The 54949-nt window shown below is 47.4% G+C and carries 63 protein-coding genes and 2 tRNA genes (1 of these 65 cut by a window edge); 27 read left to right on the top strand and 38 right to left on the bottom strand.

The features are described from left to right. Positions 1-1341 carry the 3' portion of a DUF1566 domain-containing protein gene (locus I8H75_02340; protein MBH2006174.1) on the top strand. It extends 1170 nt beyond the left edge of the window, so only the last 1341 of its 2511 coding nucleotides appear in the window; the start codon falls outside the window, past its left edge; it ends in the stop codon at positions 1339-1341. A gap of 84 nt (positions 1342-1425) precedes the next feature. Here the strand turns inward: I8H75_02340 and I8H75_02335 are convergent. The 15 genes from I8H75_02335 to I8H75_02265 form a co-directional block, all read right to left on the bottom strand. Further along, positions 1426-1502: transfer RNA gene (locus I8H75_02335), tRNA-Pro, on the bottom strand. 46 nt (positions 1503-1548) lie between these two features. Beyond that, complete coding sequence (sufT, locus tag I8H75_02330; GenBank protein ID MBH2006173.1) at positions 1549-2085, bottom strand: putative Fe-S cluster assembly protein SufT; 537 nt, start codon at positions 2083-2085, stop codon at positions 1549-1551. A 14-nt stretch (positions 2086-2099) separates the two neighbouring features. Then, positions 2100-2537, bottom strand: coding sequence for an SUF system NifU family Fe-S cluster assembly protein (locus tag I8H75_02325; protein ID MBH2006172.1), 438 nt, complete (start codon positions 2535-2537; stop codon positions 2100-2102). After that, complete coding sequence (locus tag I8H75_02320) at positions 2531-3706, bottom strand: SufS family cysteine desulfurase (GenBank protein MBH2006171.1); 1176 nt, start codon at positions 3704-3706, stop codon at positions 2531-2533. The genes I8H75_02325 and I8H75_02320 overlap by 7 nt, the downstream gene beginning before the upstream one ends. Then, on the bottom strand, positions 3697-4311 hold the full coding sequence (locus tag I8H75_02315) for a SufD family Fe-S cluster assembly protein (GenBank protein ID MBH2006170.1): 615 nt from the start codon (positions 4309-4311) through the stop codon (positions 3697-3699). Before I8H75_02315 ends, I8H75_02320 begins: the two co-directional genes overlap by 10 nt. Then, entirely contained in the window at positions 4295-5032 is a 738-nt protein-coding gene (sufC, locus tag I8H75_02310) for a Fe-S cluster assembly ATPase SufC (GenBank protein MBH2006169.1), read from the bottom strand. The genes I8H75_02315 and sufC overlap by 17 nt, the downstream gene beginning before the upstream one ends. A 1-nt stretch (position 5033) precedes the next feature. Beyond that, on the bottom strand, positions 5034-6461 hold the full coding sequence (sufB, locus tag I8H75_02305; GenBank protein ID MBH2006168.1) for a Fe-S cluster assembly protein SufB: 1428 nt from the start codon (positions 6459-6461) through the stop codon (positions 5034-5036). Next, positions 6458-6856 (bottom strand): SUF system Fe-S cluster assembly regulator, encoded by a 399-nt coding sequence (locus I8H75_02300; GenBank protein ID MBH2006167.1) that lies wholly within the window; start codon positions 6854-6856, stop codon positions 6458-6460. Before I8H75_02300 ends, sufB begins: the two co-directional genes overlap by 4 nt. 295 nt (positions 6857-7151) lie before the next feature. After that, entirely contained in the window at positions 7152-7370 is a 219-nt protein-coding gene (locus I8H75_02295; protein MBH2006166.1) for an AtpZ/AtpI family protein, read from the bottom strand. A gap of 23 nt (positions 7371-7393) precedes the next feature. After that, complete coding sequence (locus tag I8H75_02290) at positions 7394-7807, bottom strand: acyl-CoA thioesterase (protein ID MBH2006165.1); 414 nt, start codon at positions 7805-7807, stop codon at positions 7394-7396. After that, complete coding sequence (gene atpG / locus I8H75_02285; GenBank protein MBH2006164.1) at positions 7804-8673, bottom strand: ATP synthase F1 subunit gamma; 870 nt, start codon at positions 8671-8673, stop codon at positions 7804-7806. Before atpG ends, I8H75_02290 begins: the two co-directional genes overlap by 4 nt. Before the next feature lie 3 nt (positions 8674-8676). Continuing rightward, positions 8677-10248, bottom strand: a complete 1572-nt coding sequence (locus I8H75_02280; protein MBH2006163.1) for a F0F1 ATP synthase subunit alpha — start codon at positions 10246-10248, stop codon at positions 8677-8679. After that, a complete protein-coding gene (atpH, locus tag I8H75_02275) occupies positions 10239-10760 on the bottom strand; it encodes an ATP synthase F1 subunit delta (protein MBH2006162.1) in 522 nt (173 codons plus the stop codon). Before atpH ends, I8H75_02280 begins: the two co-directional genes overlap by 10 nt. Then, complete coding sequence (locus I8H75_02270; protein MBH2006161.1) at positions 10757-11269, bottom strand: ATP synthase F0 subunit B; 513 nt, start codon at positions 11267-11269, stop codon at positions 10757-10759. Before I8H75_02270 ends, atpH begins: the two co-directional genes overlap by 4 nt. Further along, positions 11262-11711: an ATP synthase F0 subunit B gene (locus tag I8H75_02265; protein ID MBH2006160.1), complete on the bottom strand. Its 450-nt coding sequence runs from the start codon at positions 11709-11711 to the stop codon at positions 11262-11264. Before I8H75_02265 ends, I8H75_02270 begins: the two co-directional genes overlap by 8 nt. Positions 11712-11891: 180 nt before the next feature. Here I8H75_02265 and menB point away from each other — a divergent pair, with 180 nt between their 5' ends. The 3 genes from menB (at position 11892) to I8H75_02250 (ending at position 13247) form a co-directional block, all read left to right on the top strand. After that, positions 11892-12689 (top strand): 1,4-dihydroxy-2-naphthoyl-CoA synthase, encoded by a 798-nt coding sequence (gene menB / locus I8H75_02260; protein ID MBH2006159.1) that lies wholly within the window; start codon positions 11892-11894, stop codon positions 12687-12689. 2 nt (positions 12690-12691) lie between these two features. Next, complete coding sequence (tsaE, locus tag I8H75_02255; protein MBH2006158.1) at positions 12692-13180, top strand: tRNA (adenosine(37)-N6)-threonylcarbamoyltransferase complex ATPase subunit type 1 TsaE; 489 nt, start codon at positions 12692-12694, stop codon at positions 13178-13180. Beyond that, positions 13171-13247, top strand: a tRNA-Met gene (locus I8H75_02250). Before tsaE ends, I8H75_02250 begins: the two co-directional genes overlap by 10 nt. 14 nt (positions 13248-13261) lie before the next feature. On the opposite strand, the gene I8H75_02245 is transcribed toward I8H75_02250, so the two are convergent. From I8H75_02245 to atpD, 3 genes are read right to left on the bottom strand one after another with little or no spacing between them, the layout of a single operon-like run. Continuing rightward, positions 13262-13648, bottom strand: coding sequence for an iron-sulfur cluster assembly accessory protein (locus I8H75_02245; GenBank protein MBH2006157.1), 387 nt, complete (start codon positions 13646-13648; stop codon positions 13262-13264). 9 nt (positions 13649-13657) lie between these two features. Further along, positions 13658-14038: an ATP synthase F1 subunit epsilon gene (gene atpC / locus I8H75_02240; GenBank protein MBH2006156.1), complete on the bottom strand. Its 381-nt coding sequence runs from the start codon at positions 14036-14038 to the stop codon at positions 13658-13660. Next, complete coding sequence (gene atpD, locus I8H75_02235; GenBank protein MBH2006155.1) at positions 14035-15462, bottom strand: F0F1 ATP synthase subunit beta; 1428 nt, start codon at positions 15460-15462, stop codon at positions 14035-14037. The genes atpC and atpD overlap by 4 nt, the downstream gene beginning before the upstream one ends. A 116-nt stretch (positions 15463-15578) precedes the next feature. On the opposite strand from atpD, the gene I8H75_02230 reads away from it, so the two are divergent. Beyond that, a complete protein-coding gene (locus tag I8H75_02230; protein MBH2006154.1) occupies positions 15579-16886 on the top strand; it encodes a hypothetical protein in 1308 nt (435 codons plus the stop codon). On the opposite strand, the gene murA is transcribed toward I8H75_02230, so the two are convergent. Both murA and prmC read right to left on the bottom strand, forming a co-directional pair. Beyond that, on the bottom strand, positions 16880-18205 hold the full coding sequence (gene murA / locus I8H75_02225; protein ID MBH2006153.1) for a UDP-N-acetylglucosamine 1-carboxyvinyltransferase: 1326 nt from the start codon (positions 18203-18205) through the stop codon (positions 16880-16882). The two genes, I8H75_02230 and murA, sit on opposite strands and share 7 nt — an antisense overlap. Beyond that, positions 18198-18875, bottom strand: coding sequence for a peptide chain release factor N(5)-glutamine methyltransferase (prmC, locus tag I8H75_02220; GenBank protein MBH2006152.1), 678 nt, complete (start codon positions 18873-18875; stop codon positions 18198-18200). Before prmC ends, murA begins: the two co-directional genes overlap by 8 nt. Positions 18876-18948: 73 nt before the next feature. Here prmC and I8H75_02215 point away from each other — a divergent pair, with 73 nt between their 5' ends. Further along, on the top strand, positions 18949-19134 hold the full coding sequence (locus I8H75_02215; GenBank protein MBH2006151.1) for a twin-arginine translocase TatA/TatE family subunit: 186 nt from the start codon (positions 18949-18951) through the stop codon (positions 19132-19134). Here the strand turns inward: I8H75_02215 and I8H75_02210 are convergent. From I8H75_02210 to I8H75_02190, 5 genes are all read right to left on the bottom strand, one after another. Beyond that, positions 19064-19555: a hypothetical protein gene (locus I8H75_02210; protein MBH2006150.1), complete on the bottom strand. Its 492-nt coding sequence runs from the start codon at positions 19553-19555 to the stop codon at positions 19064-19066. The two genes, I8H75_02215 and I8H75_02210, sit on opposite strands and share 71 nt — an antisense overlap. Further along, on the bottom strand, positions 19512-20000 hold the full coding sequence (locus tag I8H75_02205) for a CarD family transcriptional regulator (GenBank protein MBH2006149.1): 489 nt from the start codon (positions 19998-20000) through the stop codon (positions 19512-19514). Before I8H75_02205 ends, I8H75_02210 begins: the two co-directional genes overlap by 44 nt. Before the next feature lie 230 nt (positions 20001-20230). Next, positions 20231-21940, bottom strand: a complete 1710-nt coding sequence (locus tag I8H75_02200) for a hypothetical protein (protein ID MBH2006148.1) — start codon at positions 21938-21940, stop codon at positions 20231-20233. 292 nt (positions 21941-22232) lie between these two features. Beyond that, positions 22233-23417: an ATP-binding protein gene (locus tag I8H75_02195; protein ID MBH2006147.1), complete on the bottom strand. Its 1185-nt coding sequence runs from the start codon at positions 23415-23417 to the stop codon at positions 22233-22235. 134 nt (positions 23418-23551) lie between these two features. Continuing rightward, positions 23552-25438, bottom strand: coding sequence for a DUF1566 domain-containing protein (locus I8H75_02190; protein MBH2006146.1), 1887 nt, complete (start codon positions 25436-25438; stop codon positions 23552-23554). 187 nt (positions 25439-25625) lie between these two features. On the opposite strand from I8H75_02190, the gene I8H75_02185 reads away from it, so the two are divergent. Both I8H75_02185 and I8H75_02180 read left to right on the top strand, forming a co-directional pair. Beyond that, a complete protein-coding gene (locus tag I8H75_02185) occupies positions 25626-27482 on the top strand; it encodes a Zn-dependent oligopeptidase (protein MBH2006145.1) in 1857 nt (618 codons plus the stop codon). Position 27483: 1 nt separating this feature from the next. Further along, the gene (locus I8H75_02180; GenBank protein ID MBH2006144.1) at positions 27484-27885 is read left to right on the top strand and encodes a hypothetical protein; all 402 of its coding nucleotides are present in this window, start codon (positions 27484-27486) and stop codon (positions 27883-27885) included. A gap of 16 nt (positions 27886-27901) precedes the next feature. On the opposite strand, the gene I8H75_02175 is transcribed toward I8H75_02180, so the two are convergent. Both I8H75_02175 and I8H75_02170 read right to left on the bottom strand, forming a co-directional pair. After that, positions 27902-28732 carry a hypothetical protein gene (locus I8H75_02175; protein MBH2006143.1) on the bottom strand — a complete coding sequence of 277 codons (831 nt, stop codon included), beginning with the start codon at positions 28730-28732 and terminating at the stop codon, positions 27902-27904. A gap of 82 nt (positions 28733-28814) precedes the next feature. Next, on the bottom strand, positions 28815-29552 hold the full coding sequence (locus I8H75_02170) for a 16S rRNA (uracil(1498)-N(3))-methyltransferase (protein ID MBH2006142.1): 738 nt from the start codon (positions 29550-29552) through the stop codon (positions 28815-28817). A 56-nt stretch (positions 29553-29608) separates the two neighbouring features. On the opposite strand from I8H75_02170, the gene I8H75_02165 reads away from it, so the two are divergent. From I8H75_02165 to I8H75_02150, 4 genes are read left to right on the top strand one after another with little or no spacing between them, the layout of a single operon-like run. Next, the gene (locus I8H75_02165; protein MBH2006141.1) at positions 29609-31213 is read left to right on the top strand and encodes a CTP synthase; all 1605 of its coding nucleotides are present in this window, start codon (positions 29609-29611) and stop codon (positions 31211-31213) included. Further along, positions 31200-31961, top strand: coding sequence for an RluA family pseudouridine synthase (locus I8H75_02160; GenBank protein ID MBH2006140.1), 762 nt, complete (start codon positions 31200-31202; stop codon positions 31959-31961). Before I8H75_02165 ends, I8H75_02160 begins: the two co-directional genes overlap by 14 nt. Further along, on the top strand, positions 31958-33193 hold the full coding sequence (locus I8H75_02155; GenBank protein ID MBH2006139.1) for an MFS transporter: 1236 nt from the start codon (positions 31958-31960) through the stop codon (positions 33191-33193). The genes I8H75_02160 and I8H75_02155 overlap by 4 nt, the downstream gene beginning before the upstream one ends. Further along, positions 33190-33690 carry a CbiX/SirB N-terminal domain-containing protein gene (locus tag I8H75_02150; protein MBH2006138.1) on the top strand — a complete coding sequence of 167 codons (501 nt, stop codon included), beginning with the start codon at positions 33190-33192 and terminating at the stop codon, positions 33688-33690. The genes I8H75_02155 and I8H75_02150 overlap by 4 nt, the downstream gene beginning before the upstream one ends. Here I8H75_02150 and I8H75_02145 read toward each other — a convergent pair. Next, on the bottom strand, positions 33624-34625 hold the full coding sequence (locus I8H75_02145) for an NAD-dependent epimerase/dehydratase family protein (protein MBH2006137.1): 1002 nt from the start codon (positions 34623-34625) through the stop codon (positions 33624-33626). The genes I8H75_02150 and I8H75_02145 overlap by 67 nt on opposite strands. Before the next feature lies 1 nt (position 34626). Next, positions 34627-35895, bottom strand: a complete 1269-nt coding sequence (locus I8H75_02140) for a nucleotide sugar dehydrogenase (protein MBH2006136.1) — start codon at positions 35893-35895, stop codon at positions 34627-34629. 58 nt (positions 35896-35953) lie between these two features. On the opposite strand from I8H75_02140, the gene I8H75_02135 reads away from it, so the two are divergent. Together I8H75_02135 and I8H75_02130 are read left to right on the top strand one after the other, a co-directional pair. Beyond that, positions 35954-37024, top strand: a complete 1071-nt coding sequence (locus tag I8H75_02135; protein MBH2006135.1) for a P-loop NTPase — start codon at positions 35954-35956, stop codon at positions 37022-37024. Positions 37025-37035: 11 nt separating this feature from the next. Continuing rightward, positions 37036-38091, top strand: a complete 1056-nt coding sequence (locus I8H75_02130; protein ID MBH2006134.1) for a glutamine synthetase beta-grasp domain-containing protein — start codon at positions 37036-37038, stop codon at positions 38089-38091. A 23-nt stretch (positions 38092-38114) separates the two neighbouring features. Here I8H75_02130 and pheT read toward each other — a convergent pair whose 3' ends face one another. The 5 genes from pheT to infC are packed head-to-tail and all read right to left on the bottom strand — an operon-like array spanning position 38115 to position 42371. After that, positions 38115-40202 carry a phenylalanine--tRNA ligase subunit beta gene (gene pheT / locus I8H75_02125; protein MBH2006133.1) on the bottom strand — a complete coding sequence of 696 codons (2088 nt, stop codon included), beginning with the start codon at positions 40200-40202 and terminating at the stop codon, positions 38115-38117. Between the two features lie 3 nt (positions 40203-40205). Further along, positions 40206-41219 (bottom strand): phenylalanine--tRNA ligase subunit alpha, encoded by a 1014-nt coding sequence (gene pheS, locus I8H75_02120; protein ID MBH2006132.1) that lies wholly within the window; start codon positions 41217-41219, stop codon positions 40206-40208. After that, a complete protein-coding gene (rplT, locus tag I8H75_02115; protein MBH2006131.1) occupies positions 41206-41559 on the bottom strand; it encodes a 50S ribosomal protein L20 in 354 nt (117 codons plus the stop codon). The genes pheS and rplT overlap by 14 nt, the downstream gene beginning before the upstream one ends. 26 nt (positions 41560-41585) lie before the next feature. Beyond that, positions 41586-41816, bottom strand: a complete 231-nt coding sequence (rpmI, locus tag I8H75_02110; protein MBH2006130.1) for a 50S ribosomal protein L35 — start codon at positions 41814-41816, stop codon at positions 41586-41588. Positions 41817-41861: 45 nt separating this feature from the next. Next, the gene (gene infC / locus I8H75_02105; GenBank protein MBH2006129.1) at positions 41862-42371 is read right to left on the bottom strand and encodes a translation initiation factor IF-3; all 510 of its coding nucleotides are present in this window, start codon (positions 42369-42371) and stop codon (positions 41862-41864) included. 159 nt (positions 42372-42530) lie between these two features. On the opposite strand from infC, the gene I8H75_02100 reads away from it, so the two are divergent. From I8H75_02100 to I8H75_02070, 7 genes are read left to right on the top strand one after another with little or no spacing between them, the layout of a single operon-like run. Beyond that, entirely contained in the window at positions 42531-42743 is a 213-nt protein-coding gene (locus I8H75_02100) for a hypothetical protein (GenBank protein MBH2006128.1), read from the top strand. Between the two features lie 36 nt (positions 42744-42779). Beyond that, positions 42780-43409, top strand: coding sequence for a hypothetical protein (locus I8H75_02095; protein ID MBH2006127.1), 630 nt, complete (start codon positions 42780-42782; stop codon positions 43407-43409). A gap of 56 nt (positions 43410-43465) precedes the next feature. After that, positions 43466-44362, top strand: coding sequence for a hypothetical protein (locus I8H75_02090; protein MBH2006126.1), 897 nt, complete (start codon positions 43466-43468; stop codon positions 44360-44362). Between the two features lie 12 nt (positions 44363-44374). Next, complete coding sequence (locus I8H75_02085) at positions 44375-44659, top strand: hypothetical protein (GenBank protein ID MBH2006125.1); 285 nt, start codon at positions 44375-44377, stop codon at positions 44657-44659. Positions 44660-44671: 12 nt separating this feature from the next. After that, positions 44672-45325, top strand: a complete 654-nt coding sequence (locus I8H75_02080; protein ID MBH2006124.1) for a hypothetical protein — start codon at positions 44672-44674, stop codon at positions 45323-45325. 3 nt (positions 45326-45328) lie between these two features. Further along, positions 45329-45691, top strand: a complete 363-nt coding sequence (locus tag I8H75_02075; GenBank protein ID MBH2006123.1) for a hypothetical protein — start codon at positions 45329-45331, stop codon at positions 45689-45691. Beyond that, the gene (locus I8H75_02070) at positions 45692-46327 is read left to right on the top strand and encodes a hypothetical protein (protein MBH2006122.1); all 636 of its coding nucleotides are present in this window, start codon (positions 45692-45694) and stop codon (positions 46325-46327) included. A gap of 11 nt (positions 46328-46338) precedes the next feature. Here I8H75_02070 and asnS read toward each other — a convergent pair whose 3' ends face one another. Next, the gene (gene asnS, locus I8H75_02065; GenBank protein MBH2006121.1) at positions 46339-47649 is read right to left on the bottom strand and encodes an asparagine--tRNA ligase; all 1311 of its coding nucleotides are present in this window, start codon (positions 47647-47649) and stop codon (positions 46339-46341) included. A gap of 7 nt (positions 47650-47656) precedes the next feature. Here asnS and I8H75_02060 point away from each other — a divergent pair, with 7 nt between their 5' ends. Further along, complete coding sequence (locus I8H75_02060) at positions 47657-48226, top strand: thymidine kinase (GenBank protein MBH2006120.1); 570 nt, start codon at positions 47657-47659, stop codon at positions 48224-48226. Between the two features lie 17 nt (positions 48227-48243). On the opposite strand, the gene I8H75_02055 is transcribed toward I8H75_02060, so the two are convergent. Both I8H75_02055 and I8H75_02050 read right to left on the bottom strand, forming a co-directional pair. After that, positions 48244-49140: a hypothetical protein gene (locus tag I8H75_02055; protein MBH2006119.1), complete on the bottom strand. Its 897-nt coding sequence runs from the start codon at positions 49138-49140 to the stop codon at positions 48244-48246. Next, positions 49137-50537: a hypothetical protein gene (locus tag I8H75_02050; GenBank protein MBH2006118.1), complete on the bottom strand. Its 1401-nt coding sequence runs from the start codon at positions 50535-50537 to the stop codon at positions 49137-49139. The genes I8H75_02055 and I8H75_02050 overlap by 4 nt, the downstream gene beginning before the upstream one ends. Positions 50538-50907: 370 nt before the next feature. Here I8H75_02050 and I8H75_02045 point away from each other — a divergent pair, with 370 nt between their 5' ends. The 5 genes from I8H75_02045 to I8H75_02025 all read left to right on the top strand — a co-directional run bounded on the left by I8H75_02045 (position 50908) and on the right by I8H75_02025 (position 54197). Beyond that, a complete protein-coding gene (locus tag I8H75_02045) occupies positions 50908-52128 on the top strand; it encodes an AAA family ATPase (protein ID MBH2006117.1) in 1221 nt (406 codons plus the stop codon). Between the two features lie 71 nt (positions 52129-52199). After that, complete coding sequence (gene hpt, locus I8H75_02040) at positions 52200-52721, top strand: hypoxanthine phosphoribosyltransferase (protein MBH2006116.1); 522 nt, start codon at positions 52200-52202, stop codon at positions 52719-52721. Positions 52722-52770: 49 nt separating this feature from the next. Next, positions 52771-52956, top strand: a complete 186-nt coding sequence (locus tag I8H75_02035) for a hypothetical protein (protein MBH2006115.1) — start codon at positions 52771-52773, stop codon at positions 52954-52956. Then, positions 52946-53758, top strand: coding sequence for a tRNA pseudouridine(38-40) synthase TruA (gene truA / locus I8H75_02030; GenBank protein ID MBH2006114.1), 813 nt, complete (start codon positions 52946-52948; stop codon positions 53756-53758). The genes I8H75_02035 and truA overlap by 11 nt, the downstream gene beginning before the upstream one ends. A 241-nt stretch (positions 53759-53999) precedes the next feature. After that, positions 54000-54197 (top strand): hypothetical protein, encoded by a 198-nt coding sequence (locus I8H75_02025; GenBank protein ID MBH2006113.1) that lies wholly within the window; start codon positions 54000-54002, stop codon positions 54195-54197. A 236-nt stretch (positions 54198-54433) separates the two neighbouring features. On the opposite strand, the gene I8H75_02020 is transcribed toward I8H75_02025, so the two are convergent. After that, positions 54434-54949: DUF1566 domain-containing protein (locus I8H75_02020; protein ID MBH2006112.1), on the bottom strand; the 516-nt coding region annotated here is incomplete at its 5' end.

Raw genomic sequence — 54949 nt, 5'->3', positions numbered from 1 at the left:
TATGGCGCGGGACTCGTTTGCAGCCAGGGTTATGGTGGTTGTTCTTCAGTGCCTGCGAGTGGCTTTACGCGTTGTGTGCGACCCTTGTCGGCGGTTCGAGAGGTGGATCGTTATACCTTTAACAGTACACAGGTGTTAGACACGGTGACGGGCTTGATTTGGCAACGAACGGTTTCCGGAACCTATAACTGGAGTTCGGCACAGGCTTATTGTGCGGGTTTAAACCTGGATGGTTTGCCCTGGCGCCTTCCCAATGTCAAAGAATTGTCGACGCTTCTGGATATTCATGTGGCGTACCCGGGTTCGACGATCAATACGACGGCTTTTCCGAGTACACCGCAGAACATATTTTGGACATCAATGCTTTATTCGTGTGCACCCTCGTCCGGTGCGTGGGGCGTGGATTTCGGTTATGGCAGCGTCGGCACGTATCTCATCAGTGTTACGTACTGTGTCCGTTGTGTGCGTTCTCCTCAGGTTTACAATCCCGAGTGGGCGAATTGGCAAGTGACAACGGGTGTCTATCGAGACAACGCCAATCAAACGGGCCGCTACCTTGAATCCGTTCCGGGGATTGTCACGGATCAAATGACGAGTCTGCAGTGGCAAAAGGTAGGGAATGCGCCTGCAGGCAATTGGACAGCTGCCCAAGCTTATTGTGCTAATCTGTTTGAGTCTGGTTTTGGGGACTGGCGTTTGCCCACGCACGTGGAACTTCAGACCTTGGTGGATTATACGATAGATTGCGCTGGTCCCAGCGTGGATCTGGATTTTTTTCCAGGCACTCAAACCAGCAGTTACTATTGGTCCTCCGACGCTTTGCAGGGTTACCCGGGCAGTGCTTGGTGGGTGAGTTACGGTAGCGGTGCGTATTACGCAGGCCTCGTTTGCAGCCAGGGTTATAGCGGTTGTTCTTCAGTGCCTGCGAACGGCTTTACGCGTTGTGTGCGACCCTCATCGGCGGTTCGAGAGGTAGATCGTTATACCTTTAATAGCACGCAGGTTCTGGACACCGTAACGGGCTTGATTTGGCAGCGAACGGTTTCTGGAACCTATAACTGGAGTTCTGCACAGGCTTATTGTGCGGGTTTGAATCTGGACGGTTTGAGCTGGCGTCTTCCCAATGTCAAAGAATTGTCGACGCTTCTGGATGTTCGCGTAGCATCTCCGGGTCCAACAATGAACACGACGGCTTTTCCAAGCACGCCTCAGAGTTGGTTTTGGACATCAACGCCTTATTCTTGCACGCCCCCGTCCGTTGCGTGGAGCGTGAATTTCGGTGGTGGCAGCGTCAACACGTATGGCATCAGCAGCGCGAACTATGTCCGCTGCGTGCGTTGAAGACGGGATTTTTATTTTTATAAAAATCGAAACAAAAATAAAGTCTGTAACGATGCTACGATTACCACTTTTTTTCGTTGATTTTGGTCGGGGTGACAGGATTTGAACCTGCGGCCTCTTGGTCCCGAACCAAGCGCTCTACCAAGCTGAGCTACACCCCGATCATTGGGATCGGCTTAGCGTAGGACTTGAAGCTTTGCAACTGATTTACATCATGCCTAATTGCAATCGAGCCGCATCGGACATTCTTTCTGTGCTCCAGGGTGGATCAAAGGTGAGATCGATGATAACGGTTTCTATTCCCGGTATTTCTCGAAGTTTGGTTTCAATATCGTTCTTGAGGACTTCTCCCATGCCGCATCCAGGAGCCGTTAAAGTCATCTGAACTCGTAGGTCTGAACCCAAAATTTCCAATTCATAGACCAGTCCGAGCTCGACAATATTCACCGGTATTTCAGGGTCGTAACAGGTTCTGAGTTGAGCCCAGGCTGCTTCTTCCAAACTGGCGTATTGTTCCCAATTTGGTTTTTGACGTTCTTCGGGAACGGTTTGTCCTAAGGCGTCTGCATCTTTTCCGTCAATCCGGACCAGATAACCCCATTCTGTTTCAACCGTGAACATTCCGCCCAGAACTTGGGTGATATAGACTTCGTGTCCCTGTTCAAGGGTCATAGAGTCGCCATTGGGGATCTGAATACCCACGCAATCTCTGCTCAATTGAACGTTCACTCCACCACCGTACATATGCATGAAACCTTTTACTCCGTTGTTATTTCAGCGGCTTGCTCTTTTAAAGCGGCCTCAAAAGTATGCCAAGCGAGCGTGGCGCATTTCACCCGAACCGGAAATTCGCGAACTCCTCGCAAGGCCTGTGCTTTGACCAGATGATCGAATTGATCTTTTTCCTGCGTTAAAAGCTCATGGAATTCTTGAAAAAGGATTCGTGCTTCCTGGAGCGTTTTTCCAATTAACTCGTCGGTCATCAGCGAAGCAGAAGCTTTGGATATGGCACAACCTTCCCCCTGAAATCGAATGTTTTGGATGCGAGCGTTTTCAATTACCAGGTAAACAAACAGCTCATCTCCGCACAAGGGGTTATGCCCATGAGCCGAATGGGTGGAACCCGGCAGATCTCCGTAATGGTGAGGATGCCGGCTATGGTCCAGAATCAGTTCTTGATACAAATCATCTAACATCGAAAGACCCGTCTTACTTGATGCAAAGCGTAAACCAAAGCGTCCACATCTTCTCGCGTATTGTACAGACCGAAAGAAGCTCGGACCAAAGCGGAAACACCGAGCAATTGCATCAAGGGTTGTGCGCATAAGTGCCCTGCTCGAATGGCAACTCCTTCACGATCGACAATTGAACTAATATCATGGGGGTGAACGTCGCTGAGCAAAAAAGACCAAAGAGGCATTTTATGAGGTTGATCCCCGAAAAGCCGGAGGCCTGGCACGGAAAGAAGCTGCTCTCGAGCGTATTGGGTGAGCGCAGTGAGAGCTTCATGATTTTGAACCTTGAGCCATCTCAAAGCTTCCCCGAGGCCGATCACGCCCGCAATATTCGGTGTTCCAGCCTCAAATTTAGCGGGCAGTTTCGCAAAACGCGTATCTTCGAAGCGAACCGACTCGATCATGTCCCCGCCCATTTGATACGGAGGCATTTGCTCCAGTAAGTGTTCCCTTCCCCAAAGAATCCCCGTTCCTGTTGGGCCATAAACTTTATGACCTGAAAAAACCAAAAAATCGCATCCTAGAGCCTGAACATCGATGGGAACATGTACCGCCGCTTGAGCGGCATCGATCAGTACCTGCATTCCATGCGCTTTCGCTTGTGCGATCCAGCTCGAAAGAGGATTCAGAACTCCCAGCGCGTTGGAAGCGTAGGTGACGGCAAGCAAACGGGCTGTGGGACCGAAAGGAATTTCACCCACGTGATCCAGCGGAATGACTTTCAAGTGGCAATGGTAGTATTTTGCTGCCATTTGCCAAGGAACCAAGTTCGAGTGATGCTCCAGGCTAGAAATCCATATCTCATCACCAGGCTTCAAAAAGGCTTTTGAATAAGAATGAGCGAGTAAATTAATCGACTCGGTAGTTCCAGAAGTGAAAATAATTTCTTGGGTCGAGGGAGCTTGGATGAAATGCTGAACCTCCGAACGAGCCGATTCAAATTCGCGTGTGGCTTGTTCACTCAGAGCGTGAACGCCACGGTGCACGTTCGCGCAAAACTCCTGTTCATAGGCACGTTCTGCCTCGATAACGCACAGAGGTTTTAAAGCCGTTGCCGCTGTATCTAAGTAAACCAGACGACGGCCATGTACTAGCCGGTTTAAAAGGGGAAATTGCTGGGCTATATCCATGCTTCGACTCGCTTTTGAAATTCAGGGAACTGGCCAATGATTTCATTTGAAAACGCTTGTATGAGCAGGCGTTGAGCTTCCAAGATGCTCAATCCTCGAGCTTGTAGGTAAAAAAGAGCCTTGTCATCAAGCTGCCCAACTGTGACCCCATGCTTGCATTTCACCGAATCCGTCTGAATGACCAAATGGGGATCTGCTTGGCACCGTGCATCGGGCGATAGCAAAAGGCTTCGATGCATTTGGACCGCCTCCGATCCCATTGTTTTTGCACCAACGTTCACTTGCGCATGAAAAGAACCTTGCGAAGCATCTCGATAGAGGCCCTTATGCAAAACCGAGCTGCTGCAATTAGAGACTTGATGTATTACATGAATAGTAGACTCTAACTTGCTGTTATATTTAGCAAAATCAAGAATTTTAATTGTGCACGAAGCGTGCTCTCCGAGAAAGAGGACTCGGATCGAATGCCTTAAATCTTTCTGAGCGAGCGACAGGCAGGTGTAGTTCAGGTGAGAATGGGCTTCGAGCTCAAATACTTGTTCTGCATGGTTCTCTAGCAAGACGACTCTCTGCTCAGTCTGATCTTTCTCAATGCGTTGAATCATAGCCTGTTTGCTCCAGAGAAAGCGCCAGCTCTTTCGGGCCAGTTTGAACGATGGCACCATCGCGCAGTACATGGACATAGTCAGGCACAATATAGTCCAGCAATCTTTGATAGTGTGTCACCAATAAAAAGCTGCGGTTGGCATGGCGAAGCGCGTTAATATTTGCGGCGACGATCCGAAGTGCATCGATATCAAGACCTGAATCCGTTTCATCTAAAATCGCTAAATCAGGTTCGAGTAAAGCAATTTGCAAGGCTTCATTGCGCTTCTTTTCGCCCCCTGAAAATCCTTCGTTGACGTTGCGTTCTAAAAAAGCTTTGTCCATTTTTAAAAGTGCCATTTTTTCTTGAATTTTCTTTAAGAAATCCACAGCATCCATCTCAGGCAAGCCTAAGTGACGACGTTTGGCATTCATGGCCGCTTTTAAGAAATAAGTGTTGTTGACCCCAGGAATTTCGATCGGGTACTGAAAGGCTAAAAAAAGACCTTCCAAGGCTCTTTGCTCAGGCGATAAGAGGAACAGATCTTGATTTTTAAACGAAACAGAGCCGGATTCGATGGTATAAGCTGAATGGCCCGCCAAAACCTGAGAAAGAGTGCTTTTCCCGGAACCATTGGGGCCCATGATCGCATGCACTTCGCCCGACTTGATCTCAAGTGAGAGGCCTTTTAAAATAGGCTTATCGCCTGTTCGAACATTCAGTCCTTGAATCTTTAGCATATTATCCAACGGCTCCTTCCAGTGAGATTCCCAATAATTTTTGCGCTTCCACAGCAAACTCCATGGGGAGCTTGCGAAATACGCTTTTGCAAAATCCGTTTACAATCAAATTGATGGCATCTTCCGTTGAAATGCCTCGTTGTTGGCAGTAGAAAATTTGATCATCGCTCACTCTCGAAGTGGTTGCTTCGTGCTCAATCTGCGCAGTTGGATGGCGAGCATCGATGTATGGGTAGGTATTGGCTCCACATTCATTTCGAAATAAGAGCGAATCGCATTGTGAATAGTTTCGAGCATTTTCAGCCCCTTTCTGTACGCGAACCAAACCTCGATAGGAATTTTGACTTTTCCCCGCGCTGATGCCTTTGGAAATAATGGTGCTGCTTGTATTTTTACCGATGTGGATCATTTTAGTTCCGGTATCGGCTTGCTGGCAGTGGTTAGTCACTGCAACGGAATAAAACTCTCCCGAAGATTCATCGCCTTGTAAGAGCACGCTCGGGTATTTCCAGGTAATGGCCGATCCGGTTTCCACTTGCGTCCAAGAAATTTTGGATTTGTATCCTCGGCAAGCTCCACGCTTAGTGACAAAGTTGTAGATACCACCTTTGCCGTTTTCATCGCCCGGGTACCAATTCTGAACGGTGGAGTATTTAATCTCGGCACGATCGAGCGCGATCAGTTCAACCACCGCAGCGTGAAGCTGATTTTCATCGCGCATCGGAGCGGTGCAGCCTTCCAGATACGATACGTAACTGCCTTCTTCTGCAACGATCAAGGTTCTTTCAAATTGCCCGGTATTTGCGGAGTTAATGCGAAAATAAGTCGACAGCTCCATGGGACAACGAACACCTTTGGGGATGTAGCAAAACGAGCCATCGCTAAAGACAGCCGAATTAAGGGCTGAAAAAAAATTGTCAGCCATCGGGACCACTGTTCCGAGATAAGAGCGTACCAATTCCGGGTAATTTCGGACGGCTTCGGAGAATGAACAAAAAACGACTCCTACTTTCGATAAGCGTTCTTTGAAAGTCGTTGCTACGGACACGCTGTCAAATACGGCATCCACCGCTACATTGGCGAATTTTTCTTGCTCACGAAGTGGGATGCCCAGTTTTTGATAGGTTTTTAAAATCTCAGGATCCAGCTCATCCAGGCTCTTCAGCTGCTTTTTGGGTTTTGGAGCGGAGTAGTAGCAGATTGCTTGATAGTCGATTGGAGGATAGTTGAGGTGAGCCCAATGCGGTTCACGAAGGGTTTTCCAATGTTCAAAGGCTTTGAGGCGCCAGTGCAGTAACCACTCGGGTTCTTCCTTTGTTTTCGAAATAAAGCGAATCACGTCTTCGTTGAGGCCAGGAGGAAGGGTGTCGGATTCAATGTCCGTTACAAAGCCGTAAGCGTAACTTTTTTCGGTCAATTCTTGGATCATGAGCAGCTCTTGAGATCAGCCAACGAAATGGTTGATAACGTATTCTTGAGGATTTGGTTGATGGTTTGCCAAGGTCGTTGAGTCGGACAAGCATTCTCAAGTTGGCAGCTATTTTGGCAATCCGTGAGTTTAATCGGTCCTTCCAAGGCTTCGATGATAGCAAGCAAAGAAATGGTGGCGGGATCGTGAGCAAGCGCGTAACCGCCCTGCACGCCCCGGCTTGACTCCAACCAGCCTCCTTTGTGGAGCTGTTTCAGGAGTTTGCTTACGGTGGTACTCGGGACTCCTGATTCTTCCGCCAACTCGCGCGTGGTTGAAATAGACCCTTTGCTTTTTTGAGCTAAGTAGACCATCAAAATAATGGCATAGTCTGTCAGTTTGTGGACACGGATCATTGGAAATAGGACCATATTGGTCCTATTTTGTTCGTCAAGCGGGTACTCTAGAGGCCAAGTTTGGAAATTTTTATTTTTGATTCAGCCCGATCAACACTTCGAGAGAAAGGCCCGTCGCTTTCAAAACCGACTCCTGATCGATGCCAAGGCTTAAAAGTTTTCGAGCGGTTTCTTCAACCGCTTTAATTTTACCAATCGCTTCGCCTTCAGAAAATCCCAGGTCAAATTGTTCCTTCGCCGTTATGTCCAGTTAGCTTCGAAGACTTGAGAGCCAGAACCGCCAGGTGAAAGCGCCTTAATCATCTGAATTTTGCCTCAAATAGTCCTTAGAAAGTCTCCATAAAGCTTTCCCAGCAGCAGCGACTCCGAAGGCGGTTCCGATGAAGATCCCTGCCGGCGCCACGCCATAGTGGCCATCAATCCAATCACCGAGTCCGGCACCAACGATGATCGAAAGCCCGACTTCGAGCCCTATGGCTCCAGTTCGTATATATTGCCGGTAAAAATCGTCCATTCTGGCATCCTATTTTTCGTACTCTAAAGTCGAATCGATTCTAAAAATTCACGAATAACTTCTGGGATAGGCATCGATTTGGCCTGATCGAGGTTTGTACAGACGCTCGTGATTTCAGCTTCAAAGCTCAATGCATCATTATCTTGGCGAATAAACTGAAAGCCGGTTCGCATAGAACTGGTTCCCAAATGCAAGATTTGAATATCCACCCAAATTCGGTCCGCATGTTTCAAAGGCGAACGGTATTTCCCTTGCACCTGAACGGCCGGAAATCCCCATCGCTGTTCGTCAATTATTTGCCGGTAGTTGAGCGGAGCGGATGCATTCACCCAGTCTTCAAAACTCTCTTGGCAATACTCGATAAAACGAGGGTAATAGAGCCAGCCCGCGGCATCAACATCGGCAAACCGGACGTATTTTTCAAGCCTCACGCTCATGTTAAGGCTTCAGCTCCCCCGATGATCTCCATCAGCTCTTTAGTAATGGAAGTTTGGCGCGCTCGATTGTATTGAAGCGTCAAGGTAGAAATAACGTCTTTGGCATTCCGTGTTGCATTCTCCATCGCGGTCATACGAGCCCCATGTTCAGAAGCAACCGACTCTAAGCAAGCCTGATAAAGCTGAGTCGTTAAATGTTTGGGAAGCAGATGCTCTAAGAGTTCTGTTTGGGATGGCTCGTAAAGGTAATCGACCGGATCTTCAACCGATTTGGCTGAGACAATCGGCAATATTTGCTTCAAAATAACTTGCTGAGAGATAGCACTCTTAAACTCGTTGTAGATAATATAAACTGAATCTACGTGGTCTTTTAAGTAAGAACTGGCTAACTCTTCGGCAATTTCAGAAGCTTTGAGGTAACTGGGGCGGTTCAAAATATCCGTGTAATTTTTGCGGATTTTTACTCCCTCTCGTTTTAGCGCCTCAAAGCCTTTTTGACCGAGCGTTGAAACACGAATCTCATCGTGTTCATGGGCCTTTTCCGCGAGAAATCGCTGAGAACGCCGGATGATATTGGAATTAAATGCGCCGCAAAGGCCTCGCTCCGAAGTGAGGACCAAAATTTCCACGCGCTTGAGCGACTCGTGAATTTCCAAGAGCGGATGGGCTGCTTGGCCTTGGAGTTCGAGCCGCTTCGCAATACGACCCACCACTTCGTCCATGCGGCGCGCATAAGTCTTTGATTTACGGACTTCATCTTGAGCGCGACGAAGTTTAGCCGCAGCCACCATCTTCATCGCTTTGGTGATTTTTTCCGAACTCTTAACGCTTTTGATACGCTTTCGGATATCTCTCAACGATGCCATTGCTTATGCTCCGAACACGCTTTCAAATGCGAGCAAAGCTTGATGAAGCCTTTCTCGCAATTCTCCATCCACTTTTTTTCTGGGATTCTCTCGGATGCTTTGCAAGATATCGGCGTGCTGAGCGCGCATATAGACCGTGAGCTCTTCTGCGTAGTGGGCAATCTCGCTTGGCTCGATGTGTCTCACGAAGGTTGCATTGGATTCTGCATGCTTGGCCTGAGTCGCCGCGTAAATCTGAACGACCTGCTCTTCAACCGGATAAGGGCTGTATTGCTTCTGTTTCAAAAGTTCAAACAAGCGTTTTCCACGCGCAATTTGCTCCAAAGTCGCTTTGTCTAAGTCCGAACCAAACTGTGCAAAAGCAGCTAATTCCCGATACTGAGCCAGGTCAAGGCGCATCGTTCCTGCAAACTGCTTCATGGAAGCAATTTGAGCCGCACCACCCACTCGAGAAACCGAAAGACCCACGTTTACAGCGGGACGCTGGCCTGAATGAAACAAGTCGCTTTCTAAGTAAATCTGGCCGTCTGTAATCGAAATAACGTTTGTTGGAATATAGGCAGAAACATCCCCTGCTTGCGTCTCAATAATGGGCAAGGCCGTGAGACTGCCTCCGCCTTTCTTAATATAGGGGTAAGCCGCCAGCTCTTTTTCCTGGCTGCTAATCTTAGCCGCCCGTTCGAGCAAACGGCTGTGAATGTAAAAAACATCGCCCGGAAACGCTTCGCGACCGGGAGGTCTTCTCAAAAGCAAAGAGAGTTGGCGGTAGGCAACCGCTTGTTTGGACAAGTCGTCATAGACAATTAAAGCGTGTTCGCCATTGTCCCGCCAATACTCTCCAATCGCGGTACCTGTGTAGGGGGCCAAAAATTGCAAGGAAGCCGGATCGGAAGCCGTCGCTGAAACCACCACCGTGTATTCCATGGCACCGTGCTTTCGGAGTTTATCCACCACTTGAGCGACGGTGGATTGTTTTTGGCCGATCGCTACGTAAATGCATTTCACGCCTGTATTTTTCTGATTTAAGATGGTGTCTATCGCAATCGCGGTCTTGCCAGTTTGGCGATCCCCGATAATCAGTTCGCGCTGCCCGCGGCCAATGGGAATCATGGCGTCGATGGCTTTGATCCCAGTTTGCATCGGTTCCGTCACGGGTTCTCGGGCAATAATACCGGGCGCTTTGGTTTCAATCAGGCGTCTTTCCGTCGCAGCAATGGGGCCTCGATCGTCAATGGGCTCCCCTAACCCGTTCAACACACGACCTAAAACGGCATCGCCTGCTGCAACGTCAGCGATTCGGCCGGTTCTTTTGACAAGGTCTCCTTCTCGGATATCGGTATCGCTTCCCATGATTGCGATGCCCACGCAATCTTCTTCTAAATTCAGAAGAAGGCCCTTGGTGCCATTGGAGAACTCGACCAATTCACCTGCTTGAGCGTGCTCAAGACCGTAGACACGGGCAACGCCGTCGCCGACTCTTAATACCGATCCGGTTTCTGCAACTTGGGTTCGGGTATCGAAATTCTCGATTTGGTCTTTTAGAATGCGCGATATTTCTTCTGCTCTTAGCTGCATAAATCCTTTCTTAACTGCGAAAACTGTGTTTGAAGGGTGTTGTCAAATACCAAGCCGCCGATCTTTGCACGAATTCCAGCCAAAACGGCAGGGTCAACTGTATTCTCTGTCAGTACCGGCAGGCCTATTCGATCGCTGAGTGCTTGGGCTATTTGTGCGCTTTGCTCAGCATCGAGCGGTTTGGCGCTGGTAACACGAGCTCGGACACGGCCTAAGTGGCGATCCAGCTCCGAACGAAACGAAGCATCAAGTTCCGATAGCAACGAGATACGATTTCGATCTATCAATAGTTTCAAGCAGTGCAAGAGCGCAGGTTGGAGATCGAGATTTTTAATCAATCGAAAGCGTTCATCTTTTTGAAAACGAGGGTTTTCAAAAAATTGCTGAACGGCAGGGATTTTGCAAGCATCTGCTAAAAATTTGAGTTGAGATTCAATCTGTCCTTGCTCTTCAGCACCCTGGACTGCGGATAATAAGGCCTTAGCATATCGCTTCGCGATGAGAGCGCTCATTTTTTAAGTTCCATACGGCTTTCTCGAATAAAATGAGCGAGCCGCTTTGGCTCATGCTCTGGATCCAGTTTAAGATGCTCCAGCGCCGATCCAAGGACTTTTTCTGCTAGATCTCGTTTAAGTTTTGCAACCGTTCGAAGAATTTCTGCCTTGAGAGTTTCCTGAGATTCAGTTCGAATCAGTTCGGCGATTTTTTCTGCTTCTTCCTGCAAACGAGCTTGTTCCTGCTTTCCTTGATTCTGGAAATCCAATTTCATGGATGCAATCTCAGCATCAAGCTCCGCTAAACGAGATTCGTATTGGCTGAGTTTTCGAGCCGCATCTTCCCGAGCAATTTGAGCTTCTTGAATGGCAGTTCGAATGCGATTGGAGCGGTCTTCCAAATAGGTTCTCAAAGGGGTTCGTGCAAAGCGATAAAGAAGGAAGAGAAAAATGGCAAAAGTTAGCAAAACCCAGCCAATCGCAGGGCTTTCTCTGTAGCTTGGACCGATTCCCCACCAATTAAGCATGAGTTGGTTCCCAGGTTGGATTGCTATCGAAATCAACGAGTCGTTCCGATACGCGTTGAGATATCTCAGGCTGCATCGCGAGGAGTTCGGCACGGACCGTCTCGATTTGCTCATGCAGGGCTTCTTGAGCTGCTTTGAGCTCCTGGGCGTTTTGTTTGCGAGCGGTGTCTAAAATTTCTCGATGAAATCGAGCACCTTCGGCTTGAAGAGCGATTAGGGCCAAACGCGCTTCTTTTTGAGCTTGATGAATTCGAAGTTCTACTTCTTCCAAGCGTTGCTGAGCTTCCTTCTGAAGTCTTAAAGCTTCTATTCGAGCCCCTTCGATGCGCCGTTCGCGTTCGTCAAAAAGCTTTTGCATCGGCGCAAACAAAAATTTCGACAACCAGGCCAGAAGACTTAAAAATAGAAAAAGCTGGACCAGAAGCGTCGAGTTTACTTCCATGCTCCCGTTTTTAATGAGCTTCGATAGTCCTGTCAACGGGCTGGCCCGGATTGAACAAAGCTTTGCTGAAATTTGGGCTGAGCGCTTCGCTTTGAAAAGCCATTATTCTATTTGACTGGTTTCGGGCTCATCGCATGGCAGCCAGTTGCTTGGGAAAAACGACCAGGCTATGAGCTTGGGATGAAGATCTACACCGATATTCTTTATGAAAAAACAAACGGCGTTGCTCGTATTACCATTAATCGGCCCGAGGTTCGAAATGCATTTCGACCTCGAACGGTCGTGGAAATGTCTGAAGCCCTAGAGAATGCTCGAGAAGACGCTTCGATTGGAGTCATTGTTTTGACCGGATCAGGTGACCTCGCCTTTTGCTCTGGGGGAGATCAACGGGTTCGTAAAGAAGCGGGCTATGAAGATGAAGAGGGAGTTCATCGGTTGAACATATTAGACTTTCAAAGGGCGATTCGAACTTGTCCGAAACCGGTGATCGCCCGCGTTGCAGGTTACGCCATCGGCGGTGGTCACGTGCTTCACATGATGTGCGATCTGACGATTGCAGCGGACAATGCCATTTTTGGCCAAACCGGACCCAAAGTCGGTTCGTTTGACGCAGGTTACGGCGCAAGCTACATGGCGCGCATTGTTGGGCAGAAAAAAGCGCGAGAAATTTGGTTTTTATGTAGGCAATACAGCGCTGAAGAAGCCCTTCAGATGGGACTTGTCAACCGAGTCGTTCCATTGGCTGAACTCGATCAAGAGGTCGATCGCTGGTGTCAGGAAATATTAGCCAACTCCCCCTTGGCCATTCGCTGCCTCAAGGCGGCTTTGAACGCAGATTGCGATGGTCAAGCAGGCCTTCAAGAATTGGCAGGTTGCGCTACCATGCTCTTTTATATGTCTGAAGAAGGGCAAGAAGGTCACCGGGCTTACTTGGAGAAACGCAAGCCGGATTTTTCGCAATTTCCCAGGAGACCTTGAACATGAAGTTTTCATGGATCAGCGAATCTCCTGAACAAACGGAAGCGATAGGAGAAATCTTGGCAAAGCACGTGGTACCGCCGATCACTTTGGCTCTTCAGGGAACTCTAGGAGCCGGTAAAACCGCTTTGGTGCGTGGACTCGTTCGGCAATTTGATTCGAAGTGTCTTGTGCGAAGCCCAACCTACGCGCTTGCGCATACCTACCCGACGGACCCACGAGTTCACCATGTGGATTTGTACCGCGTTCAAAACTTAGACTTGCTGGATTTAGGGATTGAAAATCTTTTGGATGATGCTGAAGCGATTGTGTGCATCGAATGGCCGGATCATCTGCAGAATCCCCTTCCTGAAAAATGTATTCAGATTGAGTTCAAAGAAGGGTCGCAGTTCCATCGAGAACTTGTCTTTTCGTTTTCGAAATCATTTTCGAGCGATTGGGTCTTGACACTTCAGCACAACCTGTTAGAAACAACTTCGAACGCGGGGTAGAGCAGCTCGGTAGCTCGTCGGGCTCATAACCCGGAGGCCGGAGGTTCAAATCCTCCCCCCGCAACCAATCATCCAACCACCTTACACTGAAAAAGACTCACCGCAAGAGCAAGATCTTTTAAAAGCAGGACTTTGAATTTTGAAGCCTTGGTCAAAGTCTAGCCAAGAACCTCCCAAGAGCGCCATAGAGCGCGGGTCGATGCAGACTGTGACCGAATCCTCTTGGATCACATGATCGCTTTCTCGAACAAACTTCTCAATCGCAAACAAAGGCTTGAGTCCTGAACATCCCCCACCCTGCAACCCAACGCGAAAGTAAGAAGCTTCCGGTTCTGCCAGGAGTAAATTTTGAAGCTTTTGAAGTGCAGCGGGAGTGATTCCCAAGCGTGATGCATCCAGCGGAGGCATCGCTTCAAAGCTCGGATTCAAAGGAATCGCTTTTTTTCTCTTAATCGATAGCAAAGACATCTTTCGAGTCTATACTATTTGGATTCGAGCCGCAACACTGGCAATTTGAGCTTGAATTTCACGCAATGCGTGCTCGTCTTCTACGAGGCGATCGGCTAATTTCGCTTCCAATTGTTCCAATAGCGTTTTCTCAGAAGCAAGATCCACTTCATGCGGCCAGGCAGCTCCTTCACAAATGACCGTGACACGTTTGGAGTCTACTTCCGCATAACCTGAAGCGACCATGAGTCTTTGATCCCCATAAGCCAGAGTTCCGGGCTTTAAAGCAACGAGGCAAGCTGTATGGCCTTCAAGGACCTGAAATTCACCTTGTTGGCCCGGTAAAGCCACCGATTCGCATAAAACTTTCAAAAGTGAACGTTGAGGGGTTACGACCTCTAATTCGATCATAACTTTTTGGCCTTTTCCAAGGCCTCTTCGATGGTTCCGACCATATAAAAGGCTTGCTCTGGGATATCGTCGTATTTGCCCTCGATAATTTCTTTAAATCCCCGAACGGTATCTTCCAGCTTGACGTATTTACCCGGACTTCCCGTAAAGACTTCTGCCACATGAAACGGTTGTGATAAGAAACGCTGAACTTTTCGAGCTCGTGCGACGGTTTGTTTGTCTTCGATCGAAAGTTCATCCATCCCTAGGATCGCAATGATGTCCTGCAAATCTTTGTAGCGTTGAAGAATCGATTGGACCTTACGAGTGACATCGTAATGTTCCTGTCCCAAAATATCGGGCGATAAAATTCGACTTGTTGAATCAAGAGGATCGACTGCGGGGTAGATTCCCAAGTCTGCGATGGAGCGACTGAGTACGGTCGTAGCGTCTAAATGCGCGAATGTGGTAGCAGGTGCTGGGTCGGTCAAATCGTCCGCAGGAACATAAATGGCTTGAACCGAGGTAATGGAGCCGTTTTTAGTGGTGGTAATACGTTCCTGAAGCATTCCCATTTCATTCGCCAAGGTAGGCTGATAACCTACAGCGGAAGGAATGCGTCCGAGTAAAGCAGAGAGTTCGGAACCTGCCTGTGTAAACCGAAAGATATTGTCCACAAAAAGCAGCACATCTTGGTGATGTTCATCGCGGAAATGCTCGGCAACCGTCAATCCCGAAAGCGCAACACGAGCACGAGCTCCGGGTGGCTCATTCATTTGGCCGTAAACCAAAGCCACTTTACTTTCCTCGGAAATGACCTTGCCGGTTTCTTCGTTAATTTTAATCACACCGGATTCGCACATCTCGTTGTAAAGGTCACGCCCTTCACGGGTTCGTTCTCCGACTCCTGCAAATACAGAGAGACCGCCATGGCCTTTACCGATGTTGTTAATCAGTTCCATGATCAGAACGGTCTTTCCGACACCAGCTCCCCCGAACAGGCCGATTTTACCGCCTCGAGCGTAAGGTGCGAGTAGATCAACAACTTTGATACCAGTTTCGAGAACGCTAACCTCTGTGCTTTGCTCGGTAAAACTGGGTGGTTCTCGGTGAATGGAGTTGAATTGAGTGCTTTCGATGGGGCCTTGTTCATCGACCGGCTCACCAATCACGTTCATGATGCGCCCCAGGGTGGCTTTCCCCACGGGTACTTGAATGGGAGCACCTGTGTTGCGTACTTGAGCGCCTCTGACCAAGCCATTTGTGGAATCCATGGCCACACAGCGGACCGTGTTTTCACCGACGTGTTGGGCGACTTCAAGCACGAGATTGTTTTCAAGAGTTAGGGCGGTCAGGATTTTGGGCAGTGATTCAGGGGGGAATTCCACATCTACCACAGGGCCAATCACCTGCGTCACTCGACCGTCTAACAATGCCTCTGCCATGCTTACCTATCTCCCATTCGATTCCCATCGCTATAGGGTAAGCGCAAAGTAAAATCAAGAGTATGCTTGAATTCGAATCGAAGCCAGAGTTAAGCTTTTCAATTGGAGGATAAATCATGAAACTAAAATTGTTACTGGTTCTCGCTTGTTTGCTGAGCAGCGGAATCGGTTGTAGCAAAAGCACAACGCCCGGCAATGTAGGAGACTCTTGTTCCCAAGACACAGATTGCGATCAATCTTTGGTCTGCGGAGCAAAAGTATGCCAAAAACAGACGACTCAGCTTTGCCGTGATGATTTAATTTGCGCCGGGCTTGGAACCTGCAACTCGATCACTCGTGATTGTCAATGCGGAGCAGCTGCAAATTGTGATAGCAAGCTTGCGAACGCTTGTACCTCGAATGCCTCTGGGAATTATTGCACCTGCGGTAAAAATTCGGCTTGTTTGACGGGTTCTACTTGCAATACCACCCTTGGGCAATGTACCTGCACAGTCGATGCGAACTGCGCCGCGGGTCAAACTTGCCAAAGCGGTATTTGTGCTGCCCAATCGGTTCGTTCGTGTCGAGACAATGGCCCTTGTGGCAATTTAGGAACGTGTCAATCCGCTGCAGGCAGTGGGCAGATTGCCGCGAACGGGAACCAATGTTACTGCGGTTCCAATAGCGATTGCTCTTTAGCGAATACACAATGCGTATCTAGCCAATGTACCTGCAATCATGTTGCAGCCAACAAAGCCGCGAATAGCTGTTCGACAACTCAAGGCTGGCAATGCGGTAACAATGCTGTTTGTTCTGGGGCTTCGGATACTTGTACGGACAACACGTGTGGGTGTGGAAACTCCGGCAGTCCTTGTCCATTTGATGAAATTTGTACCAATGGGGCTTGTGTTGGAAGCCGTCATGCTTTTTTGACGAACTCCACTTATACGCCAGGCACTGCATACAACCAAAACTCTTCATCCACAACTTTTGCAAGCCAAGCGGATGCCAACCAGATTTGCAATGATTTGGCCCATAGCGCTCCGTTGAACTATGGCGGGCAATGGGCGGCGGTTTTGGGAGATAAAACAAAATCTGCTTACAATTTCTTAGCTCAAGCGAATGGCAAAGCGCTCGATGCAACGCGAAACATTTACCTGGCAGCGGATCCAACTCTACAAATTTCTGGACCTCTTTTCCCTACAGCGAACAATAGTGGAAGCGACTTCTATGCTATTGCAGCATGGGCCAGCATAGGCTTTGATCCATTTTGGGTTTCGAAAGCGACCATTTATGAAATTGGCACAGATGGAACTTGCAACAACTGGGTATCCGGATCCGCTGACCTAAATGGAAATCAAGGAAAGCATGGCGATCAATGGACGAGTCGAGAGATGGCTTGTAACCAACCAGGAGCTTTGCTTTGTATTGAGCTGGATCAATAATCTGCGTTTAGCTTAAAGCTAGCCGCCTCAGCAGGCGGCTTATCTTCCTGTGTTCGAACCTGGTCAGTTACTCGCTGAATGCGAGCACCCAGCGCCGAGAGTTTTTTCTCTAGAGCCACGTAACCTCTATCCAAGTGATAGATTCTGGAAACTTCGCTCACACCCTCTGCCGCCAAAGCGGCGATGATCAAACTCGCAGAAGCCCGAAGATCCGTTGCCATGACCTGCGCCCCACTCAGCTGTGCAACGCCTCTGACCACAGCCAGATTTCCATGCATCGAAATATCTGCGCCCATGCGCAAGAGTTCTTGGGTATGCATAAATCGATTTTCCCAAATATGTTCTTCAATGTGACTCGTTCCATCCGCAAGAGACATGCAAGCCATAAACTGAGCTTGCATATCCGTTGGAAAACCCGGGTAAGGCTCGGTTCGCACATCGACCGATTTCAAACGATCCGGTGCCATAACGCGAAGCATGTTGGGCTCTTCCGAAAAACGACAGCCTGCTTTTTGGAAACAGTCTAAAGCAGCGCTTAGATGCGTTGGTTGGATGTTGCGTATGAGCAAGTTGCTTCGGGTGGCAGCCGCAATGGCAATAAAAGTTCCTGATTCAATACGATCCGGCGCTACTCGATGATGCATCCCCTTCAGGTTTTGGACGCCCTCAATCTGAATCATGCTGCTGCCTGCCCCAGAAATACGAGCTCCCATGGTACTCAGCGCTTGCGCTAATTCTTCGATTTCAGGCTCTCGAGCCGCATTTTCTAAAACGGTTGTTCCTTTAGCCAAACAAGCCGCCATCATGAGATTTTCAGTAGCTCCAACACTCGGGATATCAAAGACGATACGATTCCCAATCAAACCACCAGCAGGAGCTTCTGCTTCGACGTAACCATGCTCGAGCGTCACTTTTGCGCCCAATTGTTCAAGACCGCTTAAGTGCATATCGATGGGGCGTGCACCGATTGCACATCCGCCTGGTAGGGAAACTTTTGCTTTTCCAAATCGCGCCAGCAAGGGTCCTAAGACGAGTACAGAAGCTCGCATTTTGCTGACAACATCGTAAGTGGCTTCTAGGCTCGAAATGGATCGAGCGTCTAAAATCATGATGCCCTGATCTTCCGTGATGCGAACTCCTAACCGGGAAAGCAACTCCGCGGAAGTGGCAACATCCGCTAGGTGCGGTACGTTTTCAACCATGCTTTCATCGCTGGCCAAAAGAGTCGCTGCCAAAATCGGTAAAGACGCATTTTTCGAACCCGAAACGCTCACTTCCCCTTCAAGTACCTTGCCACCTTCAATTATAAGCTTATCCACAGACTATCTCCACAACCCGATCTTGCCCAGCAAGATCTTGCATAACTTTACCAATACCTTCAAAAAATGGGCCTTGATCGTACCCGATTTCCATCAAAACAAAAGCGCCTTTTTTTAATACCTTGCAAGCTTTCTGGAGGATTTGCTCATGATGCCCCAAACCTTCGGCTCCCATACCAAGCAAGGCCATTTGGGGCTCAAAATTTAGAACTTCGGGCATTAAGACAGGATAAGCTTCGGGTTTAATATAAGGAGGATTCGCAACCAAGAGGTCAAATGAAGGCCCTTCGCCCAAAACGGGATCCAGTAAATTTCCTACTCGTACTTCTACTCGATGTGCTACCTGATGGCGAAGCGCATTACGTTGAGCTACCTGAGCGGCCTCAGCACTGAGATCAATGGCTACCACGGAGAGATTGGGACGCTCTCGTGCCAAAGCGATGCCTACGCAACCCGAGCCTGTGCAAACATCAATGACGCGTAAAGGTCGATCGGTTGGCAAACGCTTGAGTGCAGCTTCAACCAGCAGCTCGGTATCGGGTCTCGGGATTAAAACGTCCGGCGTGACCTCAAAATCATAACCGTAGAATTCACGATGCCCTGTGATATAGGCCACAGGTTCTCCTGTTTGTCTGCGCTTTACAAAATTTTGATAATCTGCCAAAGCCATCCGCAGGCCCAGCCTGTCACAACGAAAAGCGTGCGCGAGCAAGACTTCTGAGTCGAGGTCTAAAGGGGTGAAAATGTTTGGTGTTGGCCCATGGGAACTCATGCTGGTATTTGCGATCGTTCTTCTCCTATTTGGAGGAAAACGTCTACCCGGGATTGCAACAGGACTTGGTAGCGCCATTCGAAATTTCAAGAATGCTTTGAAAGATTGCGAATCAGAACAACCCCAAAAACCAAAAACGCCAGACCAAATAGCATAGGGTAACGCCACTGCTGCATGGGTTCTTCTCCTACCAGCAGGAGCTGAGCGCCCTCAGGGATTATCATGCCCAGTCGTTCAATAAAAAAGCGACGAACGGTTCGAAATTGACTTTCTTCGCCAAAATCAACCAAGCGCCCGTGGAGCTTTATTTGTGTAAATGGCTGCAGCGGCTTTTGGGTTGCCACAAAATACGGTTGCCCAAGAACATTTCGAATTTCAATAGGACCCAGCCAGAAGGTGCCGGGTAAAAACCCGGAGACCTCCCCTGCTCGATTCCCCAGAACACCTTCAATTTGTGTAGGATGTCCGTTAAAAAAATAAACAAGGCTCGGAACACGGTCCCATAAAAGCCAACTCAAGCCAGCCGCTAAAAAGCTAACAGCGAAAAATCGACCGAAACTTAGTTTCCACTTCCTCATGCGAAATTCCTTTCGATAAACTGAGCTCTCGAACCAATAAAGATCGGGCCGTATCTAAAATTTTTCGCTCTCCAAAACTGAGTTCTTTATCTCCCCTCAAAACGTACAAGTCTCGTAAGACTTTAGCGACTTCAAAGATGGAACCCGATTTAATCTTTTCAAGGTATTCTCGATGCCTTCGATTCCAAGTCGTCGATTCAACAACTTTTTCACGTTTTCTAAGAATCTCGAAAACCTGATCCGCTTCTTGGCTGGACACAATTTCGCGCATGCCAACCTGATCAACGTTCGGAGTCGGAACCATGACCCGCATCGAGTTCTCTAGAATGCTCAAGACATAGAAGGTTTGCGGATCCCCTCCCATCTCTCTGACCTCGATGCTGATAACCTCAGCAACCCCATGCGCGGGGTAGACCACTTTATCCCCTACATTAAACTTGATCATGGGTTCGAAACCTGACACAAAAAAGCGGATTTGCCTAGGGCGTGTCCTCAATTTGAGTTTGCCTAAAATTGGGGATGAGTAGGTCCGAACACGTATGAGACTGGCGGAATAAAAGAAACTTTTCCAAAGGAGCGCCCCCTTTTATTCAGATTAAAGCACCTGTTTAGTCCAGCAGATTGTGTCTGGCTGTTCATGGGTCTCTGATATTGGGGCCGATACCATCTATACAACTACCTCGTCTGTCTTTTGGCAATCAGTTCCTCAATCTTGGACACTACTTCTCTGTCGAGATGCTGTAACCAGCGCTCGTAAGCCTTCATACTGGCTACTGGGCAATACCAAGTCTTCTTCTCTGGATCCCACCGCGCTCCAGCTTTGATCGCTTTAACATCTTCTTTTTCACGAAACTGCGCGGAAAGATTAACCCGATTTTGAGCTAATATTCGCTTGGCTTGATTTTCAATCTCTTGCTGGTGTTTTCTTTCTCTTTCTGGCTTCTTAAATTCATATGAAATACTGTCAAATCGCTGTTTTTCTTCAAGTGTAACCCTGCGACGCAAATTTAATTCATCTTCTTCCAACTGAACTTTTTGTGCTCTTAGTGTCGCATCCACTTCTTCTCTCGCTCTTTTGCGCTTTTGATTGCAGTCATAGCATCGCCTCCAACGTTTCAAATCATCTTTAGTCATCCCCTCGCCGCAACAAGGACATTCTCCGCGGCAACTCACACACACAAAATCTGATCGATACTCAGAATCTGAGCCAGGGGCAATTTCATGCAATTCAGTCTTAAGGAACCCTTTATTGCACTGCTTGCAGGGTCTGCACTTACGTTGTTCACACTTGAGACAGATTTCGGTTGAATCAAAACGCACAGTAAATGAGTTGTTGTTGAATCCATTAAGCACATCTGTTGCGTTGACTTCAATTAAAGTAATCCCTCTTTCGGTCAGAAAGTTTGACTTTTCCGCGTCAACCGCATGCGTATGATGGACCTCCAAAGCGGTATGCTCTTTCCCATTTTTAGTCACCATCACATCAACAATCTTCCGGTGTTCCACAGAACGCTCTTCTTGGGCAGAAAAGCCCTGTAAACTTGAAAACTGTCTAACCCCCAGTGGGTCTGAGCATTCACTGCATTGCTCAATAAATCGCCACCTATCTAAATTCTCTGATAAGTACTGCTTTGCCAATCGATGTGCAAAGGTTTCAAGAGCCCCTCCGCCACACGAACTACCACCACGATGGGCAAAATGTGCTCGATTGACCTCACCGTTACGAAAAATCAGACGCTCACGACACCCCAAACAAACATACCTTTTCCGCTTGTCTGCACTATTCGCATGAACCACTCGTCCGCTATCAGACTCCTCTGCCCACAGATGTCCGCCGCAGCCTTGCTCTTGTAAGCCCGGAGCTTCAAGTAAGCCAGGCATAGGAATTTGTGTTGATATGGGAACCGGCCTCAGATCATCGCCAGGATTCTCCAAGACTCCGAGGAAATGCCCTGTACTGCTTGCTGCATAAACAAGTAATCCACGCCATTGACTGGGATCCAAAAGCCGCGCCAGCTCTAACAGCAGGCTCACATAATTGTCTGATTCGCCTAGCTTAAGATTCTCTGGCGATTGAATCGTACGTCTTCTGTCTTGAAGCCTACTACACAGATCAGTGATTCGATCTCCTCTTAGGGCAATCAACCTTTCGAGCTCAGATTGAGGTTTTTTGAAAAGATCGCGGTATGGTTTTCTAGTCCTCGCTTCTTTCTCAATATCATGAGTCTGTCTAACAGAATCTGTAATGGACTTGGCAATCGCCTGGTAGCCATCCCATGGCCTAAAAAGATGAGTGGCTCCCAAAAATACAGACGACTGAGCTTGAGCCTGGGTCAAACAAAATACCAGGTGAAATCCTACCAACATCACATTTCGTAGATTCATTGCGATACCTCATAAAATCAATTAGTTTCTACAGGCGTAAACAGGCTTGAGCAATACCTGGATAAATCCCGCGTCACTGATATAGTTTCACAAATTGAAACTCTTTATTGGGTATCCAAAGAGCTCTGGGAGGCATTTTTCCGGAGTAGGTACTCATCGATGGAAGTTACATTCGCGCTCACCAGCATGCAAGCCCAGTTCAACACGGTGCCTTACAAAATCCACACGATTCTGACAGATAATGGTGTGCGGTTTACGGGTAAAAACACGGTTGGTTCGTTTTTTTCAGTATCTAAGGACCTAATAGAAAGTCAGCCGCATTCTGTTGCTGAATGATTATGGCTTCGTTCGCCTGTGGAAATGATTCATAGAAGCTACCCAGTGCTTTCTCGTGCCTGGGCTTCGCTTCCTGCCAGGTGACTTGATAAGGCGTGATTGTATCTCCAGAGACCGTAACAAAATCCACTTCGCCTCCCAAAGGCGATTCCCAGTAGTACACCTGATCACACTGTTGTTTTAATTTCAAAAAGACAAGCTGCTCGAGTGCTTTGCCGTAATCACGACTTGTGTTGCTGGTGACTGCAGTTCGTAGACCAGGATCAATGGGGTAGAATTTTTTATGGCGGCTCAAACGTTTCTTTTCCGAGAATGCAAAAAAAGAACAATTAAATAGTAGATAAGCCTGTTCACAAGCCAACAGATGGTTTTGAACCGTTTCTACAGTTAAATGAGTGATGGCAGCGATTTTTCTGTAGCTTAATTGTGACCCACAAGTATCAAACGCCAATTTAGCAACTTGTTTAATCGGATCAACAGATCGAGCTCCAACACGCCTTAATACATCTCTTAAAAGGATGTCATTAAAATATTCCTGCAACAAGAGTTTGGGCTCACCATGAGTCAGTGTCCTAGGAAATCCTCCGCTCATCAAATAAGACTCAAGCATTCGCTCTGGAAACAATTTTAAATATTCCCTAAACGAAAATGGATATAATTGGAGTGTTCTGTGACGCCCTGTAAGAGCTGAATCAAACTCCCCACTGAGCAATACAGAACTTGAACCTGTGACAACAAAGTAATTATGCTTTGGCCTTTCTAGCTGCATGTGCAGCCATTTTTCCCAGGCAAACACATGTTGGATCTCATCAAAGAAGAAATAGCATGGCTCGTTGGTGGGTCTATCTTTCCGGGCGATTCGTACAATATCTCCCAGTAGTTCGTGGTTCAAACAATTGATAAGACGCGGATCTTCAAAATTGCAATAATAGCAGTTTGCTAAACTAAACTGGTAGTGAGCTGGTATTTGCTGCAGTAAAGTCGATTTACCTCCACGGCGTACCCCTTGGATAATTAATACCAAATCTGCGGATAAACTTTTGGGTAGTTCGACATCTCGATGCACATCGGCTGTAGAAGGCGCTTTTTCCCAAAAGCTCCAATCATTTAAAATTTCCATCAAATCTATTTCGCTTAACACGCTGTCGATCGTACAAGACAATTTTATTTTTGTCAATCATAGCTGACAAATAGGTATCCGGAAGGGCCGCTAAAGGATGTAGTCGCGACATCTATCAATGCTCATGCAGGCTTAATCGGTTAAAATCCCCGTTTTCAACGCACACAACGGACAAAGTAAGTATTAGTAAAGTAACTCGTGTAGACAAGGCCAACACCGAAATGTACACCCCATTCGCGGGACGCGGATTCAACCAGAGACGACCAAAACCCGCTCGCCGGTTCCCCCGAAAACACCGTCGTATCCATCATCAAGCTTCCATAGGCCTTGCTGTAATCCACCAGCGTTTGTAGCTCTCGGTTTGTTGGTAAGCGCCACGTTCCCGCTCCAGAACCGCCTAGATTCAGACTGCTGCAGTAGGCGATAGCCTGCGATTGAGTATAAAGCCCGTTACCATTCGGACCCCCGCTGGTAGGCGCTACCTTCTGCCAAATCAAACCCGTGACCTGATCGGTCACCGTCCCTAATGCCGCGCCACTTTCAATCGTATATCGGTTCAAAGGAAGAGGTGCCTCTGAAGGCGATCGAACACAACGAACGTAACCCTGAGAAGCTACCGCAGGCGTACAACTCGGGTTATATTCCAAGCTCTCCAGAAAACCCGAATAACAAGCATTCTGGCCAAAGCTCACCCACCATGGATTTTTGCTGGCAGAACCTACTAAAGGCGTCGATGTGTAAAAATAGTTCAAAGGAGTCCCCGAAAACACCGCGTTGATTCCAGGCGTCGAGCCTGTAGAAGCAATCGTATAGTCCACCAAGGTGAGTAACTCCACGTTATTCGGAAGCCTCCAATCCGAATAGCCTCCGGTAGAAGCAGCCGCGCAGGAAGAGACCCCATTGCCCCAACTCATCACGGACGCACTTGGACTTAGTTGCCATTGCAAGCCTGTTAGAGCATCCGTTACCACGCCGTTGCTCGTCGAATAGCGAGTCGGTTGGCTCGTGCCATCCGCATAGACTCCGGTACTTCGATGCCAGGCGGCAAAGAGACCATTGTATAGAGTTACACTGGAACTTGGATCTTCGCTGGGAGTGGCGGATTCTGTCCAACTAAGGTTCGGCGAAAGGCTGAGACTTGAGCTGCTGCTCAACGTCTTGGCGCAGCTGCCGGTCTGGGTCGATGATCGACTGGGCTCAGGACTCGGACTCGCGCTGAGGGTCTGGCTTCGACTGTTCGTGTCACTCATGCTCCCATCGTCGCTTTCCGTTCGCGTCAAAGTCGGTTCAAGAGTTCGTGTACCGGAAACACTTGGTGAAAGACTCGGGCTCGCGCTGAGGATCTGGCTTCGACTGTTCGTGTCGCTCATGCTCCCATCGTCGCTTTCCGTTCGCGTCAAAATCGGTTCAAGAGTTCGTGTACCGGAAACACTTGGTGAAAGACTCGGACTTCTACTCGGGCTCAGCGATTCGCTTACACGGTGGCTTTGGGTGAGCGAAGCGCTCGGAGCCTCCGTCAGGCTCGGGTTTGTCTCCGTATGCGTGATCGATGCACTGCAGGTCGCGATTCGTGGGTAGGCCGCAATCGCATAGTCTTCGTCATACAACGCCAATCGACCCGTCCAGTCTACCCATGCATTCACCAGCACAATGTGACTCCGCGTAATTTCGTAGGCGTAGTCCCAAGGCAAACGCGTCTGATTCGTCAAAAGAGGGGCCACGCTTAGCACCGCCGCTTCTGGAGAACTGATATTGCAACTCACTCGTTCGAGAATCGTATTCACGTACAGCGAGCAATTTGCGATAAAGATCCCCGTGTAACCGGGCTGCGCTTTGATTTGAGGCGCTAAGGCCTCTAAAACTCCTCGGATGCCGCTCAATGATAAAGCTTGGGCATCCGCTCGAGTGAGCAAACGATTTTCAAACAGCTGCACCCAAGAAGCCGAGGTAGCAGCGTCCACGGAAGTCAAATTCACCATACCGGCTAAACTCGAAACAGCCAGAGCTCCCAAACAAGCAACCAGCAGACATCTAGAAACCATTTTTCTCCTCTTCAGAACCCAGTCCACCCTAGCACTCTTTACTTCTCCAGAGCTTGTTCGAGTTAAGGGCGTTTGAGATTGGAAAGGGCTCACTTGGGTACCTAAACCTTCTAAAAAATGTTAGGATGTTTGTAAACCAATCCCTTGCCGTAAAAGAGATTCCTTAGGCTAAGGAGGAGAAAAGAACATGTTTGAAAATCTAGAAGTACGGTGCCAGACCGAGCAAAAAAAAGCAGAAGCTCTTCGAGCAAAAATTGTTTCGGGTGCCAAGAATCCGTTGAATCTATACAATCAGCTTGAAGTTCATCTGGATGCGATGAGTTCATTGCCTGGCCTGCTCTCTCAAGTTCACCCTAGCCAAAAAGTTCGAGAAGAAGCCGAGCGGTGTGAGCAACAAGCCAGCCAATTTATCACGAATCTTTCGCTTGATCGCGCGCTCTACGATCGATTTGCAGCTTTAAAACCTCATTCCCTTAAAAGCGACTCCAAACGGCTTTTGGACAAAATTCTCCAAAACTTCAAACGCTCAGGAGTGAATCAAGACTCGGCCACAAGAGCGAAAATCAAAGTACTTGAAGAGCAATTGACCCTGATCGGGCAAGAGTTTGCACGCAATATCCGAGAGGACAAACGCTCGATTGAAATCTCGCACGCGCATTTAAAAGGCCTACCTTCGGATTTTGTCGCTTCGCATCCGGTTCAGGCAAACGGAAAAGTGACGATTAGCACGGATTATCCCGACTCGATCCCGTTCATGACCTACGCGGAGGACGCAAACGCTCGAAAAGAACTCTACCTTCAGCTAAATCAACGTGGCTACCCCAAAAATGTCGCTATTTTAAAACAGCTTATTCAGAAGCGTTATGAGCTTGCACAGCTGTTGGGTTATCCTAGTTTCGCAGAGTATGTCATTGAAGATAAAATGATGAAAACAAGCCAAAATGCATCTGATTTCATTCATAAAATCTCTGCCATTGCTTCCATGGGAGCTAAAAAAGAATACGCAGACTTGTTGGCTCAAAAGCGTCAACGGGATCCGAGCGCAACCGAAGTGTACCCCTATGAAAAAGCCTACCTGGAAGAGAAAATTCGAAAAGCTCGTTATCAGGTAGATTCGCAAAAAGTTCGATCTTATTTCAGCTTCCCCAAAGTTCGCGATGGACTCTTGGATTTAAGTGCTCAGCTTTTTGAACTTCGTTTTGAGCGAGTCAAGCAGCCTGAAGTATGGCATCCATCCGTTGAAGTTTACCAAGTAAGCCGAGGAAATCGAGCGTTGGGAGAGATTTACTTGGATTTGCATCCTCGAGATAATAAGTTCAAACACGCGGCTCAGTTCACCATTCAAAATGGCGTTAAAGGCAAGCAGCTTCCTATTGGCGCTCTGGCATGTAATTTTTCGACAGACTTAATGGATCACGATCAGGTCGTTACTTTCTTTCACGAATTTGGGCATTTGATGCACCATATCCTAGGAGGCAACCAGCCTTACATTCATTTTTCAGGCGTATCCACCGAATGGGATTTTGTGGAAGCACCTTCTCAGTTTTTTGAAGAATGGGCTTGGAATCCTGAAGTGCTGCAGACCTTTTCTCAGATTCCAAGCGATTTGGTGAGTAAAATGCGATCCGCTGACGAATTTGGAAAAGGCATCGATACGAAGCGGCAAATGATGTTGGCAGAGCTGAGTCTTCAATACTATTGGCAGCATCCTGAGTCTTTCGAGCCGATGGATACTTTCAGCAAATTGCAGGCAAAATATTCGGACTTTGCTCCGATGGCGGATACCTATATGCCCATGAGTTTTGGGCATTTGGTAGACTACTCGGCCATGTATTACACGTACATGTGGTCAAAAGTTATCTCAAAAGATTTTTTGAGCGCTTTCGAAGCGAATGGCTTAATGGATAAGCAACAAGCTAAACGCTATCGTCAGTTGATTTTAGAAGCAGGAGGTTCTAAGGACGCTGCAGAGCTGGTTCAAGATTTCTTAGGAAGACCCTATCGTTTTGATGCATTCCAGAACTGGCTCGAACAAGGAGCTTAAGATGAGAACGGGTTCTGATATCGATAGTTGGTGCGGACGCTGCAAGCTAATCTTGGCTCATACCATCGAGGCGATCGCTGGAGGAGAGATCAAGCGGGTTGGCTGCAATACGTGCCAAGCTCAGCATCAGTATAAGCCTCACGCTCCAGGGACTGCTCCCATCAAGGCTCGCGGAAGTGTGCAAAACGTCAAGCCGAAGCCTTACATGGCTTTGCTTGAGAGCACTCGTGGCGCGGAGGCCGTGCCGTATCGAACGGATACGCGTTACGAAAAAGGTTCTGTTTTAAAACATACGCTTTTTGGGATTGGCGTTGTTACCGCGGATAAGGGCAGTAACAAGATCGAAGTTGTTTTTCCGCAAGGCCCAAAAACGCTGGTTCATGGATTGAGGCTCCCCTCCTAGACTTGTTGAGGCGCTTCTATTTTTTCCCTTGGTGAGGCCCTGCGGATTGCCCCGATTTTGTCACACTTTGATTTTCTTGTTCTGCTTGGCTTGCAAATTCCAACAGGCCCCGATCTTGCTGCTTTTGCTGGCGGTTGTCATCGAGTGCACTTTGGTTTGCCACAATGGAACCCACGGTTCGTTCTGCAGCCATTTGGACGGCGTTTTGGATTGTTTGATTCTGCAATCTTTTGTTTGTTTCCGAAAGTCTTGCCCCAGCGATTGCCTGCTGCATTTGGCTAACACTCGATATAATTTGGCTGGCTTCAGGCAGAATTACTTGTTGAGCTCGAGCGGAACTTTGTGAAGTTGAAGCTGTATCTGGAGAAAAACTGGGCTTCGTGAAAGGAGGAGATTGAGCTTCGTTCTGTATCGCTTTAAGAACGGGAGTCGGATCGAGGGGGGCAGCTCCAAAGGTTGTTTTGTGGACCAGAGGCATTGATCTGAGATTTGACTGCGCAGGTGCAGAAAATACCTTAGGGATGTATCGAACCGAGTTACTAGTAGAATCGATCTGAAGAGCCGAAGGAAGAGCAAAGGTATGCCCCTGATAGGAAATTGTTTTAGAATCTGAGTTCACCTGAATGCCTGTTTGTTCCAGATCCTCGATCGATCGATTGATCGGGTTTGAACTCAATTCAAAGCTGTCTTTTCCTTTGAATAAATCTTGCAACATTTCGGCAATGTGGATTTGAACAGGCGTCCAAGGGGCATTTTCCGATGTTTTGATCTCATCCGGTTTTCGAAGTATTGGAGCTCTGAGTTCTTCGGGCAGACGAATTTCAGGTCTTTCCAGGGTGATCGGCATCTTTTTTCTCTCTCATGCTTTTTAATCGGTTAAAAAAAACGAATGCTTAGGGCATGCGAATAGATTATCAGAGGAAGGCCTTCTATTTCAGCAAAGCGGCTGCAATTTGTGCCAACATGGCGATACCAGCTGTTTCTGTTCTCAGAATAAAGGGAGCAATTTTGACTCGCTCAAAAGCTTGTTCTTCAAAAAGCTGAATTTCTGCCTTGGAGAAGCCTCCTTCTGGTCCAACAAAAATCCGTACTCGTTCCGATTCAAGGAGTTTTTTTCCTAGAACGCTTTGAATCGTGGTTAGTGAGCTGGGATCTGCGACAAGATTGAGGTCGGCTTTATGGGATAATACTTGAATCAAATTGGGAATGCTAAGAACCTCCGGAACAAAGGCCCTGCCGGATTGACGGCTGGCATCTTGAGCAATTCGTTGAAGGCGTTCCAGTTTCGATCGAAGCTTTGACTCAAAATGAATTTGGCTTCGTTCTAAGCGAACCAAAATGATCTCATCCACGGCTAGTTCCGTAGCGCGTTGGATCACTTCCTCAAGCTTATCCAAGGCGATCAAGGCTTGAACGAGAGTGAGCTTCCGCAAAGGCTGCGGGTGATGCTCTACCTGCCCTACAAACAAAACCTGAGCTTGCAGAGTTCCTCGAATACAAAGACCGGCTCCATCAAAAAGCTCGACTTCTTCGCCATCTTTTAAGCGAAGAACTCGTTGCAATCGGTGACAAACTTCCTCTGGAAGTTCGAGACGGGATGCTGGATTGGCAAGACGAAGCTTGTTCGGTTGGATGTAGGCGCGATGCATGAAATGAAAGAGTTTCATATTTTGCTTGCCCTTTCTACTTGGAATTTTAGAGACATAGGCTATCATCAACTCCCATGACGCAATCAACGCAATACATCTTCGTGACAGGCGGCGTGGTTAGCTCGCTTGGAAAAGGCATTGCCTCCGCCTCGATTGGAACTTTGCTGGAAAATCGAGGCCTTGATGTGAGTATGTTAAAGCTCGATCCATATTTGAACGTGGATCCAGGAACCATGAACCCATTCCAACATGGAGAGGTTTTTGTCACGGACGATGGAGCAGAAACCGATCTCGACTTGGGACACTATGAGCGCTACATCCATGCACGCCTCGGCCGATTAAACACCAAGACATCGGGTCAAATTTATTTAGAAGTTTTAGAAAAAGAGAGAAATGGCGAATACTTAGGAGCAACTGTTCAAGTAATTCCTCATATTACAGACGCGATCAAAGACACCATCCGGGCTGCCGGAAAAGGTCATCAGATCCTGGTTTGTGAAGTCGGTGGAACAGTCGGTGACATTGAATCTTTGCCCTTCATTGAAGCCATTCGGCAGATGCGGCAAGAGGAAGGTTCTCTCAATACGATTTTTGTGCATGTTTCTTATCTTCCGCTGATTCGAGCTGCAGGAGAGATTAAGACCAAGCCCACTCAGCACTCCGTCAAAGAATTGCTAAGTCTAGGTGTTCAACCGGACCTGCTTTTGTTGCGGGCAGAAGAACCCGTGACGGCTGAGATCAAATCAAAAATTTCTCAGTTTTGTAATCTACCGGTAGAGTCCATTGCCAGTTGTCCCGATTTGCAAACAGTTTACGAAGTTCCGCTGGTCTTTTCTCAAGAAGGTGTGGATCAGCGCATTTTAGAAGCTTTCAATATTTCGGCACCCTCGGTAGATTTATCTGGCTGGGAACGCGTGGTTCAAGGCTTTAAATCGCCAACCGGGGTGGTTCAAATTGGGGTTGTAGGCAAGTATGTCAACCCAACCGAAAGCTATAAAAGCGTTAACGAAGCCTTAATTCATGCTGGTATTGCTTGTGGAGTGAAAGTAAACTGCCGCTATATCGATTCAGAAGAAATCGAGCATCAAGGCTCAGAACCGTTTCAAGGCCTCGATGGGATTCTCGTGCCCGGTGGCTTTGGAGAACGAGGAACACAAGGTAAAATCGATGCGGTCCAATACGCCCGAGAGCACCGCATTCCATTTTTGGGCATTTGCTTGGGCCTTCAAATCGCAGTGATCGAATTTGCGCGTCATCAAGCCAATTTGCCTAAAGCAACTTCTCAAGAATTTGATCCTCAATCAGACTGCCAAGTGATTCATTTTATGCCAGATCAAGCAGGCCTTACGCGAAAAGGCGGAACCATGCGGCTCGGGACTTACCCTTGCTCTCTGCAACTGGGCTCACTGGCACACCAAATCTACGGCAGCCAAGAGATATTTGAGCGCCATCGTCATCGCTTCGAAGTCAATAACGCGTTTCGGAGTCAATTGGAAAACGCTGGACTTCAATTAAGTGGTTTGTCTCCCGATGGTCTATTGGTAGAAGTCGTGGAGCTTTCCAACCATCCATTCTTTATTGCTTGCCAGTTCCATCCTGAATTTTTATCGAAGCCTTTGAGCCCTCACCCACTGTTTAAAGCTTTTGTTGAAGCGAGTATGATACATGAACCTTCTTGATGGCGTTCAAAAACACTTTCGACTCGCTTCGCGCAGCAAAGCTCGTGAGTACATTCAAAACGGATTTGTTCGAGTCGATGGCACCGTTCACAACAGACCTCACTTCATCCTGCTTCCAGGTGCCAAGCTTGAGTTGCTTTCTCATCGTGAACGCAGTCAAGCCCAGTCTCCCTACCCCATTCTCTTTGAAGATGACGCGATTCTCGTCACGTGCAAGCCCGCTGGAATGACATCTGAAAAATTTGTTCAACAGATTCGCAAGCATACGTCGGTTATTCTCACTCACCGTTTGGATAGCAAAGTTTCAGGAGTCATGATTTTTGCGAAATCTTCCTCAATAGAAGCCATTCTGGAAACCAATTGGAGTCGGTTCGAAAAAATTTATCACGCTTTAGTCGAAGGACATCCCAAGCAAGCTTCCGGAACGGTCGAAGGCCTACTCGCCGAAAACAAAGCCCTAAAAAGCTATATCACAACCGATGCAGCTCTGGGGAAGCGTGCGGTGACCCACTATCGAACTTTGGAACAATCCAAATACTGGACTCGATGTGAAATCCGAATTGAGACGGGGCGCAAGAATCAGATTCGTGTTCACCTCGCCTCTCTTGGGAATCCGATTTTAGGTGATACCAAGTACGGAGCGGACAGCCGGTTCCATGGCCGCATCGCTTTACATGCGGCTCGATTTTCGTGTTACCATCCCCGAACACAACAATGGATGACTTTTGAGGAGAAAACACCTTTTTGATTTACTGGGATCAAAGAATTGGAATCATTTTTCTTCTGGGTATTGCCAGCGGACTTCCTCTTTTATTAACCGGTGGCACACTGGGAATTTGGTTAGCCGAATCGGGAGCCAATAACACAGCCATTGGCCTTTTTGCTTTAGTCGGGATACCTTACACCTTTAAATTTTTGTGGTCTCCCCTCGTTGACCAACTTTCGATCCCTTGGCTCACTCAAGCGCTGGGCCGCAGACGTTCTTGGATGCTGCTTTCACAGGTGTTGCTGTTGCTGAGCTTACTCGGATTTTCTTTGACAAACCCAGCTGAAAATCTTCGATTTATTGCGCTTCTAGCTTTGTTGGTTGCTTTTTTATCGGCCACGCAAGATATCGCGATCGATGCTTATCGGGTCGATATTTTGGACGAAAGACTTTACGGGGCAGGAGCTGCTACCGCTGTTTTAGGGTATCGGATCGGCATGATGATATCGGGTGCCGGGGCTCTTTATTTAGCTTCTTTTTTTGCCTGGGGAACGGTGTATGGGTTGATGGCTGCTGTCTTGCTCTGCGGGATACTGGCAACCTTGTTGGGTTCAGAACCTGCTCCGCAGCCTCCATTGACCCCTTCCTCTTCGTCTCATTGGTTCACCCAAGCAGTTTGGGAGCCTTTGCTTGACTTTGCTCAGAGACCACGGTGGATTTCGATTCTTGTTTTTGTCATTTTGTACAAACTCGGAGATGCTTTTGTTTCGAACATGACGAGTCCGTTTTATGTCGCAGTTGGATTTAGTAAAATCGAAATCGCGCATATTACCAAAATATTTGGCCTTGCTGCCACGCTTGGAGGAGGTTTTCTGGGAGGGTGGTTGATGAGCCGAACTGGAATCTATCAAGCGCTTTTCGTATGCGGAATTCTGCAACTTCTATCGAATCTGGCCTTTGTTTGGCAAGCACAGGCTGGACATGAAACGACGGTTTTAATGCTGGTGATTGCCATTGAAAATATCACGAGCGGAATGGGTACGGCTGCGCTCGTGGCCTATTTATCGAAACTTTGCCATGCATCCTACACAGCCACCCAATACGCTCTCTTATCTTCTTTGACGGCAGTCGGCAGAACATTTTTGGCTTCTCCCTGCGGATGGATTGCTGACCAACTATCTTGGACGGCTTATTTTTCAATATCGACTTTGATTGCCTTGCCCGGGCTGTTACTCTTGGTGTATCTCATGCGATCTGATAGGCCAGTGGCATGAATAAAAAAGCCGTCATTTTGATTGGACATGGTGGTGTTCCAAGCGACTATCCTTCTGATAAAATCAGTCGTTTGCGTATGTTGGAGGCTCAACGTAATCGAAACGGTGCTTCGATAAGCCAAGAAGAACGTTCGCTCGATCAAGAAATCCGAGCTTGGCCTCGAACGCCTGAGAACGATCCTTTTTGTTTTGGGGTACAAGCCATCGCTGAAAAACTTGCTCAGAAGCTGGAAGATCGAACCTTACGAATTGCTTACAATGAGTTTTGTGGACCCAGCATCGAAGAAGCCGTTCGGATGCTCGTTTCCGAAGGTTATCGAGATATTCAGCTCCTTACGACCATGTTTACTCCCGGAGGTGTGCATTCAGCGTTTGAGATCCCGGAGATTGTCAAAAATTTGCAGGAGCAATACCCCGATGTTCAAATTTGCTATCCTTGGCCTTTTGATTTGGACCGAGTAGCCGATTTTTTAGCTGAACACGTTCTTAAGCCATAATAATCTCGGTACCAAGCAACGAAGTGTTGAATGCCTTCTTGGATACGGACCTGAGGGGTGAAACCAATGGCTAATTGGAGTTTTCGGGTATCCGCAGGGTTTTGCGCAATGTCTCCCGGTTGCATGGGCATGAAATTGAGAATGGCTTTTTTGCCTGTCTGGACCTCAATCTCTTGGACGTAATCCATGAGAGGAGTGCTAAGCGGATTCCCTAGGTTATAAATTTCAGCTCCTCTTGCTTTTTTTTGGCTGAGTCGAAAAATGCCTTCGACGATATCATCTACGTAGGTAAAATTTCGCAGCATATCGCCATGGTTGTATACCTCGATCGGCTCGCCTTTTAAGATGTTCGCCGTGAACTTAAACAGTGCCATATCAGGCCTACCCCAAGGCCCATACACGGTAAAAAATCGAAGCCCAGTGGTCGGAAACGTGTACAAGTGCGTGTAAGAATAAGCCATGAGTTCGTTGGCTCGTTTCGTTGCTCCGTATAGAGTGATGGGGTGTTCACAAGGGTCATCTTCGGAAAATGGGAGTCGTGTGCTTTTTCCATAGACCGAACTGGTTGAAGCGTAGATCAGAGGGATTGTGGCGTTTCGGCAACCTTCTAGGATATGCAGGAAGCCCGTCACATTCGAGTCGATGTAGACGTGCGGATGCGTGACAGAATGACGAACTCCGGCTTGAGCGGCTAGATGGATGACTTGATCGAACGAATGGTTGCAAAAGAGTTTTTCCATCGCATCTCGATTCGCTAAGTCCAGTTTGATAAAACGAAAATTAGGATGTTTGAGCCAATCCAATCGAGCCTTTTTAAGTGCTGGGTCGTAGTAGTCATTCAAATTATCCAGACCTAAGACGCATTGCCCTTCTCTAAGAAAGCGTCGAGATAAACTGGCTCCAACAAAGCCAGCGGCACCGGTTATCAAAATCATGTTATAGCCTCCAAACGGGAAATGCTTGAGTGGGAGCCAGAATACCTTTGACGTCTATTACCAGGCCGTTGGGTTCGAGTTTTTTGAGATAGGCATTGGTCTCTAAATTTTTGTATTGATCGTGTGCAACGGCCAAAACAAAAGCCCCCACACGCGGCATCTGATCCCAATCAATCAGTTCAAGGCTGTACTCAAGTAAAACTTCTTCGCGATACGCCATCGGATCATGAACAAAGGTCTTAATTCCAAATCGATGCAGTTCGTTGATCATGTCGACCACTTTGGTATTTCGAATATCTGGACAGTTTTCTTTAAAGGTAATTCCCAAAATCCCGACTTGGGCGTTTTTGATCGAGATGCCTTGATGGATCATCTGTAGAATCGTCTGCTGAGCCACATAGGCTCCCATCTGATCGTTGATGCGCCGCCCTGCCAAGATAACTTCCGGGTGGTATCCCAACGCCTGGGCTTTGTGCGTTAAGTAGTAAGGATCCACGCTGATGCAATGGCCGCCGACAAGACCCGGTTTAAAAGGCAAAAAGTTCCACTTTGTTTGAGCGGCCTTAAGCACTTCTCCAGTATCGATATCCATTTTGTGAAAGATAACAGCCAGCTCGTTCATCAGCGCTACGTTGAGATCGCGCTGAGTGTTTTCAATGACTTTCGCCGCTTCGGCCGTTTTAATCGTTGGTGCTCGATAGACACCGGCCTTAATGGCCTTGCTGTAGACTTCAGCAATGCGGTTCAAACTGGCGGAATCAATACCCGAAACCACTTTCGTAATATGGGTTAGCGCATGAACCGGATCACCAGGATTCACACGTTCGGGTGAATAACCAAGCTGAAAGTCCTGACCCGCTTGAAGGCCTGAGGCTCGTTCCAGGATCGGAAGACAGTCTTCTTCTGTTAATCCGGGGTATACGGTGGACTCGTATACGACCGTGTCTCCTTTTTTAAGATATGTCCCTATTAATTGACTGGCGCTGATCAAACAAGTCAAGTCTGGGTTTCGGCTGCTGTCGATGGGAGTGGGAACCGTAATAACATGGAAATTGGCTCGGACTAAAACTTCCGGATCAGAGCTTATCTTGAGCGTTGTTTCTTGAAGTTCTTCGACACTAGTCTGCTCTGTCCGATCAAAGCAAGTTCGCAGTTCTTCTATTCGATCGATGCTCAAGTCAAAACCCACGGTTTCAAAGTGTTTGGCAAACTCCAATGCGAGCGGTAATCCAACGTATCCCAAACCAATCACTGAAACGACCGTCTTCATAGAGTTCACAGTAATGGAGTCTTTGACTTTGGATCCATACGACGTTAGTCCGATGTTCATGTTAAAGGATATTTTGTTAAAGCAATTTTCGGAGATTCGGGTTCCCGAATTTGAAAAAAATATTGTTGAACTGGGATGGGTCCGTCGAATTGAAATCGTCGAAAAAAAGTTGCAAATCGATTTGGTCTTGCCGACTTTTGCGCTGCGTTCAAAGCAAGATTGCGCGATGGCTGTAAAAAAAGCAGCTATGTCTGAGCTTCCTATGGATACAGAGGTCGAATTAAATGTTTTTGCAGATGTCCAGGCTGCAGTGGAGCAAAGCATCCAAAAGGAAGGCCTGGCCGATGTTAAAAACATCGTATTAATCGTTTCTGGTAAAGGAGGCGTCGGCAAAAGCACGATTGCGAAAAATATGGCCTTGGCCTTGGCAAAGATGGGCTGTCGCGTCGGACTGCTGGATGCAGACGTCTATGGGCCTTCTGTTCCCACGCTTTTTGATATTCCAAGCGATACAAGCATCTTGGGAGTGCCAGGCCCGGAAGGCGAAGGAAACTACATGCTTCCGATTGAGAAAGAGGGAATCAAGCTCATGAGCATCGGGTTTTTAGTCGATACGGAGTCGGCTATGATTTGGCGCGGACCGATGATCGCTTCCGCTTCGATGCAGATGTTCAACAACGTAGCTTGGGGTGATCTGGATTATTTAGTCGTCGATATGCCTCCTGGCACCGGAGATATCCACTTGACGGTTTCTCAACGAGTTCGCACGGCGGGGGCTGTCATTGTTTCCACTCCACACCCTCTTTCCAAGGCGGATGTGGTGCGCGCCAAAGCCATGCTGGATAAAATGAATATTCCCGCCTTCGGATTGATTGAAAACATGAGCTATTACCTGTGTGAGCACTGTTCTCAAAAGCATCCGATGTTTCGAGGAGAGCAAGAATCCGATCTCTGGTCTCAGCTTCATGTTCGCAATTTGGGTCAGTTCCCCCTGGATCCAAACTTAACTCACGAAAATTCGATCTATCAAGACCTTGCGCACGAAGTAGCGACTTGCATGGCCCAAGCAGCGATGAATAAACCCGTTCCGGCGAAGAAAAAAGGTCACTTGACCGTTCTCATGAACTAAGAGGAGTGAACATGATCAGTTTCTGCGAATATATTTGGTTGGATGGTACAAAGCCGGTTCAAGCTCTCCGCAATAAAACCCGAATGCTGGATTTTTCAAACTCACTGCCAACTCTGGACTCGTTTCCAATTTGGGGATTTGATGGTTCTTCGACTCATCAAGCTTCGGGCAGTCACTCGGATCTGATTTTAAAACCCGCTTACTTTGTGAACGACCCCATTCGTGGAGAAAATCATTACTTGGTCTTGTGCGAAGTGTTGAACACCGATGGAACGGCCCACGAAACGAATTACCGTGCGAAACTTAGGCAAGAGCTTCAAAACAGCCCCTCAGACGAGCAAGCCATGTTTGGATTTGAGCAAGAATACACGCTGTATCAAGGAGAACGGCCCTTGGGCTGGCCAACAGAGAAAGAACTGGCTCCTCAAGGTCCTTATTATTGCGGCATTGGCTCGGATCGAACCTTCGGCCGTGATTTAGTTGAAGCGCATGCATTTGCTTGCGCCGAGGCCAACCTCGCCATTTACGGGATCAACGCCGAAGTGATGCCTTCGCAATGGGAGTTTCAAATTGGTTATCGAGGTTTGCAGCATGAAGCGGCGGATCCCCTTACAATATCAGATCAAGTCTGGATAGCTCGATGGCTTTTGATCCGTCTAGCCGAGGATGGCAACATCACAATCAATTGGTCCTGCAAGCCTAAAGCCAATTGGAATGGAGCCGGAATGCATACGAATTTTTCCACTCAGGCCATGCGAGATCCGGAGACAGGGTGGTCTTCGATCCATCAATTGGTTGAAGCTTTATCGAAGCATCATCCAGAGCATCTCGCAGAATACGGCTTTGGCCTCGAAGAACGCTTAACGGGTTTACACGAAACCTCCGATATCAACACATTTAAGATGGGTGCTTGCGATCGAGGAGCATCCATTCGTATTCCAGAACCGGTAGCAAACAAAAAATGCGGCTATATCGAAGATCGAAGGCCAGGAGCCAACGCAGACCCCTATCGTATTTCAACTCGCATCTTAAAAACCTTGCATGCTATGAATGAATCGTGTTTTTAAGCTAGCACCCAAGAGCTGGGCCCTCAAGCCTCTCTGAGAATGGCTTGATGGCTTAATCGGAATTGCTGCAGCAGCTCCTCAAACAAAGGGTTTATTTCTTCGTCTTTTAAAGTCCGTTCAGGATGTCTCAGGCGAATTCGCAATGCAATGGATTTTTTGTCCTCCGGAACTCCTTTGCCTTGATAGACATCAAAAATTTCAACGGATTCCAACAAAGAGTTGAATGCTTTGAAACTTCGAACGGTATCCAGCAAATTTCCTGCAGGCAACTTGGAATCAACCAGCAGAGCAAAGTCTCTTTCGATACTGGGAAATTTAAGCAAGGGCTTCATCTGAGGAATCTTAAAGCACCCTGGGAGCAGCATTTTTAAATCGATTTCAAACGCGCAACACCTGGATACTTCTCCGAGCGCAGGATCCAAAAAGCCTACATATCCCAAAGTTGTATTCGCTGCGCGAATTTCAGCAACTTGACGAGGGTGAAAATAACTAGGAGCGTTGGAAGCAACAGCAAAAGAGACAGAAGCATGCAAAGCTTCAAAAAACTGTTCAAGGCTTCCTTTCAACTTCAAGAAATCACCCGGTGATTGAATGCCCGCTACCAGCAAGCGTTCGACGGCATAAGAATCGAAACTCATATTCTCAACCGTCAACTGGGCCGTATCAGGAAGCGAACCATTCGGATTAGGACCCTCAAAAACGCACCCTATCTCAAAAAAAGACATTTCTTTGCTTTGGTTTCTTAAGTTCAGGGATCGATTTCTCAGCAAGCCAGGAAACAGATGGGTACGCATCACCGAAGCTTCTTCGCCTAACGGATTTTGTATTTTAATGGGCTTGATGCTTGAGAATAGAGCCATTTCAGAAGGAGATCCAAACGCGTAATTGATGCATTCGTAAAACCCAGCTTTTGAAAAGTGAAGGCGTATCGCCTGTTCCAAACGATCGATATCAACGTCGATTCGTTGAGCTTCAAACTTTCGGCTGCTGCTTAATCTAAGCGGAATTTGATCAAAACCGATCAAGCGAATGGCTTCCTCAATCAAATCGATTTCCTCTCGAAGATCCGGGCGCCAGGTTGGTGCCCGAAAATATAAGGAATCGTGGCCAGTCCGACCGGCGGCTTCAATGCCCAAACCTAAAAAACGCAATCTGAGTTCGGGCATATCGATTTCCGATAAGCCAGAAATCGAAAGCAAGCGATTTGGGCGAAATGGAATCTCCAAAGGCTCAATCGGTTTCGAATAAATATCCACCGCTTCTCTTCGGACACGTCCTCCCGCAAGCTCGATCATGAGGCTCGCTGCGCGTTCAAGTGCTTGGATCACTCCATTCGGGTCGGTTCCCCGTTCGAAGCGATAGCTCGAGTCCGTTGAAATACCGTAGCGTTTTGCGGTTTTGCGTATGCCAGTGGGTTCAAAGTACGCAGATTCAAGCAAAATATTCTGAGTTGCTTTGGAAACCTCCGTATTCTTTGCACCCATCACACCGGCTAAGGCAATTGGCGTTTCTTCATCGGCAATGACCAACTCCTCTTCACTGAGCTCGCATTCTTGATCATTTAAGAGAACAATCTTTTCACCCAGAATTGCTTTTCGAATTCGAAGATTGATGCGTCCTTTGGACTTAGCGATTTGATCCAAATCAAAAGCATGCAGAGGCTGGCCGCGTTCCAATAAAACCCAGTTTGTAATATCAACCACGTTGTTAATGGACTTAAGACCCAGGCTTTCAAGCTTGGAGACCAGCCAATCTGGGCTTGGGGCTACGTGCACGCCCTCGATGATTCGACAAGCATAGCGCGGGCAAGACTCTTTTGCTTCAATTTGGACCTGAACCCAATCGTGAATGGGAGCTCCAAGCTCTTTCAGCGATGGAACTGAAAAACTGGGCCGAACCCCTAGTGTCGCAGCGAGCTCTCGAACAACCCCAATATGACTTAAAGCATCCGGTCGATTGGGAGTGACTTTAAGCTCAAAAATCGTATCTTCATCATGCTGAGCCATGCCCTCCACTTCCAGACCTGCTTCGGTCAAGCGTTTGGCGATCTCTTCTTTGGACAGAGAGGATAAATCAAGAAAAGTTTGTAAAGTTTGCTGGCTGATGTGCATAATTCAAAATTGACTGAGAAAGCGCTGATCGTTTTCAAAAAAGTAGCGAATATCATCGATCCCATGACGCAACATTGCGATGCGTTCAAGCCCCATCCCAACCGCAAATCCTCGTACTTTTTCGGGATCGAGCCCCACCGCCCGCAAGACAAAGGGGTGAACAATGCCAGAGCCTAAAATTTCAATCCATCCAGATTGTTTACACAGTCGACATCCTTTGCCGTCGCAAGCAAAACAGCTGATATCCACTTCTGCACTGGGTTCGGTAAAAGGAAAATAACTGGGCCTTAGTCGAAGCTGTGAACGACTCGAAAAAAGTTTATGAATCAAATAAGTGAGAGTCCCTTTCAGATCCGCAAACGAAATGTTGTCATCCAAAGCCAGTAATTCGATCTGGTGAAACATCGGAGAATGAGTCGAATCTTGATCGTGTCGAAAAACCTTTCCCAAGCAAGCGACTCTCATAGAAGCTTCTTTTCTTGCCAACATGGCACGAATTTGAACCGGACTTGTCTGAGTACGCAACACAACGCCTGGAGTCAGGTAGAATGTGTCTTGCATCTCTCGAGCAGGATGTTGCTGAGGAATATTGAGGGCTTCAAAATTGTAAAAATCGTGCTCGATCTCCGGACCGCGTACGGAGTCAAACCCAAGCTCACGAACGATTTCTAGAATCTCTTGGGCCGTCTGGGAAAGGATGTGCTGGCGACCTTCGTCGACCCGACACCCTGGGAGCGTAACATCAATCCAACCGTCTCTTAAACGTTCAATTCGAACTTGGTCCAAACGCCCTGCTGTTTCAATGGCCCAACGATTGAGATCATCTCGCAGGGAATTCGCTTGAGCCCCTCTTTCACGTTTTTCTTCAATTGAAAGAGCCCCCATCTGTTTCAAAATTTCAGAAAGAGGGCTTTTTTTCCCTAAGTAGTGAACTTTCAGGGAATCGAGCTCTTCGAGACTCGCGCAAGAGGCAAACGAAGACTCCGCGGTTTGTCTCAGTTCCTCAAGCGGCTGCATTGACTTGACCCACGAGCGCCGCGAACGCCGCTGAATCGGAAATTGCCAATTCAGAGAGAGCGCGTCGATCGAGAGCAACATCAGCTGCTTTGAGCTTAGCCATAAGGACGCTGTAGCTCAAGCCATTTTGGCGGGCTGCCGCATTCAAACGAGTAATCCAAAGCTTTCGGTATTCTCGTTTCTTAACTTTTCGATCTCGGTAAGCATAAACAAGGCCTCTTTCAACACTTTCTACAGCGGTTCGAAAGAGTCGATTTCGAGTGCCAATGTGGCCTGAAGCCAATTTCAAGATGCGTTTACGACGATGACGAGCCTTAAATCCACGAGTTACACGAGCCATATACTAAATCCTTTTTTAAATGAAACTTAAAACAAATAGGGAATCATGCGTTCTGTGCGCAAAGAATCACCTTTATTTAAGTATCCTGCTTTGAGCAAGTTGCGTTTGCGTTTGCGATTTTTATTGCTTAAACAATGAGATTTCCCTTTGCTGGGAACCTTAATCAAGCCGGTTCCTGTCACAGAAAGCCGCTTCATCGCTCCACGGTTACTCTTCATTTTGGGCTTGAAGCCTCTTTTTTTATTACAACCTGCCATACGCCTCTTCCAATTCCTCTCTTTTTCTTAAAAACACAAGGGGGGTTACTTCTTCTTCTGAGGTCCTACAATCATGACCATCTGTCGACCTTCCATTTTCGCTGGAGATTCAACAATAGCGTCTTCTTGAAGGGCTTCAACGACTCGTTTCATCAGCTCAAAACCAATTTGTGGGTGCACAATTTCCCGGCCTCGAAACATCACCGTCACTTTGCCTTTGTTGCCATCGCCTAGAAATGTTTTTAGGCGATTTATTTTTGTTTCAAAATCGTGAACATCGGTTTTAGGTCGAAGTTTCACTTCTTTGAGCTCAATAACCTGCTGCTTCTTTTTAGCTTCGTTGGCTTTGCGCTTTTGTTGGTACTTAAATTTCCCATAATCCATGATTTTACAAACCGGTGGCTTTGCCATCGGAGAAACTTCGACCAAGTCCATTCCCATCGATTCCGCTTTTCGCAAAGCTTCCTGGGTTGGCAAAACACCCAGTTGCTCACCGTCTTCCATAATGACGCGAATTTCAGGAACGCGAATGCGACGATTGACTCGGGGTTCCATCACGCGTTGTTTAGGAATTCGATCGCCTTCTAAATTGCCAGAGCCTGTTTGAGGATGCGAATTGGGATACTGCATGGATGGGGACCTTATTGCCTTAAAGCAGCATATTTGACAAGGGGTTGAGTATGAAGCGCCTTGCTTGGCTCATCAAGAACCCGTTTGTTAGCGCTTTTTTTTCTGGATACTGTGTGTTCAAGGGATCAAAGAGTAGTCTCAAATGCGGCGCTCAGCTTCGGAGCCTTGGGTTCAAGTCAGTTCTTAACAGGAAGCCAAGAACGAGATCTGCGTGGTAAATTGACGACCGATCCAGTAGGACTCGCTTCTCTCGAAAAAGCGGCCAGATTTTTAATCGAAATCAAGCAACGGTATTGACACAGGAAAATATATGAATAAAATAGGCTCTAATTTATGAGAAAAAATGCAGCGTATTTTTGGATGATTTTAAGTTGCTGTTTTTTTTCCAGTGCAACTCCTTCAGCCAAGAATCCATCGGATGACCTAACTCAATTGATCATCGATTTGGATCCAAAAGCCTACGGTTATCGGGCAGCATCACACGGAATGCAGGTTTCGTTATTCGCGGATCCCTTTTTGAACGGCCGGCTGACACTCGATTACGAACTTCGCCTATTGGAATTTTTGACGATGACGTTTCCGATCTCTTTTGACAGTACGAGCCTCGCCATAACTCGGTTCAACTTTAATCCAAGAGTAGCTGAGCAGTGGTCGCTTCTTGCCGGTGGAGGTATCAAATACCGACTGTCCGAATGGATGGCAAAAGCGAGTTTTTATGCTGAATTTTGGCTTCAAACAGGTGTTTACGCTCAGCAAGCAATCGGCTTTGGCGGCTTTCGCTATGCTTGGCGAATCCGGCCTTCATTTTATGCAGGCTGGGAACGCATTTTTGAGACGGGCCTCCTATTAGGACTCAGCGCGGGTGTTGAATACGATTGGGATATTCCTGTAGGCAAAGAAATCGCTTACCGAGAGAATCAATTTCGTTTTATTCCCGGAGTCCGAGTGGGGTACGCATGGTAAAACGAGTCTTGATGGTCCTTGCTTTTTTAGGCGGTTGCCACAGCCGAGAGCTTAACATGAATGCTGTTGATCTGAGCCCTTACACCAAAGATCTCAGATCCGATCCAAGCGCGTTTCCTGCTTATATTGATCAAGTCCTCTCTTTGAACCAAGGCGCAAAGCGCTTAGGCGATCGCTTGACTCAAACAACGGGCATTCAACAAATCTATTTGATCGGCTCGAAAGGAAAACTGCCCGAAGCTTACGTTTACGCTCTGAGTAAAACAGCCTCGAAGCCCCGAATTATTGAAATATTGACTTCTCAATTCGAATCCGATGCCAACGCATTCCAATGGACCGAAGAGGAGCAAAGGCAGCTGCTCGAGCGAATTTTGGAACAAAATCATGATCCGGAAGCCTTATTTTACTTTCGAAAGCATCCGAACAAAGCACTTATTGGAGCAATCGAGCCTTATTCGGCAATTCTTGAAAGCGATTCAAAAGACTATCAAGAATCAACGCTGAAAAGCAAAATCTATTTTAAGCTAGACTCTCTTCAATTTTCAGAGTTTGCCTCCTATGTTCAGACCCTGGGAGGCTCTTCGCGTTTGGCTTTTGGAATTTTTGCTTTTCTACAAGGACATGATCTTCTTTTGGCTGCTACGACGACGTTGAAGCACTACTCAAACGATTCAGACAAAAATCTTGCGGATTCTATTTTTCACTATTTCCAGTCCGTTCAGCCTCGAGCTCTTGAAAATGAGGATATTCGATTGAATATCAACGCGGTGGTGGATTCGTTTGAGAGCATGAATCAAGAGCAAGTGACTGAATTTGAAAAACATTTGGCCACAGATTCAAACTATTTTCTTGAGTTACCCAATCATCTGAAAACTCTGGAAGAAATGGGATCTTTAACGGATGCTCTAGGCGAGTTTGCGAAAAGGTTTCTGGAAATTAAACTAGTTCAATAAAAAAGGAAAACGATGAAAAAAATATTTACCCTAAGCTCGCTCTTTTTAACCTCCATTCTCTTCGCTCAAACGGAGTCCGCTTTTGAGAAAATCAAAAGAATGAAACAGGAACAAGAAAATAGTCGACAGATTTTAAAAGACGCTATGGCGAATTTTGCCTTAGAAGCGAGCAAATTGAGAGAGCAAAGAGAGGAACACAAGGAAGCGACGAGCAACCTGATCGAAGTGACCAGCAACTTGATTGAAGAACACAAAGAAGTGATTGCGACCCTCAACGCAACCAAGTTAACCCAGTAAGAGATTTTTATCATGCAGGCTAAGCAACGATTGTTTGGAATCTTATTCTACTTAGCGGTGGGAAATCTCATGGCTGAGCCCATGTTCGATCGGATTAAAAAAATCCGGGATTCAAGCAATCATGAGCAAACCATGATGTTCTTGAAGGATGTCCGCCATGCTCGGGAAGCCAAAGCCTCTCTCAGAGAGCAGATCCTCACTCATGAAGAATTGCTTCGAAGCAATCCGGTTGAATTAGATTCTCAATACTGCCGCTTGCCAGCGACATACCCATTGGCCACCGAGAGGTACCTGATTGAATGCAAGAGTTCCAAGGCTGCATTGTGTTTGGATACTGCTGCTCATTTTGCCAATATCTCCGATCTTTGGTCTCATGGATCTTTTGAACTCCATGATTCGATTCGCTGTGTGAAGCTTAAACACGAATCGATTGATCTATTGACACGCATTGTAACGATAGAGAGCCTGGCGGGCAGGCTTCCTCCTACGTTCGTTCCTCAAAACGAATGCCATCGAGCACTGTTGAAATCAAATCTTTCACTCGTCAATTGCAGCTTGGAAGATCAAACCCTCTGTCTCGCGGTTCAAGACAATTTTGGCGGCAGAGTCCTGAAGCGATATAAAAATATCGACTTGAATCAAATTAAATGTTCCATAATAAAATAATAAATGAAATCTTTTTTAGTAATTAATTTTCTATTTGCTTTTTCTTTGTTCGCGGATGAATGTGCGGATGCTTATCGCTGGAATGAAAGTGATCAGGAATGCTGGATTTTGTGTGCAGAAGATCAAATCCCTTTGGATGCCGATACCTGCTCAGAGGCGACTCCAAAGCCCGACCTGAAATCACTCATCAAGTTCGAAGTGAAGCACGAGCCCTTGACAGAATCACCCAAAGCTCTTTCAGAAAAAGGTTACCTTAGCCAGGAGAAGCTGTTGGTTGGAGCGGTCGGATTTGTCGCTGTTATTGCGGCCAGTGTGTCTTTATGCTGGGCAGCCCATCAAGAGCTCAAACAAATTGGAGCCAAATAAATGATTAGAAAAATATTCACACTCTCTTTCGCCTTCAGTTTACTCGTGCCTTCAGTCAGTTTTGCAGCTCGAAAGAATGAAAATCCGAATGGCTTTTTGAAAGGTGCTTGGGCAACGGCAACCCTCGCCTGGTCTATTTTGCGCGGAACCGGACTTGCACAGCATCAAACCAGGTTTAATCAATTGCTTCAAACCGTCCAAAGAGAAGGTCCCACCACTTCTCTGCGAGAACAGTTTCGCCAGGCAGTCGCTCTCTACGAAGCGTATTTGCTGCGCCATCATGGAAATCGAGAAGCCCCAGGCTTAAGAGACGTAGAGCAACGAATTGCCTTGATTCAAAGAAATTTGGATTCTTTCGCAACTCCTCAACGAGCAGCTTCTCGTCTCGGGATGAGCCCAGAAAGAACGACTCGAGTCTTGGAACAACTGGGCCCTGAATCCAGTCCTCAAGGCCTAGGTCGAATTCTAGAAGGCGTGTCTGACGTTCTTGAGCTTCGTGTGATCACAGGCGATCGCAATCGAAAGCTTTTTCGAGTTCACTCGAAAGATAACTCGCCAGAATCAGAGGAACTTGCGCAGCGGATTAACGATGCTTTGCAAGGTAAAAACCGCTTAGCACCCCCGCCGGTCAACTAAATCAAACAGGTTCATGGACTGAGTCGGTCTAGCGTGCGAGCGAATGGAATCGTCTCTCGCACATGATGCAGGCCGCAGATCCAAGCGACACAGCGTTCAATTCCCATCCCAAAACCGGCATGTGGCACGGAGCCGTAGCGCCTGAGATCCAAAAACCATTCAAAATCTGCTTGATTTAAACCGTGTCGATCGATTTCTTGCAAGAGAAGATCCAAATTTTCCTCACGCTGCCCGCCCCCAATAATCTCGCCATAGCCTTCTGGGGCTAAAACATCCATACAAGCAGCGTAGGTCGGATCCGCCGAATCTTTTTTCATATAAAAGGCTTTAATCGCGGCTGGGAAATGCGTGACGATTAAAGGCCGATCATACTGTTTCGTCAGTTCGGTTTCATGAGGAGCTCCAAAATCGCCTCCCATCTCAATTTCCATCCCAAGTTCTTGGATTTTATGCACTGCATCTTGGTAATGCAATCTTGGAAACGGCTTTTGGGTATTCTTGACGACTGTTAAATCACGCTCAAGAATCTCGACGAGTTCCTGTTCGTGCTGGTTCAAAACTCGTTCAACCACGAAGCATAAAAAATCTTCGGCAAGCTGAATATCGCCTTCCAAATCCATAAATGCAGCTTCTGGCTCCACCATCCAAAATTCATTCAAGTGCCGGCGTGTTTTGCTTTTTTCTGCTCGAAAAGTTGGGCCAAAGCAATAAGACTTCCCAAAAGCCATGCAAGCGGCTTCTTGATAAAGTTGCCCGGATTGAGAAAGGTAGGCTTTTCTTTGATCAAACCATTGCGTTTCGAAAAGCGTGGAGGTTCCCTCGCAAGCGTTCGGGGTAAAAATGGGGCTATCGACCAATAAAAAATGATTGGAGTCTAGGTAATCGCGGCAAGCCTTAATAATCGTGGCACGAATGCGCAAAATTGCGTGCTGCCGCCTAGAACGCAACCAAAGATGCCGATGGTCCATGAGAAAAGCATCTCCGTGTTCTTTCTTCGAAATTGGATATTCTTCGGAGCGAGAAACGGCCTTGAAATCCGTCACTTGAAGTTCATAGCCGCAATAAGGGGCTCGCTCGTCTTTTCGAACGACGCCAGTGACTTGCAAGGAAGACTCTTGCGACAAGCTTGATGCAGACTCAAAAGCCTCTTCGGATACATCCTGCCGGCTCATCACCGCTTGAATAAAACCCGTTCCATCTCGAATTTGCAAAAATTGAATTTTTCCAGAACCGCGCTTATTGTAAAGCCATCCGTTTAAGGTTAGTTTCCGCCCTTCCCAATTCGAAATATTTTTGATCATGTAAGGGCTTATTAGAACCATGGAACCAATGCGTCAACTCAATACCGGGGTCATCGAAGTCATCTGCGGGCCCATGTTTTCTGGCAAAACAGAGGAACTGATCCGAAGGCTTAGAAGAGCCGAAATTGCCAAGCAACGCATTCTCGTTTTCAAGCCCAAAATCGATATCCGCTTCGATGAAATTCAAATTGTCAGCCACTCTGCTCAAAAGATTCCCTCGATTCCAATCGAAACTCCCGATGACATGGTCCAATATCTTGAGCAGCTGCAAAGCCCAATCGACCTGATTGGAATCGATGAGGCTCAGTTTTTTGATCATTCCTTGATCCCTTTGGTTGAACAGTTCGCGAATTCAGGCATCCGCGTTATTCTATCCGGGCTGGATCAAGACTCAGACGGTTGCCCTTTTGGCCCGATGCCAAACCTGCTTGCGATTGCGGATCTGGTGACCAAACAATGCGCCGTTTGTGTTGTATGTGGAGCATCCGCAACAAAAAGCTTTCGTCTAAAAGATCGCAGTACAAGTCAAGTTTTCGTTGGAGCCAACGATTCTTATGAAGCACGTTGCCGCTGTTGCTATCATAAAGGGAATGCCTAAATCTACCGATTTCTACTCTACCGGCACGTAGTATTTGTACAGTTAGTGAAACTATGTGATCCAGTCTGCAAGTCACTCTGGCTTAAGCTTTCAGAATTTAGCAAAGTCAAGCTGAGACGAGCAAACAACGTTGACCTGGAAGGTGAGCCGGTAGCTTGGATTTGAGTGAAACTTGGAGTTGTACTAAAACTGCTGACGAAGGTTTCAGAAGCGGTATCGGTGACACTATTGCTACAGCCTAGACTTAAGCTCGCGTTTGAGTTCGTCAAAATTCTGCTGGCGGTTTTGGAACGCGAAATAAAGGTTGTTGCGCTGAAATCCCATGATTTGCTTAAACTTTCACTCGGTGTTTGAGAGGAGTTTTGGCTTTTGCTCGAACTGAGCCATTCAGTCGTAGTTTCAGAGGGCCCCGTCACACTCGCTGTCAATGCGCAAGGCAGTGTTCGAGTAAATTGACCCAACGCATATTGTTCCGAGTAAGCTGTCGTTTTGCCACTCCAATCCGCATCAATATTGACCAGCATAATATCGCTTTGTCGGATCTGTTCCAGGTATTCCGAAGGCAAATGAAAATTCGCACTCAAGTTATAGCCAATGGCTTTCATTTCAGCCCAAGTCCATGTCACATCGCAGGACACTTTTTCGATACGAAAGTTCATAAAAAGCGAGCAGTTCGCCCGAAATCGACCGACGTAATCAGGCATCGCTTGAATCTGTGGCGAAAGGTATTGCAACAGCGCATGAAGACCTACTGACATCAATCCTTTCTGCTCTTTCTCAGGAAGTGTTTTATTCGAAATCAATCGAATTAGTGCTTCATTGGCTACCGTATCGGATACATTCGTTTCGTGGAAATATCCAGCGAATCCAAAGTGATTGAGCAGCAAAAAACAAAGCACTAATTTATTGTTCAAAGTGGTTTCTCCAGATTTATTGGCAACATTTCGTCGGTTTTCAAATGATAATCGGTATGCTCAATAGCTTCATTCAAAGTTCTCGGAGTGGCATGAATAGAGCTTAATCCGAATGAAAAAGGATCTTGGACCATGAGGGTCGGCTGCAATCCTTCTTCACTTCGTAAAGATGTATCGGCAGACAATACCTCCTGCATTGACCGTAACTCTTGCTCAATCGAGCTCCCTTCGTCTACAGCTAACAACTCTGGGCCCTGATCCGAAAGCAGTAGATTTACCAAGGGTTCCGTGGAAGGGAAAACCGAAACTTCGGGCAGTGCTTCTTTCAATAGCTTTTCTGGCTCTAAAGATAAAGGTGGAGCGAGCCTTGACTGGCGAAAGCGATCGAACCAGTCTTTAGCTCGCAATCCAACCCCGAGCAGGGTTTTAACCATCATCACGTACCGAGTTGCTGTAACGATTGATTGAGTGACCACTTTAACTTGCTCTTGCGTCTCTTCCGAGCTGGACACCGAAGCGATGGCTTGCGTGGTTAATGCCACTGCTTGGAGTGTAGCAACTGTGCTGTAAAAAATTTGCGCATATCGATCTCGATGGGGATGCAGAGCTATTTGTGAGAGAGCATAAAGATCGTAAACGGCAGCTCCTGACCATAGCAATGTCGCACAATTTTGCTCTAAAATTTGATACGACTTTAAAGTGCCTACGGCTATGGAAGTTAACAACTCGATCACCACATAGCCTTGCCTGCCCTTGATGTAGGAATCAAACAATTTCCCATAACGAAGGACCCAACCTGTTTGACTTTCGCTTCGATCGACCCATACACAATTTTCCTCATCCCATTGAGCTTGGAAAAATCGAGGGGATAGCCTCAGCGCAACGATGCTAATGCCCACCAATGAAGCAGACATTGACAAGCAACCAATTGCTTGTTGACCCGGAGCACCCTCTCGCAGGAGTGCTATCGAAGAAGCAAAGGTGGAAGAAATCAAGAAGAAGGTTGGCAAAATGAGTGCACCTGGAAATTGTACCACTTCAAAGCCCATTTTATGAGCCACTCCCGCGCCGATAACGAGTACACCCGTCATTAAGACCCAGTTTCCTATGACAGCGCCTTCGTCATACCGAAGCCAATCGTCTCCTAAAGCCAAGCGAGTCGGACTGCTGGCCCAAGGTAGTGGACCCGCTTGGACTGACAAGGCTTCGTTGCAGCTCAGCAAATCCACTGTCAACCCAGAACGAGCATTCTGAGCGATCTGTGTGGGGTCCACCATCGCCACAGCACCCGCTACTGTCGATACCGCAACCCCATTTTCAGTTATGTCCGTTAGCAAAACTGGAAGCACAGGCTCAGGAAGGGCTTTTTCAGAGGCAGAGGTAAGATAGAGCTGCACAGAAAAATTATTGCAAAACAAACTCGAATCAGTCGAAGCAACTCCCCAAGAGCTCGCAAAGATAATAGCGAAAACAAACAACGCCACCTAACACTCCAAATAATTTTAACAAAAATTTAGGCTATGCTCGAGGGCTAACAAGTAAGTTTTGATAGTGCAAGATAGTTTACAATTTAAGCAGCCATTCCCGCCAACTTAGAAAAATGGCAAGCGATAAAGAGTAGCCCTTTTAAGCTCATGCGTGTTCGAACACGGACACTCAGTCGATGATGCGTGTAGCGCCTATGCTGACGCGGCAAAACTCTTTTGCTCCTTGGCAACCCTCTAGTCGCATCTTTACATCCTCATCTACTCCAGCTAAACCACATGCGTGAAGCGCCTTCCTGATAATACGGCTGATTTTCCGAAACTCATTAAAAACAACTGCGTTTACGTTGACAAGACCAAGCAGCTTTATCATCTCCTAACCGGTTCAGGAGAAAATTTCTTTCTCTCAAGGCCCAGACGTTTTGGAAAAACCTTACTGATTTCAACCTTAGAGCAAATTTTTTTAGGCAATCGAGAGCTGTTTCAAGGTCTTTGGATAAGCCAGAGTGATTACAGCTGGCCTAAACACCCCGTCTTGCGCATCAGCCTGGTCGAAATGGACATGAGCACTCCGGAGCGCTTTGAAAGAGACCTCCTGCAAAAGTTAGAACGCATTGCGCAGAATCTCGATATCAGCCTCGCTTCTGCAGCAACTCCTGCGGCTTGTTTGTCTACTTTGATAGAGGCGCTTTCCAGCCAAAGCTCCGTGGTGCTGTTGATCGACGAATACGACGCGCCGATGCTCGCACATATCGACCGTCCACACATTGCAGAGGCTATGCGAGCGATTCTGAAGTCCTTTTATGGAGTTATCAAAGCATTAGATTGCCATCTACGCTTTGTTTTTCTCACTGGCGTCACCAAGTTTAATAAAACATCCATCTTTTCCGGTATTAATAACCTAGAAGACTTAACCCTAAGCGAACAAGCAGCCACACTCTTGGGAATCGAGCCTGAAGAATTGAGGCTTTATTTCTCAGAGCACATCCAAGCCGTCGCCCATAAACATCGATGCTCCTTGGAGAAACTCTACTTAACATTGCAGGAGTGGTACAATGGCTATCGATTTTCTCCTTACTCCGAGAAGAAGGTTTATAACCCCTGCTCGGTCTTAAAAGCCCTTAATCGAGGACAGTTTGAAGACTACTGGTCTCAAACGGGCACGCCCAGTTTCCTCGTTAAGCTCATTCAAGAGAAAAGCTACCCTATCTTAGATTTAGAGAATCTTGTGTTATCGAGCGAAGACCTAGGAGCCTTTGATGTTGAGCAGATTCAACTCCCGACGCTATTGTTTCAAACCGGTTATTTAACCATTCGGAACTATGACTCGGAAAGTGCCCTCTATCAACTTGCATTTCCAAACCAAGAAGTCACGCAATCGATGATCCGCGTATTAGCGCCTATGCTGACGCGGCAAGACTCTTTTGCTCCTTGGCAACAGTTAGCCAGCAGACTTAACTGCGCTGGGGCTGGCCTTCGATCCAAAAGCCAAGAACATTGTTGACCAAGTCTGGATACGCCTGTAGGCACATCCTACTCTGCTCGCTTGGAGCAGATTTGTGGAGATCGTAAATAATGCCTACTGTAAATGTTTTAATCTCTGAAGAACAACTTCAAAAACGAATTGCGGAACTTGGAAAACAAATTTCTGAACACTACCAAGAGCTTTCAGAGCCCTTGGTCTTGATTGGAGTTCTCAAAGGCTCCTTTCTATTTTTAGCCGATTTATGCAGGCAAATTACACTTTCTCAGGAAATCGAGTTCATGGGAGTCTCTTCTTATGGAGAAGCAACCAAAAGCTCTGGAGTGGTCCAAATTACTCAAGATTTAACGCGTCCGATCCAAAACCGTCACGTTTTGATCGTTGAAGACATCGTTGATACTGGTCTCACAGCGCGCTATCTTCTTGAAAACCTTCGTTCTCGTTCTCCTGCGAGTCTTTCACTCTGCTCCTTGCTTGAAAAACCCACTCAAAATAATGGCACTATCTTGATTGATTTTTGCGGATTTCAAATACCGGATCGTTTTGTTGTAGGCTACGGCTTAGATTGGAGCCAAACCATGAGGAATTTGCCTTTTGTAGGTGTTGTAGAGTAAACAAGCCTTCCTTGCTATTGAGATGTGGTGTGGTATGAGCCTCCTCAAGATGGCAGAGAAGAAGAAAATCGATCCCTTGCAGTTTGACAAGCGTGTGATGCACCGTTTTGTAACCAATCAGAAAATGACCCAAAAAGAATTGCAACAGCACCTTCAAGCACTCCCAGATTTGGCGCAGCAAGCCGACGACATTTCGGGTCGCGTCTATGGGGATAAAAAGGGGCATGCAGCTTAACACCTGGCGTCTATGGATTTCTTACCTGGGGACCCAATATGCAGGTTATCAGCACCAACCTGGACTCGAAACCATCGAGTCGAAGCTCTCCGATGCCTTTGAGCAATTGCTGGGAGAGCGTCCTCGATTAACCCCTGCGGGTCGAACCGATGCGGGCGTTCATGCTCGTGGCCAAGTTGTCTCTTGCCAATTCTACAGTCGATTTGATGAGCGGACTCTCCCTGCAGCCCTTTCTCATTTTGTCGGCCCCAATATTAAAGTCTACCGAGCGGATCGCATGCATGTGGGTTTTGATGCCAAGCGGCAATCCATTGGTAAGCGCTATGTCTATCGCATTAGTCAGCAAGCAAAATTAAATCCCTTTAACCGACTTTTTGCCTGGGATATCCGTCAGCCTTTAAATTTGGAAGCCATGCAAGAGGCGGCAAACTATTTAGTTGGAGACCACGACTACGAAAGTTTTCGTTCCGTTCATTGCACAGCAGAGCATGCGCGGCGCTATCTTTGGTTGATTCGAATCACTCCTGAGGTTCATATTGATATTCGTGGAAATGCTTTTTGCCACAATATGGTTCGCATCATGGTCGGCACTCTAGTCGAAGTTGGAATGGGAAAGCGCGATGCCCAGGATCTTTGCCGCATCCGAGATTCGCGTGATCGTCAATTGGCGGGCCCAACGGCCCCGGCCCATGGCCTAAGCCTAGAAGAAGTTTACTACCCTGATACTCTGAGCCATGCAGAGCTTCCTCTTGACGCAACGTTTCCTAGATTTCCAGTAACTCCTGAAACTTGGCCATGCTAGGAATTGGCTTTTTTGAACTCTTGCTCGTCTTTGTGGCCGCTCTAGCAAAGCGATGAGCTTCGCAACGCAATTGTGGTTGCGTTTATTGTCGCAGCCGTTTTTGACCCCTACTCCAGATCCGTTCACGTTGAATTAGGGTGTGTCCTCAATTTGAGTTTGGCTAAAATTGGGGGTAAATTTCGTATTCCGTTCGGAATATCGTGACAAAACCCCAATCGACAAAGGTTTGAGACTCTGATCTATGGAAGCTTCGAACTGGGGGGCCGTGACGCGGTCTCTCAAGAATTTTGCGCCTGGAAAACCGCAGCAGCATGGACGCCATGAACAAATGCATCGAACCTTAAAACAGGCCGCCGCTCCTCCGGCTCAATCCGATCTTCAAAAGCAGCGAGATTGTTTTGAACGCTTCCGAAGGGCATCGATGATGAGAGAAGCCTAGTCTACTTTTGTTCCATGAAACTAAGGCGTGTCCTCAACCTGATCGTAACGCCTAGCTGAGTCCACACCCGAAGCCTTGCATCTGTTTTGCACATCCATCATCGCATTCGATGCGATTTTAAGGCGACCATCGCTCTCCCGACATTCCTGCTACCAGGCTCCGCCTGGTGCGCGGACCTTCGGTCGCGCAAGAAAAAAGTCTAAAGGACCAAAAGTCAAAGCGTCAACATCCCATCCTCAACGCGCGCAACGGACATAGCCAGAATTGCCCATAACAATGCCGTAGACGTAGCCACCATAGAAATCGACGATCCACGCGAGAGGAGCATTACCCTCAACTGGAGTGCCAGACCAATACACATCGCCATCTTGTTTTTCTACTGCACCTCGTTGTTGATACAGCGCCTCTAATTCCCAAATCGTTGGCAGCCGCCATCCTTCCGACGAACGACTCGCTGCATAAGCTTTGGCTTCTTCAAAAGTCATTGCCTTAGGACTCTTACGGTCCCATTCCAGAGCAGGGATATCTCGGGCATCGCGCGGGCCTCGATACCAATCACCAACTCGCCTGAGCGGATCCACTCGCATCGCTTGGGTACGGACGACTCCAGGCGCATGGATAGGTGTCATACTGGCGGCCACCTGAGAAGCCTGAGCAACGGCTACCGGTGCATGGATAGGAGTCACACTTGAGGCCACCTGCAAAACCTGAGCAGGGGCAACTACCAGCGCATGGGCAGGAGTCACACTAGC

This window comes from Myxococcaceae bacterium (assembly GCA_016000045.1).
In the GTDB taxonomy this organism is placed as follows: Bacteria; Myxococcota; UBA727; order UBA727; family JABDBI01; genus AER2-1.
This window is presented reverse-complemented; position numbering and strand designations above follow the sequence as displayed.

Bases quoted from the DNA above. Each gene is read 5' to 3' on its own strand.
- sufT (MBH2006173.1), bottom strand. From the start codon at position 2,085: ATGTACGGTGGTGGAGTGAACGTTCAATTGAGCAGAGATTGCGTGGGT.
- I8H75_02325 (MBH2006172.1), bottom strand. From the start codon at position 2,537: ATGTTAGATGATTTGTATCAAGAACTGATTCTGGACCATAGCCGGCAT.
- I8H75_02320 (MBH2006171.1), bottom strand. From the start codon at position 3,706: ATGGATATAGCCCAGCAATTTCCCCTTTTAAACCGGCTAGTACATGGC.
- I8H75_02315 (MBH2006170.1), bottom strand. From the start codon at position 4,311: ATGATTCAACGCATTGAGAAAGATCAGACTGAGCAGAGAGTCGTCTTG.
- sufC (MBH2006169.1), bottom strand. From the start codon at position 5,032: ATGCTAAAGATTCAAGGACTGAATGTTCGAACAGGCGATAAGCCTATT.
- sufB (MBH2006168.1), bottom strand. From the start codon at position 6,461: ATGATCCAAGAATTGACCGAAAAAAGTTACGCTTACGGCTTTGTAACG.
- I8H75_02300 (MBH2006167.1), bottom strand. From the start codon at position 6,856: ATGATCCGTGTCCACAAACTGACAGACTATGCCATTATTTTGATGGTC.
- I8H75_02295 (MBH2006166.1), bottom strand. From the start codon at position 7,370: ATGGACGATTTTTACCGGCAATATATACGAACTGGAGCCATAGGGCTC.
- I8H75_02290 (MBH2006165.1), bottom strand. From the start codon at position 7,807: ATGAGCGTGAGGCTTGAAAAATACGTCCGGTTTGCCGATGTTGATGCC.
- atpG (MBH2006164.1), bottom strand. From the start codon at position 8,673: ATGGCATCGTTGAGAGATATCCGAAAGCGTATCAAAAGCGTTAAGAGT.
- I8H75_02280 (MBH2006163.1), bottom strand. From the start codon at position 10,248: ATGCAGCTAAGAGCAGAAGAAATATCGCGCATTCTAAAAGACCAAATC.
- atpH (MBH2006162.1), bottom strand. From the start codon at position 10,760: ATGAGCGCTCTCATCGCGAAGCGATATGCTAAGGCCTTATTATCCGCA.
- I8H75_02270 (MBH2006161.1), bottom strand. From the start codon at position 11,269: ATGCTTAATTGGTGGGGAATCGGTCCAAGCTACAGAGAAAGCCCTGCG.
- I8H75_02265 (MBH2006160.1), bottom strand. From the start codon at position 11,711: ATGGAAGTAAACTCGACGCTTCTGGTCCAGCTTTTTCTATTTTTAAGT.
- menB (MBH2006159.1), top strand. From the start codon at position 11,892: ATGAAGATCTACACCGATATTCTTTATGAAAAAACAAACGGCGTTGCT.
- tsaE (MBH2006158.1), top strand. From the start codon at position 12,692: ATGAAGTTTTCATGGATCAGCGAATCTCCTGAACAAACGGAAGCGATA.
- I8H75_02245 (MBH2006157.1), bottom strand. From the start codon at position 13,648: ATGTCTTTGCTATCGATTAAGAGAAAAAAAGCGATTCCTTTGAATCCG.
- atpC (MBH2006156.1), bottom strand. From the start codon at position 14,038: ATGATCGAATTAGAGGTCGTAACCCCTCAACGTTCACTTTTGAAAGTT.
- atpD (MBH2006155.1), bottom strand. From the start codon at position 15,462: ATGGCAGAGGCATTGTTAGACGGTCGAGTGACGCAGGTGATTGGCCCT.
- I8H75_02230 (MBH2006154.1), top strand. From the start codon at position 15,579: ATGAAACTAAAATTGTTACTGGTTCTCGCTTGTTTGCTGAGCAGCGGA.
- prmC (MBH2006152.1), bottom strand. From the start codon at position 18,875: ATGGCTTTGGCAGATTATCAAAATTTTGTAAAGCGCAGACAAACAGGA.
- I8H75_02215 (MBH2006151.1), top strand. From the start codon at position 18,949: ATGTTTGGTGTTGGCCCATGGGAACTCATGCTGGTATTTGCGATCGTT.
- I8H75_02210 (MBH2006150.1), bottom strand. From the start codon at position 19,555: ATGAGGAAGTGGAAACTAAGTTTCGGTCGATTTTTCGCTGTTAGCTTT.
- I8H75_02205 (MBH2006149.1), bottom strand. From the start codon at position 20,000: ATGATCAAGTTTAATGTAGGGGATAAAGTGGTCTACCCCGCGCATGGG.
- I8H75_02200 (MBH2006148.1), bottom strand. From the start codon at position 21,940: ATGAATCTACGAAATGTGATGTTGGTAGGATTTCACCTGGTATTTTGT.
- I8H75_02190 (MBH2006146.1), bottom strand. From the start codon at position 25,438: ATGGTTTCTAGATGTCTGCTGGTTGCTTGTTTGGGAGCTCTGGCTGTT.
- I8H75_02185 (MBH2006145.1), top strand. From the start codon at position 25,626: ATGTTTGAAAATCTAGAAGTACGGTGCCAGACCGAGCAAAAAAAAGCA.
- I8H75_02180 (MBH2006144.1), top strand. From the start codon at position 27,484: ATGAGAACGGGTTCTGATATCGATAGTTGGTGCGGACGCTGCAAGCTA.
- I8H75_02175 (MBH2006143.1), bottom strand. From the start codon at position 28,732: ATGCCGATCACCCTGGAAAGACCTGAAATTCGTCTGCCCGAAGAACTC.
- I8H75_02170 (MBH2006142.1), bottom strand. From the start codon at position 29,552: ATGAAACTCTTTCATTTCATGCATCGCGCCTACATCCAACCGAACAAG.
- I8H75_02165 (MBH2006141.1), top strand. From the start codon at position 29,609: ATGACGCAATCAACGCAATACATCTTCGTGACAGGCGGCGTGGTTAGC.
- I8H75_02160 (MBH2006140.1), top strand. From the start codon at position 31,200: ATGAACCTTCTTGATGGCGTTCAAAAACACTTTCGACTCGCTTCGCGC.
- I8H75_02150 (MBH2006138.1), top strand. From the start codon at position 33,190: ATGAATAAAAAAGCCGTCATTTTGATTGGACATGGTGGTGTTCCAAGC.
- I8H75_02145 (MBH2006137.1), bottom strand. From the start codon at position 34,625: ATGATTTTGATAACCGGTGCCGCTGGCTTTGTTGGAGCCAGTTTATCT.
- I8H75_02140 (MBH2006136.1), bottom strand. From the start codon at position 35,895: ATGAAGACGGTCGTTTCAGTGATTGGTTTGGGATACGTTGGATTACCG.
- I8H75_02135 (MBH2006135.1), top strand. From the start codon at position 35,954: ATGTTAAAGGATATTTTGTTAAAGCAATTTTCGGAGATTCGGGTTCCC.
- I8H75_02130 (MBH2006134.1), top strand. From the start codon at position 37,036: ATGATCAGTTTCTGCGAATATATTTGGTTGGATGGTACAAAGCCGGTT.
- pheT (MBH2006133.1), bottom strand. From the start codon at position 40,202: ATGCACATCAGCCAGCAAACTTTACAAACTTTTCTTGATTTATCCTCT.
- pheS (MBH2006132.1), bottom strand. From the start codon at position 41,219: ATGCAGCCGCTTGAGGAACTGAGACAAACCGCGGAGTCTTCGTTTGCC.
- rplT (MBH2006131.1), bottom strand. From the start codon at position 41,559: ATGGCTCGTGTAACTCGTGGATTTAAGGCTCGTCATCGTCGTAAACGC.
- rpmI (MBH2006130.1), bottom strand. From the start codon at position 41,816: ATGGCAGGTTGTAATAAAAAAAGAGGCTTCAAGCCCAAAATGAAGAGT.
- infC (MBH2006129.1), bottom strand. From the start codon at position 42,371: ATGGAACCCCGAGTCAATCGTCGCATTCGCGTTCCTGAAATTCGCGTC.
- I8H75_02095 (MBH2006127.1), top strand. From the start codon at position 42,780: ATGAGAAAAAATGCAGCGTATTTTTGGATGATTTTAAGTTGCTGTTTT.
- I8H75_02090 (MBH2006126.1), top strand. From the start codon at position 43,466: ATGAATGCTGTTGATCTGAGCCCTTACACCAAAGATCTCAGATCCGAT.
- I8H75_02085 (MBH2006125.1), top strand. From the start codon at position 44,375: ATGAAAAAAATATTTACCCTAAGCTCGCTCTTTTTAACCTCCATTCTC.
- I8H75_02080 (MBH2006124.1), top strand. From the start codon at position 44,672: ATGCAGGCTAAGCAACGATTGTTTGGAATCTTATTCTACTTAGCGGTG.
- I8H75_02075 (MBH2006123.1), top strand. From the start codon at position 45,329: ATGAAATCTTTTTTAGTAATTAATTTTCTATTTGCTTTTTCTTTGTTC.
- I8H75_02070 (MBH2006122.1), top strand. From the start codon at position 45,692: ATGATTAGAAAAATATTCACACTCTCTTTCGCCTTCAGTTTACTCGTG.
- asnS (MBH2006121.1), bottom strand. From the start codon at position 47,649: ATGGTTCTAATAAGCCCTTACATGATCAAAAATATTTCGAATTGGGAA.
- I8H75_02060 (MBH2006120.1), top strand. From the start codon at position 47,657: ATGCGTCAACTCAATACCGGGGTCATCGAAGTCATCTGCGGGCCCATG.
- hpt (MBH2006116.1), top strand. From the start codon at position 52,200: ATGCCTACTGTAAATGTTTTAATCTCTGAAGAACAACTTCAAAAACGA.
- I8H75_02035 (MBH2006115.1), top strand. From the start codon at position 52,771: ATGGCAGAGAAGAAGAAAATCGATCCCTTGCAGTTTGACAAGCGTGTG.
- truA (MBH2006114.1), top strand. From the start codon at position 52,946: ATGCAGCTTAACACCTGGCGTCTATGGATTTCTTACCTGGGGACCCAA.
- I8H75_02025 (MBH2006113.1), top strand. From the start codon at position 54,000: ATGGAAGCTTCGAACTGGGGGGCCGTGACGCGGTCTCTCAAGAATTTT.